Below are 57671 nucleotides of genomic sequence, written 5' to 3'. Positions count from 1 at the left end.
CAGGCCTGGTTATACTGCGTGACGGTATGGGTAAATTTTTCCGCGTCCAGCCCCAACTGGCAGGCCAGCTCAGCCAGCGTATTGGCCTGCGCGCCAGGAAAAACCGGCGGCATAAAGTGGCCGATGGCTTTACTGTCAATAATCGAATAGCCAATTTGTCCTGGCTGTTGAGCCACCAGCCGCCCCCAAATGGCGTAACGTTTCGGCCAGAAATCTTCGCCTTCATCATAAAAACGTTCGGCGTCGCGATTCACGACAATACCCAGCGATACGCAATCCACGCGAGTACAAATACCGCCGTCGTACAGCGGCGCCCTGGCATCAATCGCTACGCAGTGCGACTGGGACGGATCGCCAATGATATCCGCGCCGGCATCCATCATAAATTTGAGTAATACGCCCTGGTTAAAACGCGTGCCGCGAATCAGGAAATTATCCGCGGGCCATTCGCCGCGGGCGTTTTCTCCCCAGGCCTCCCGCAGCCATTCACGGTTTGATTCGAAACCGCCAGCCGCTAATACGCAGGCTTTGGCGGTAATACGTTCGCTACCCGCCAGCGCTGCCACGAATTCGCCGTCATGAAGTTCAAGTGCGTGAACCGGCGTGTTATAGCGAATCTGTACGCCCAACCGTTCGGCGCTACGGTAATAGGCATTGACAAGCGCTTTCCCGCCGCCCATAAAAAACGCATTGGTGCGCGCAACGTGGAGCGCCCCGGATAGCGGCGGTTGAAAGTTAACGCCATGTTTGCGCATCCAGTCGCGGCATTGCGAAGAGGTGCGAATGACCAGCCGCGCCAGCGCCTCGTTGGTGTTGCCGTCGGTGACTCGCCACAGATCCTGCCAGAATTCCTCTTCAGGATAGCTTTCTACCAGCACATCCTGCGGCGCATCATGCATACAGCGCAGGTTTCGTGTGTGCTGAGAATTTCCGCCGCGCCATTCCCGCGGGGCAGCCTCCAGCAGCAGAACCGATGCGCCCGCTTCCCGTGCGGTCAGGGCGGCGCATAATGCGGCATTGCCTCCGCCTATCACCAGTACATCAACCATCTTATACTCCCGTACCATTTAACTATTTGTTAAATTTGTAATTGAAATGTATACGGATAAATAAGCGGCGCGCTATCAGGTAGCGCTAAACAGGGGTTTAGTAAGCGTAAAGGGTTGCGCCTGGCCATTCGCCGGCGTCGACTAACTGACGCATAACTTTGGTAAGGACTACTCTGGCGGCAAGGCCGGCGGGCGTCAGTTCATCATCCGACAGGCTGACTAAAAAATTGGGGCGGCTGAGTACCGGATTATGGACGCCGATCACGCGTAGCGCGTCGTTATCCAGATGAGAAATTGCCGCGCCGGGCTGTAACGTGGCGCCAAGACCGTCGCGCACGGCGCGCATCAACAACGCCAGGCCGTCAATTTCCGCGACGATTTCAACGTTAAGCGCATGTTCCTGGCAGACAGCGTCCAGCCTGCCGCGCAGCCCGTGTCCCTGGCTTGGCATAATGAGCGGAATGCCTGTCAGTTGTTCAGGTGTGATCGGGTTATCAGGAAGCGCCGCCAGCAGGGCATGGGAGCCAATCAGAAAAAGCTGTTCTTCAAGGATCGGTCTGGCGCTCCAGCGCAGGATTTTATCTTTTTGAAAGACAACGGCTAAATCAATCTGGCGGGTATTGATCATTCTTTCCAGATTACCGGACAAGCTTTCCACCACATGCAGTCGGACATCGGCATAGTTTTCCTGCATGGCATGGATAAACGGTATACCCAGTATGGAGGCGGTACTGGGGGCCATTCCTACGCTCACATGACCGGAAAGGCGCGCTTCTCTGGCGGCGAGAATCGCATCGTCGGCATGACGCAGGGCGAGTTGCGCCTGTGAATAAAAGGCCAGCCCGGCGTTGGTTGGCGTTACGCCGCGCGAGGTGCGCTGCAGCAGACGGATGGCGAGCTCGTTTTCCAGACGGGACATCTGTTGACTTAATGCTGAAACGCCAATATCAAGATCCTGTGCGGCGCTGCCCATACTGCCGGTTTCAATAATACGCACGAAATAGCGTAACTGGCGAAGCTCCATTCCTGCTCTCCTGAGATGCGATAGCGTTTTTTACATTAAATCAACATCAAGCGGCAGGAAAGAGGAGGATATAAAAAAGCCAACCGGGCGGTTGGCTCTTCGAAAGATTTACACTTATTTAGTCGCGTCATCGTGCGCGTGCTCGTCTTCGCGGCAGTCGCCTTCAGCGCAGTGGCCGTAAAGATAGAGGCTGTGATTAGTTAAACGAATACCGTGTTTCGCCGCAATTTCACGCTGGCGCGCTTCAATAGAGTCATCACTAAATTCAATCACTTTTCCGCAGTCAAGGCAGATAAGATGGTCGTGATGATGCTGTTGCGTCAGTTCAAAAACGGATTTACCGCCTTCAAAATTATGGCGGGTCACGATACCGGCATCGTCAAACTGGTTCAGCACACGGTATACGGTTGCCAGACCGATTTCTTCACCCATGTCGATCAGGCGTTTGTATAAATCTTCCGCACTGACGTGATGGTTATCTGGTTCCTGAAGAACTTCCAGAATTTTTAAACGAGGAAGCGTTACTTTCAGGCCAGCCTTCTTTAATGCGGTATTGTTGTCAGTCATGCGGAATCTGTCCTGTTGCTAAACGATTCACTTCATTAGAGAAGTGACAGAAATTGCACTCAAGATAATGCGTATCATTATAGGACTGCCATGCCGAAATGAAAACCGCAAGTCTCTCGCAGATGTTAATAAAACTGTGGTTTTGCCTGCAAATTCTGGCGCCACCTGATTACACCCGGACATTGTACAGGGATGGGTGCGAAAGTTACAAATTTGTAGCAATTATTTTGATTGGTCTTGTCTATTGATGCGGCGCAGATATAACGCTGCGCCGCATAAGATTAGGCGTTGAGGATGTCGTCGAGGTGCAATTCAGCCGAAACTTGCTTAACCCATTTTTCAACACGCTCGGCGGTCAGTTCAGGCTGACGGTCTTCGTCAATCGCCAGACCGACAAAATGATCGTCGTCAGCCAGACCTTTAGAGGCTTCAAAATGATAGCCTGCAGTTGGCCAGTGACCCACAATCGTGGCGCCGCGCGGCTCAATAATGTCGCGAATCGTGCCCAGCGCATCACAGAAGTATTCCGCGTAGTCTTCCTGATCGCCACAGCCAAACAGCGCCACCAGCTTACCGTTAAAGTCAATCTCTTCGAGAGTCGGGAAGAAGTCATCCCAGTCACATTGCGCTTCGCCATAGTACCAGGTTGGGATGCCCAGCAGCAGAATGTCATACCCTTCCAGGTCTTCTTTACTGCTTTTTGCAATGTCATGCACATCGGCAACGTCTTTACCAAGCTGTTTTTGAATCATTTTTGCGATATTTTCGGTATTACCGGTGTCGCTGCCGAAAAAGATGCCAGTGATTGCCATGAGTAAAATAACCTCTTGAAACTTATTGAAATGGTGGTGGCGAATTGCCCACGGATAAGGGCAATCATAGCAGAACAGGCAGATATGCGGAAACAGCAATCACGCGGGACTGCACGCTCTGCTACACGAAATATGAAACAAAACTTATTTTCAGACTAAACCCTGGCCGCGCAGCGCCATAAGCTGCTTCATTAATATTTCTTCAATGAGCTCGCTGCGGCTAATGTTGCGCGCTTCGGCCAGCTCATTCAGCGCGTCAACCGCTTGTGCGTTGAGTTTTAATTCGACACGCTTGAGGCCACGAACTTTGTCGCGTTTTAACTGGTTGCGCTTGTTGATGCGTAACTGTTCATCGCGCGAAAGCGGATTCGTTTTAGGTCGTCCCGGGCGACGCTCGTGCGCGAACAGATCTAATGTCGTACGGTCCGTTTGTTCTTTGGCCATGATTTTGGTGACTTCGGGGGAAACAATCAGCCAGGCTTATGCCCGGATGGATAGCGCGCCATCATACATCAGCGAGGAAGCGACGCCAACGCCCGCGCGCGTAATCGCGCACAGGCGATGAGTTTTTAATCAGTTAGCGTTTATCGTGCAGATAACGGCGGATGGCGCGCAGAACCGCCTCTGGTTTTTCGGCATGTACCCAGTGGCCCGCGCCGGCGATCACATGCGCGCGCGCCAAAGGGAATTGCGCCAGCAGCGCGTCGCGGTACGCTTCGGTGACGTACGGCGAGTTACCGCCTGGAATAAACAGCGCCGGATGTTCCCAGGGCGGAATGGTTTCCCAGCCGACGATATGCGGATACTGCTCCCATAATACCGGAACATTAAAACGCCATTCGCCTTCAGCCCAGGATTTTAACAGAAACTGGATCACGCCTTCTTCGTTGAGGTGTTGGCGCATAATCCCTGCCGCCTGTTGGCGGGATGTCGCGTCGGATTCGCTGACGGCGTTAATGGCCGCGAAAATACGATCGTGGCGGCGAACGTGATAATCCACGGGGGCGATATCAATCGCGACCAGACGATCGATGCGATCGGGCGCCAGCGCCGTCAGCGCCATTACCGCTTTTCCGCCCATGGAATGACCAATAAACGTCGCTTTTTCAATCTGCTGCGCGTCAAGCGTATCCAGAAGATCCTGGGCCATTGCCGGATAATCCATGACCGGATCGCGCGGCGATAAACCATGATTGCGCATATCGACCTGAATAATGTCATGATCGGTCACCAGATCGCGCGCCAGTACGCCGAGGTTATCCAGGCTGCCAAACAGGCCATGAACGAGAACGATGGGGGAATTATTGTGCAGGTTTTGTGCAGATTGCGCTCGGATGTTTAATTTCATGGCAAAGTTCTTTTTTTCGCTCTGTCGGGTTAGGGTATTATGTTGACCATTCTGCCACTGGGCTGCAACCTCTAAGGTTTACTCCGAGTTTTTTTGTCAGCCGGGCTTAACGCTATCCGCTGTTGGGATTTGTTCCTATAATCCCAATGACTTGTATTCAGCAAAGACATCGCACTGGATTAAGATGAAAACGATTGAAGTTGATGATGAACTCTATAGCTATATTGCCAGCCACACCAAGCATATCGGCGAGAGCGCATCCGACATTTTACGGCGTATGTTGAAGTTTTCCGCCACGACACAGCCAACGGCTTCAGCGGTGAAGGGGACGCCCGCGGCGCAACCCGTTGCCGAAGCGAAACCGGTCAACCCGGTAAAAGACAAAGTTCGCGCGATGCGTGAGCTGTTGTTGTCTGACGAATATGCCGAGCAGAAAAAAGCGGTCAACCGCTTTATGCTGATTCTGACTACACTCTATTCACTGGATCACCACGCGTTTGCGGAGGCGACGGAGTCGTTGCATGGCCGCACGCGCGTCTATTTTGCGGCGGATGAACAAACGCTGCTGAAAAATGGGAATCAAACTAAACCTAAGCACGTTCCCGGCACGCCGTACTGGGTGATCACCAACACCAACACCGGCCGTAAATGCAGCATGATCGAACACATTATGCAGTCAATGCAATTCCCGGCGGAATTGATTGAAAAGGTTTGCGGAACAATTTAATCCTTGCATTAGAAGGACCAGGCAATGGCAATCCACAACCGCGCAGGACAACCCGCGCAACAGAGTGATTTGATTAACGTCGCCCAACTGACGGCGCAGTATTATGTACTGAAACCGGAGGCAGGGAATGCAGAACATGCCGTGAAATTTGGCACTTCCGGCCATCGCGGCAGCGCAGGTCGTCACAGTTTCAACGAACCGCATATTCTGGCGATCGCCCAGGCGATTGCTGAAGAGCGGGCGAAGAATGGCATTACCGGCCCTTGCTATGTGGGGAAAGACACCCATGCGCTCTCGGAGCCGGCCTTCATTTCCGTACTGGAAGTGCTGGCGGCAAACGGCGTAGACGTTATCGTGCAGGAAAATAATGGCTTCACGCCAACGCCTGCCGTGTCAAATGCTATCCTGGTCCATAACAAAAAAGGCGGCCCGCTGGCAGACGGTATTGTCATTACGCCGTCGCACAACCCGCCGGAAGATGGCGGTATTAAATATAATCCGCCCAATGGCGGCCCGGCGGATACCAACGTTACTAAAGTGGTAGAAGATCGCGCCAATGCGCTGCTGGCGGGCGGCTTGCAAGGCGTTAAGCGCATCTCTCTGGATGCGGCAATGACCTCGGGCCACGTTAAAGCGGTAGATCTGGTACAGCCATTTGTCGAAGGGCTGGCGGATATCGTTGATATGGCGGCGATTCAGAAAGCCGGTCTGACGCTGGGCGTTGATCCGCTGGGCGGCTCCGGTATTGAATACTGGAAACGTATCGCTGAGCATTACAAGCTTAACCTGACGTTAGTCAACGATCAGGTTGATCAAACCTTCCGCTTTATGCACCTTGATAAAGATGGCGCGATCCGTATGGATTGCTCCTCCGAATGCGCGATGGCGGGTTTGCTGGCGCTGCGTGACAAGTTTGACCTGGCCTTCGCCAACGACCCGGACTACGACCGTCATGGCATCGTGACGCCTGCAGGGCTGATGAACCCGAACCATTATCTGGCGGTCGCCATTAACTATCTGTTCCAGCATCGTCCGCTGTGGGGCAAAGACGTGGCTGTCGGTAAAACGCTGGTCTCTTCCGCGATGATTGACCGCGTGGTGAATGACTTGGGACGCAAGCTGGTGGAAGTGCCGGTAGGCTTCAAATGGTTTGTTGACGGTTTGTTCGACGGCAGCTTTGGTTTCGGCGGGGAAGAGAGCGCGGGCGCTTCGTTCCTGCGTTTCGACGGTACGCCGTGGTCTACCGATAAAGACGGGATCATCATGTGCCTGCTGGCGGCGGAAATCACCGCCGTTACCGGGAAAAAACCGCAAGAGCATTACAATGAACTGGCAGCGCGTTTTGGCGCGCCGAGCTATAACCGTCTGCAGGCGAGCGCGACCTCCGTGCAGAAAGCGGCATTGTCTAAACTGTCTCCGGAAATGGTCAGCGCCAGCACGCTGGCAGGCGACCCGATCACCGCGCGTCTTACCGCAGCGCCGGGTAATGGCGCATCGATTGGCGGCCTGAAGGTAATGACCGATAACGGCTGGTTCGCCGCGCGTCCATCCGGTACGGAAGACGCTTACAAGATCTATTGCGAAAGCTTCCTGGGGGAAGAACATCGCAAGCAGATTGAGAAAGAAGCCGTTGAAATCGTTAGCGAAGTATTGAAAAACGCCTGATGGGCGATATGGAAGAAAAAGGAGCCTTACGGCTCCTTTTTTGTATTAACGGCGCTGCGCTTATCAGGCCTGTAAATCGCCTCCAGGCCGGATAAGGCGCTTGTGATATCTGACTTATTCGCTCTGAGTCGCCAGATGTCGGCGGCAGGTGAGGGCGTCGCATTCGATACGCACCACGCAAACCGCTTTCATCATATCTTCCCGATAACTGAAGGTTTTTCCCGGATCGGTCTGGCGCATAATGACGTCCAGGCCGTGGCGCATCTCCTCGCGCGTTTGCAATATCGATGCCAGTCCGGTGGCGAAAACGCTGGTGTAGGCGTAGCTATAATCACAGGGGTCATCGGCACGTAGTAATGCATGGTCGCCGTCCATTTCAATGCATACTGCCGGGTTCTTACGTAACAGACGCATCTTTTTCCCGGTGCGTGCGCCGTGAAAATAAAATATCCAGCGTCCGTTCTGATACTCGTAGCCAAAATTTACGGGGACAACATACGGACAGAGATTGTCGTTAAACCCTATCCGACACACTTCGTGTTTACTGAGAATAGCCAGTATTTCTGCTATATCAGTGACTTCCCGTTCTGGATTACTCATTTCTATTATCTTATTCAAAGTGTGAAAATGCCCGGACTACCGTTACCGCAGCCCGGGCGCGCCATCAGCCGTGTTTATTTTTCAATTCAAAACGCGGTGAGACCAGGCCGTATAACGTCCAGCCGAGGAAGGTCACAATTGAGCCGTACAGCATGGCTTCTTCACCGGAGGAATAGAGCGCGTAGAAGCTATACATGGCACCAACGAAGGCCACGAAGTTAGCGACTTTCGCTTTTGATGACGGCACATTCGCCATTTTCTGAATGATAACCAACGCGGCCATCGACAGAATATACGGAATAATGTTCGTCACCACCGCCAGGTTAACCAGGACGTTAAACTGACTATTCAGCGACGGGCTAATGGTCATCAGCGACAGGCCAGTCTGAATAATCACAATAATCAGCATCCCCTGTACCGGCGCGTCGACTTTCGTTACACGAGAGAAGACTTTCGGGAAATAGCCTTCGTCAGCGGAGGATTTAAAGACCTGGGCGATAGTGAACTGCCAGCCCAGCAGCGAGCCGCAGCAGGACATTACCATCAGCGCCATGATCACTTTACCTACCGCAGGCGTGAACATCTGTGCAAACGCCAGACCAAACGGCGCCGTGGAGTTCGCCAGATCCATGTTCGGCACAATCCCGGCAATCACGTTAGTCGAAACGATATAGATGACCGCCGCGCCCAGCGTACCGCCCAGTACCGCGATGGGGACGTTCTTTTCCGGATTCTCGACCACGTCTGCGTTGGCGCAGGCGGATTCCAGTCCAAGAAATGCCCACAACGTCATGGCGATGGAAGAACCGACCGCGCTAAAGAACGGAACATGGTGCGGGTTCCATGACGCTACGTACATGCTGGGGCTAAACCAGAACCAGCCAATGATGCACAGGCCGACAACCGGAATGATGACGCCCCAAACGGTAACGCTACTGATCTGTCCGGTAATACGCGCGCCGCCAAAGTTTGCGATGGTACAAACCCACAATACGGCGATAGTCGCCAGACCGATCTGGAGCGGCGTCAGCGCGGCGCCGAACAGTTCGGTACCATAGCCGACAGCGGAGATGGCGATAGCCACGTTGGCGATCAGCAGCGAGACGCCGTAGGTATAGTTCGCCATAAAGTTGCCGGATTTACCGAAGGCATATTCGGCGTAACCGCCCATGCCGCCGGATTTACGGCTAAACATACCGCATTTCGCAAACGCCCAGGCCAGCGCCATCGAGCCGACGGCGGTGACCAGCCAGGAGATAATGGATATCGTGCCGACTTCAGACAGTTTGGTCGGTAGCATGATGATCCCGGAGCCCATCATGTTGACCATAGTCAGAATTGTGAGCTGCACGACACCCATTTTATTGGATTTAGGTTTACTCATAATTTTTCCTCCTTCAGCAGGGAGCGCTGCGCGTCACGAGGTTTAATGACGTAGCACCAGACCTGCTTACGGCCGTCGTGTTCTTCGATATAAACGCCCTGCAGTTCAGGCGCAAAGCCCGGCAGCAGGTTGATCCCTTCTTCCAGGGCGCTGAAGTAACGCAGGACAGAACCGCCCCAGATTTCACCCGGAACTACACACAGCACTCCCGGCGGGTAAGGCAGAGCGCCTTCAGCCGCGATACGACCTTCCGCTTCCGGCAGGCGAACCAGTTCGACCTCGCCGCGCAGATAGGCATAGTTGGCCTCTTGCGGGTTCATACTGACTTTCGGGAAATGCGATTTACGGAACATCTCTTTTTGCAGCTGTTTCACGTTGTGCCGCGCATAGAGATCGTGCATCTCCTGGCAAAGCTGACGCAGGGTATAGCCGGCATAACGCGCTTCATGCTGTTTGTAGATGGACGGTAATACTTCCGCTAACGGCGCATCAGCTTCCAGCAGTTTTTCGAAACGAGCCAGCAGAGCGACAAGCTGTTGTAACTTCGCCATGTCTTCTGCCGGCGTCAGCAGGAACAGAATGGAGTTGAGGTCGCATTTTTCCGGCACAACGCCGTTCTCGCGCAGGAAGTTGGCGAGGATCGTGGCAGGAACGCCAAAGTCTTCATATTCGCCGCTCGCTGCATTAATGCCCGGTGTGGTGAGCAGCAGTTTGCAAGGGTCGACAAAGTACTGATGTTCGGCATAGCCTTCAAACGCATGCCAGTGTTCTCCCGGAACGAAGTGGAAGAAGCGCAGATCGCTGGCGATCTCTGACGTCGGGTATGACTGCCACGGCTTACCATCAATCAGTTCCGGTACGAACGGACGGATGTGATGACAGTTTTCGAGGATCAATTTACGGGCATCGATGCCGTTAACCACGCAATCCATCCACATATTGCGACCGCTGACGCCTTCGTGCATTTTGGCGTTAACGTCCAGCGCGGCGAACAGCGGATAGAACGGGCTGGTGGAGGCATGCATCATAAAGGCGTTGTTCATGCGCTTATGCGGAACGTAGCGCGATTGCCCTTTGATATGGCTATCTTTTTTATGGATCTGCGAGGTCTGGGAGAAACCGGCTTGTTGTTTATGAACGGACTGCGTCACCAGAATACCCGGATCGTTTTCGTTCAGTTCCAGCAGCAGCGGCGAACAATCGGCCATCATCGGAATAAATTGTTCATAGCCGACCCAGGCGGAGTCAAACAGGATGTAGTCGCACAGATGACCAATTTTATCAACGACCTGACGGGCGTTATAAATGGTACCGTCGTAGGTGCCTAACTGGATGACGGCCAGACGGAATGGACGTGCTTCGCGGGCACGCTGCGGCGCGACTTCGCTAATCAGCTCGCGCAGGTAATCTTCTTCGAAGCATGAGCGTCGGATCCCGCCGATAAAACCATACGGGTTACGCGCGGTTTCCAGATAAACTGGCGTTGCGCCCGCCTGCAATAATGCGCCGTGGTGGTTAGATTTGTGGTTGTTACGGTCAAACAGTACCAGATCGCCCGGCGTTAACAGCGCGTTGAGTACGACTTTGTTAGAGGAGGAGGTCCCGTTCAGCACAAAGTAGGTCTTATCGGCGTTAAAGACTTTCGCCGCATGTTGCTGCGCAATGCAAGGCGCGCCTTCGTGAATCAGCAGATCGCCCATCGCCACGTCCGCGTTGCATAGGTCGGAGCGGAAGAGCGTTTCGCCAAAGTATTCCACGAACTGATTACCGGCAGGATGACGGCGGAAGAATTCGCCGCCCTGATGCCCCGGGCAGTCAAATGCGCTGTTGCCCTGGTTGACATAATCCACCAGCGCGCGGAAAAACGGCGGGCGTAACTGCGTTTCGTAGTGGCTTGCCGCGGTTTCCAACTGGCGACCATAGAAGGCAGTACGGGATTCATTATATTCGAATACACCAGAGATACGCGGCAAATACTCAGGCGGTACGCGCCCTTCGTCATGTGTCGCGACAAACACGGGAATACCGTAACCCGTTGCGTCGATTTCATCGAGTTTTCCGTGTTCAATGTCGTCGATGGATAACACGATGGCAGCCACGTCGATGAAACGACTCTCATCAACATTTACAATATTACGGTGTGTAGAAAAACAATCCGGGCAATGACGGCTAACGGCAATTTTTAATTCTGACATTTTTTCATCTCTTTATTTCAGGTAATAGCAGGCCCTCAATTTCTCGCATGAGAAACTGATTCTTCCGGAAAAAATCAAAGCTATCCCGCTGATAAAAAAATCAGTAAATTAGCTTTATTTTAGATGTAATAAATCCCAACCCGTCCGGTTGCAGGAAATTCAGGATTTAAGGAGTTGAGTACTACGATATACAGGCAGAAACCGTGATAACTAAAATTGCGCTGAGTCGGAATTTCTTCTGTCAAACCACATAGTTAGCTGGCTGCGCGTAAAGGAATTACCGTACTGTCGCTTTTAACAATTCGAGTTATTTAGGCAATAGACCTGAATGACATAAGGGTCGGAAAGACCTGTATGCTGAAGTACCCGTAGCAGAAAAACTACCGGGCATTAAAGAAATGAAAGTCGAAACTATTACGGCAGGCAAACATCATAATATGCGTTGTCCGCCTTATATGGGGCATAAAACGATTATTATTTTCCATTTTGAGATCCTTTCATTGATTTATTGAAAGCATGGATATTTTATCCAGGAAGCGCCAGCAATCTGTGAACCAGATCAACAAAAAACGATCATTTGAAAAATAATTAGTCGGCGATTATGCATATCGTGCTGTGAAATAACGGATTGTTTCTTAAATGTTAATTATATGTTTTTTATATCCTCTATAAAATATAATATCGCCGCGAAAATAATTATTCGCGACGCCGAAAATAAATGACATAAAAATTAGAAGTTATTTAAAAATAATGAATAGCTATTCACGGCATAAAGCGATAGCCAATTCCGGTTTCGGTAATAAAATGGCGTGGGCGGGTGGGATCTTGTTCCAGTTTCTGGCGTAAATGTCCCATATAGATGCGCAAATAGTGGCTATGCTCCACGGCGTTAGGGCCCCAGACTTGGTTTAATAACTGCCGTTGGGTTAATACCTTGCCGGCATTATTGAGTAATACCGCCAGCAGGCGGAACTCAATCGGCGTCAGATGGATTTCTTCGTCGCCACGGTGGATCAACCGTGCGGCGAGATCGACCGTCACGCCGGAAAAGCGGACGATCGGATCGGCGCAAGGGCTGGCGGCGTGCCGTCGCAGCGCGACACGCAAACGCGCCTGCAGCTCGCCAATGCCGAATGGCTTGCTCAGGTAATCATCAGCTCCGGCGTCAAGCGCGGCAATCTTATCGCTTTCTTCGCTGCGGGCGGGAAGGACAATCACCGGTATTGCGCTCCACTGACGCAGGTCGCGAATGAAATCGATTCCGTCGCCGTCCGGAAGGCCGAGATCGAGAATAATCAGATCGGGCTTTCGCGTGGCGGCTTCCAGTAAACCACGTTGTAATGTTTCAGCTTCATACACGCGCAGGCCGTCGCCTTCCAGCGCGGCGCGCAGAAAGCGGCGGATGGCCTGTTCATCTTCAACAATCAGAACGTTTGTCACATATCCTCATGAAAATCGTCAAGTTCAGGTGGTTTTCCTTGCGGCAGCGTCACACGGAAACAGGCGCCGCCCTGCGGTCGATTATAGGCGGTAAGCGTGCCGCCGTGTACCTCTACGATAGCATGGCAAATCGCCAGCCCCAGCCCCACGCCGGGGACGGCGGACTCTTTGTTGCCGCGGGCGAATTTATCGAAAATCTTCTGTTCTTGCCCCGCAGGAATACCCGGCCCGCTATCCCAGACATCCAGTTGTAAACGATCGTCCTTAACCGCAGCATCAATGCCGATACTGGCCTGCGGCCCGGCATACTTAACGGCGTTTTCCAGCAAGTTGATCAGGACACGCTCAAATAAAGGGCCATCGACATGGATAAGTGTTAACTGTTGCGGCAGCGACAATGTAATCGGATGCAATAAACCCGGCTCTAACATCTGTAACGCGCTACCGACGACCTCTCCCAGCGTCAGCCACTCTTTTTTAAGATTAAACCCGCCGGACTGAATACGCGCCATATCCAGCAAATTATTCACCAGCCGGGTGGTGTTGAGAATATGCTGGCGGATTTCACTGGCCTGACGCGCGTGGGGCGATCCTGCGCTGGCTAAATCCAGCGTCAAAATTTCCGCCTGGCCGAACAATACCGTCAGCGGCGTGCGTAAATCATGCGACAGCGCCGCCAGCAGAGCGTTGCGAATACTTTCTCGCTCGCTGGCGAGACGCGCCTGTTCTTCGCTGGCGGTCAGCGTCAGTCGTTCCAGCGCGTTGGCGACAAGCAGAGTGAATGTTTCCAGCAGGCGTTGCTGCTCCGGCACCATTAACTGACGCAAATTACCCGGTTCGACGATAGCCAGACCGTACGTTTTATCGGCGCTTTTCAGCGGCAGGATTTGATAAGGCACGCCAGGGAGGGTATCGGTGCCTGCGCCGGCAGGCTGGCCTTTATCAAAACTCCAGCGCGCAATTGCGTCGTCCCACGGCGTCATGCCTTGCTGGTGGGTGAGAGGCAGCAACTTACCGTTAGCATCAGGTAATAAAATTTGGCTGCGCGCCTGAAACGTCGAGGCGATAAACCGCTCGCTGGTCGCGGCGATATCATGTTCGCTACGCCCGACGGCCAGCGCTTTAGACATTTCATATAAATGGCGGGTACGCTGTTCCCGATAACGGGCGACGCGCGCCTGATAGCGCACCCCGGCAGTAAGATTGCCAATCACCAGACCAACCGTCAGCATCACGGCAAAGGTCAGCAAATACTGCACGTCCGAAACGGCGAGCGTACCGCGTGGCGCGATAAAAAAGAGATCGAAACTCGCCACGTTAATCACCGTCGCTACCACCGACGGCCAGCGTCCGTAAAGCAGCGCAATCACCACTACGCCCAGCAAATAGAGCATCACCAGATTGGCGGCGTCGAAGGTGACAAGCCACTGCATAGCGATAAGCGTGGTGATGGCGCAAAGCGCCACGGCGACCAGACAGCCCTGAATCTGCCCACGCCATTTCTCTTTAAAAGGACGGTTATCAGGCGTTTGCGCCAATGCGCGGGCTGGCGGCTCTTCCAGCGCGACGATCACCTGATCGAGATCCGGCGCGCGCCTGGCAAGACGGTCGGCGAAAGCGTCACGTCGCCACCAGCGTCGCGACGCCGGGCGGCCCATGACGATTTTCCCCAGATTATGCTCGCGGGCATAGCGCACGACCGCTTTCTCTTCGGCGGGATCGGACAGGGTGGCGGTTTCCGCGCCAAGCTCCTGCGCCAGGCGCAGCGCGCTTAAAATAGCCCGCCGTTGTTTTTCCGGTAAGCGGTGTAACGTTGGCGTTTCGACATAGACGGCGTGCCAGACGCTGCCGAGCCGGGAGGCCAGACGCGCCGCGGTACGCACCAGTTTTTCGCTGCCGGTGTTATGCCCGATACACAGTAAAATCGCATCGCGGGTGTGCCATACTTTTTCTTCGCCCGGATGCGCGCGCCAGGCGCGCATCTGATCGTCCACGCGATCGGCTGTCCGGCGTAGCGCCAGCTCGCGGAGGGCGATCAGATTGCCCTTGCGGAAAAAATGTTCAATAGCGCGTTCCGCCTGACCGGCGATATACACTTTACCTTCGTTGAGCCGTTGGCGCAGATCGTCGGGCGGCAGATCGACCAGTACGACTTCATCAGTGGCATCAAAAAAGGGATCGGGGACGGTTTCGCGCACCTGAATCCCCGTGACGCCGCTCACCACATCGTTCAGACTTTCCAGATGTTGTACGTTCACGGTGGTGAAAACGTCGATTCCCGCTTCCAGCAGCTCTTCAATATCCTGCCAGCGCTTAGGATGGCGTGAGCCAGGCGCGTTACTGTGCGCCAGCTCATCCATTAAAATCAGCGCCGGACGCCGGGCGAGGGCGGCATCCAGGTCAAATTCGCGAATTTGCCGCCCCCGGTGCGAGTGACGTTTTGGCGGCAGAATGGTCAGCCCGTCAAGTAGTGCGGCGGTCTCTTCACGGCCGTGCGTCTCTACCACGCCGATCACCACATCCAGCCCCTGCGCTCGCAGCCGCTGCGCTTGCGCCAGCATCGCCCAGGTTTTTCCGACGCCTGCGCAGGCGCCGAAGAAAATTTTCAACTTCCCCCGGTGGGGCGGGGGCGTTTGTTCCAACAAGCGATCCGGATCAGGACGCAAGGGTTCGTCGTTCATTTCGCTCTGTGTCCCTGTAGCGCATCCAGCGCCAGATTAAGCTCAACAATATTCACCACCGGTTGCCCAAGAAAGCGCGCCAGCGGCCTGTGCGTATATTCTGCAACCAGTTGCGCGACCTGTTCAACGGGAAGCTGGCGAGCCGCCGCCACGCGGGGGATTTGCCATGCCGCGGCGCCGGGCGTCAGATTATTATCCAGCCCGCTTGCCGACGCCGTCGTCAGCTCAACCGGAACCGCGGAACTCGCCTGGGGGTTAGCGGCGCGTAGCGCGGCGACGCGGGCCTGAATTTGCGCATCCAGTTCGGGATTGCTGGCGGCCAGGTTGCTTCCGCCCGACGCCAGTGGATTATAAGGCGTATCGGCGGTGGCGGAGGGCCGGCCATGAAAATAGCCCGCGGCGGTAAACGATTGTCCGATAAGCGCTGAGCCGCGTATCACATTGTCTTTATGAATCAGCGAGCCATTAGCCTGCCAGGGAAACCACCACTGCCCCAGCGCCGTGGTCAGAAGCGGATACACGCCGCCGGTCAATAACAGCAGAAATAACATTGTCGAAAAAGCAGGACGTAAACCGATCATCATACACCTCATGCCAGACCCAGCAGGGTCAGCAGCACATCAATCACTTTGATGCCAATAAACGGCACCACCAGACCACCCAGACCATAGATCCATAAATTACGGCGCAGCATGGCCGATGCGGAAAGCGGCTTATAACTCACGCCTTTTAATGCCAGCGGGATCAGAAAAATGATAATCAGGGCGTTAAAGATCACCGCGCTCAGAATGGCGGAGTTCGGCGAATGCAGCCCCATCACGTTGAGCGCGTTTAGCTGCGGATAGGTAGCGGCAAACGCGGCGGGAATAATGGCGAAATATTTCGCTACATCATTCGCGATACTGAAGGTGGTGAGCGAGCCGCGCGTCATCAGCATCTGCTTACCGATATGCACCACTTCAATCAACTTGGTCGGGTTAGAGTCCAGATCCACCATATTACCGGCTTCTTTCGCCGCCTGGGTGCCGGAGTTCATCGCCACCGCGACGTCAGCCTGCGCCAGCGCCGGGGCATCGTTAGTGCCGTCGCCGGTCATGGCGACCAGCCGTCCTTCCGCCTGATATTGACGGATCAGCGCCAGCTTGGCTTCCGGCGTGGCTTCGGCAAGAAAATCGTCCACACCGGCTTCGGCGGCAATCGCTGCCGCCGTCAGGCGGTTATCGCCAGTGATCATCACCGTTTTAATGCCCATCTTTCGTAGCTGGGCGAAACGTTCTTTAATGCCGCCTTTAACGATATCCTTGAGGGCGATAACACCCAGTACGCGCGCGCCTTCCACGACCACCAGCGGCGTCGCTCCCAGACGCGCCACGTTCTCGACGTTTTGCTCGACATCGGCGGGAAAATGGCCGCCATTGCTCTCGACATGACGCCGAATCGCGTCCACCGAGCCTTTACGGATCATCCGGTTATCGATATTAATCCCGCTCATGCGGCTTTGCGCGGTAAACGGAACAAAGGTGGCATGAAGCGACTGCATATCGCGTTCACGCAGGTTAAAGCGCTGTTTGGCGAGGATCACAATGCTGCGGCCTTCCGGCGTTTCGTCGGCCAGCGAAGCGAGCTGCGCGGCGTCAGCCAGCGCGCGTTCGTCCACCCCTCGGGCGGGAATAAAATCGGACGCCTGGCGGTTGCCGAGCGTGATAGTGCCGGTTTTATCCAGCAGTAACACATCGACATCGCCTGCGGCTTCTACGGCGCGGCCGCTGGTGGCGATGACGTTCGCGCCCAACATTCGGCTCATTCCGGCTACGCCAATGGCGGAGAGTAGCCCACCGATGGTGGTGGGGATCAGGCACACCAGCAACGCCACCAACACGGTGACGCTGACCGCGTTACCGCCCCAGGCGGAGAAGGGCCACAGGGTGGCGGTCGCCAGTAAAAAGACAATGGTCAGGGCGATGAGCAAAATCGTCAGGGCAATCTCGTTAGGCGTTTTCCGCCGCTGCGCGCCTTCCACCATCGCGATCATCCGGTCAAGAAAGGTTTCGCCAGGATTGACGCTACAGGCAATCACCAGCCAGTCGGAAAGAATTCGCGTGCCGCCGGTGACAGAGGCGAAATCGCCGCCGGACTCGCGGATCACGGGGGCGGATTCGCCGGTAATCGCACTTTCATCCACCGAGGCGCCGCCTTCGATGACCTCGCCATCGCAGGGAATAATATCGCCCGCTTTGACCAGGACAATGTCGCCTTTCCGCAGTTCAGCGGCGGGCACGTTATCGGCCTGCGCATCATGGCGCGGGGCGCGCAGCCGACGAGCGAACGCGGTCTTTTTCACCCCTTTCAGACTGTTTGCCTGGGCTTTGCTGCGGCCTTCCGCCAGCGCTTCGGCAAAATTGGCGAACAGTACAGTGAACCATAACCACAGGCTGATCACCCCTGTAAACAAGGCGCTTCCCGCTATTTGTCCTGTTACCATAGCGAGCGTTAACAGAGTGGTTAGCACGCTGCCGGCCCAGACCACAAACATCACCGGGTTACGCCACTGGGCGCGTGGGCTTAATTTTTTTACGGCATCCGTTAGCGCCTGTACGAGTAAAACAGGTTCAAACAGCGCCAGTTGCTTGCGACTCATATCAATGTACTCCACATCGCTCAAGGTAAAGAGAAATGTTCCGCTACCGGGCCAAGCGCCAGGGCAGGAATAAACGTCAGCGCGCCGACCAGCAGTACCGTGCCGATGAGCAGTCCAATAAATAGCGCGCCGTGGGTCGCCAGCGTTCCCTGACTGGCCGGCTGTACTTTTTTACTGACCAGCGATCCGGCGATGGCCATGACAGGAATAATCACGCCGAAACGGCCGACGAACATGCAGAACGCCAGCAAACAGTTCCAGAAAGGCGAGTTAGCGCTCAGACCTGCAAAGGCGCTACCGTTGTTGTTGGCGGCAGAGGAGACGGCATATAGCACTTCGCTAAAACCGTGCGGGCCAGGGTTCAGCATTGCGCTGCGTCCGGCATCCGTCATCATCGCCAGCGCCGAACCCAACAAGACCAACATCGGCGTGACCAGAATCGCCAGCGCGGTCATTTTCATTTCGCGCACGTCGATTTTTTTCCCCAGATATTCCGGCGTGCGACCGATCATCAGCCCCGCGATAAACACCGCCAGCAGGACAAACAGCAACATGCCATACAGGCCTGAACCGACGCCGCCAAAGACCACTTCGCCAATTTGCATCAGCCACATCGGCACCATACCGCCCAGAGCGGTAAACGAGTCGTGCATGGCATTTACCGCCCCGCAGGACGCCGCGGTCGTGACGACGGCAAACAGGCTGCTGGCCAGCACGCCAAAGCGTGTTTCTTTACCCTCCATGTTGACGCTACTGTCCGCGCCCGCCGCCAACAGATGTGGATTTCCCTGAACTTCCGCCCACATCACTACCGCTACGCAGACCACAAAAATGAATGACATTGCCCACAGTAGCGCGCGTCCCTGACGGCGATCGCCCGCCGCTTCGCCAAAGGCGAAACAGAGCGCGGCTGGAATCAAAAATATCGCCAGCATCTGCGCCAGATTAGTGAGCGCGGTGGGGTTTTCGAACGGATGCGAAGAGTTGGCGTTAAAGAAACCGCCGCCGTTGGTGCCAAGCATTTTGATCGCCTCCTGCGAAGCAACCGGCCCCATCGGCAAGAGTTGTTTAGCGCCTTCAAGGGTGGTGATGGGCTGATAAGCCGACAGGTTTTGCGGTACGCCTTGTTGGATAAAAAACAGCGCGATAATTAACGCGACAGGAAATAATATCCATAGCGTAATGCGTACCAGATCCTGCCAGGCATTACCCAGCGTGTGCACATTCTGGCGCGTAAAGGCGCGGATAAGCGCAAAAACCACCGCAATCCCGGTCGCCGCCGACAGGAAATTTTGCACCGTCAGCCCCGCCATCTGGCTAAAGTAGCTCAGCGTGCTTTCGCCGCTGTAGGCTTGCCAGTTGGTATTGGTGACAAAGCTGACGGCGGTATTCAGCGCCAGATCCCAGGACAGCCCCGGTAGCCGCTGCGGATTTAAGGGCAGCCACTCCTGCCAGAATAGCAGGCAAAACAGGATGCCCAGTCCCAGCAGATTGAGCGTCAGTAGCGCCAGTAAATACTGACGCCAGTTCATTTCGTGGTCGGTAATGCCAAGAGTCCGCCAGAGGATACGCTCAACGCCAGCCACGCCCGGCAACGGAACGGCGGCGATGAGCCTTGCCAGGCCCGAACCCAACGGTTTCGCCAGTACCAATAAAATCAGTAAAAAACTGGCGATCAGTAAAAATCCTTGCGCGGCCATCAGAACGCCTCCGCATTAATCAGGGCATAGACCAGATAACCTAAAAGTAAGAAAACCAGCACGATGCCGGTTATCACGCCTGCACTCACAGAGCACCTCCAGTGGCATTGTTTTACTCCTGAGAAAGGTAATTTTTTGGCTGCAAAGATTTCGCAAAAATTGGCGGGCGGAGTGTAAAAAAAGTATAAAAATGGCAAAGACCATTATTTAACCAATGATTAGTATTAATTTAACCTTTTTGTAACTAATTTACACTTTGAATGTAAATCTGCTGGAAAAGCGTGAAAATAAGTGGTCGGATGAGTAGTAAAATTACACCGAAAGCGGTACTATTTTAATCAGGTAACGAGGTTCAATTTTTCGGTGCTATTCACCGATTCAATCTATACCGGGGCGGATAGCGTCGGTATAAAGGGGGGAAACGTATGGAACACTATAAAGACTATCCGGCGCATGTCATTTTTGCCCGTCGTGCTTTCGCGGTGACCGCAGGCGTGCTGGCGTTGCCGGTGATGCTCTTCTGGAAAGACCGCGCGCGTTTTTATAGTTATCTGCACCGTGTCTGGTCGAAAACCAGTGATAAACCGGTATGGATGGCGCAGGCTGAAAAAGCCACCTGCGACTTTTATTAATCGCGACCAGCCTGAAAAACCGTCAGCCGCCACGCTGGCGGTTTTTTTATGCGCCAGGGTCTACACTGTTTAACGCTATTCGCCGTGACGTTTCATCTTTCAGGAGTTGTATGCCCACCCATTTAGTCTGGTTCAGGCGCGATCTGCGTTTACAGGATAACCTTGCGCTGGCCGCCGCCTGCCGCGATGCATCCGCGCGGGTGCTGGCGCTTTATATTTCCACCCCCGCCCAGTGGCAGGCCCATGATATGGCGCCGCGGCAGGCGGCATTCATCAGCGCGCAGCTCAATGCGCTACAGACGGCCCTTGCAGAGAAAGGGATTCCGCTGCTGTTTCATGAAGTGGCGGATTTTAACGCCAGTATTGAGACGGTTAAAAACGTTTGCCGGCAGCATGACGTCAGCCATCTGTTTTATAACTATCAGTATGAGTTTAACGAGCGTCAGCGTGATGCGGCGGTGGAAAAAACGCTGCCATCTGTCATCTGCGAAGGCTTTGACGATAGCGTGATTCTGGCGCCCGGCGCGGTGATGACCGGCAATCATGAAATGTATAAAGTTTTTACGCCGTTTAAAAACGCCTGGTTGAAACGGCTAAAAGAGGATATCCCGCCGTGCGTTCCGGCCCCGAAGATCCGGGTGAGCGGCGCGCTTTCTATACCCTTAACGCCAGTCTCGCTTAACTACCCGCAACAGGCGTTTGACGCCGCGCTTTTCCCGGTGGAAGAAAACGCGGTCATCGCGCAGCTACGTCATTTTTGCTCGCAGGGCGCAGACGAGTATGCGTCACGGCGCGATTTCCCTGCGGTTGACGGCACCAGTCGGCTTTCCGCCAGCCTGGCGACGGGTGGCCTGTCGCCGCGACAGTGCCTGCACCGATTACTGGCGGAGCAGCCGCAGGCGCTGGACGGCGGGCCGGGAAGCGTCTGGTTGAATGAGCTCATCTGGCGGGAGTTTTACCGTCATTTAATGACCTGGTATCCGGCATTATGCAAACACCAGCCGTTTATCCGCTGGACAAAACGCGTCGCGTGGCAGGAGAACCCGCACTATTTTCAGGCATGGCAGAAAGGCGAAACCGGTTATCCCATTGTCGATGCGGCGATGCGCCAGCTTAACGCGACGGGCTGGATGCATAACCGTTTACGCATGATTACCGCCAGCTTTCTGGTAAAAGATCTGCTAATTGACTGGTGGTTGGGGGAGCGCTATTTCATGTCGCAGCTTATTGACGGCGATCTTGCCGCCAATAATGGCGGCTGGCAGTGGGCCGCTTCAACCGGTACCGATGCCGCGCCTTATTTTCGTATTTTTAATCCCACGACTCAGGGAGAGAGGTTCGATCGCGACGGCGAATTTATCCGCCAGTGGCTACCGGCATTACGCGATATACCTGGAAAAGCGATTCACGAGCCGTGGCGGTGGGCGGAAAAAGCGGGAGTCGTACTTGATTATCCTCGGCCTATTGTGGAGCACAAACAGGCGAGAATCGCAACGCTTTCCGCCTATGAGGCGGCGAGAAAAGGGGCGTGATACAGGCCCGGTAGCGCAAACTACCGGGCCTTCTGCTATCAGGATTCGACGGCCAGCGCGCGGCTTTTGAATTTGAAGGACTGATACAGCCAAATCAGCAGGACAACCCCTACGCAGGCTAACGCGCCCCAAGTGATCTGTTCAAAAACATCCACATAGGCGTTTATGGCGTAATTAACCGCGCCGCTGGCGTCGAAGGCGCTTTGCGAGGTCTGGTCAGCGATGACGCCTGCCAGATAGTTAGCTATCGCGCCGGACAGCAGCATATAAATTCCGGTTAATACGCCGGTGACGCCGGGGATGTCAATGCGCGTAATTTGCGACATGGCGACCGGGTCGATAAACAGCTCGGCAAAGCCCATCACCGCCAGTCCCAGCACCATCAGCGGCATTGAGGAGTGTCCGTAAGCGGCGGACCAGCGTGCGCTCAGGGTCAGAATACAGAATCCGGCGCTCATCAGACCGAGACCCAGCGCGAATTTGCCCCAGATACGCACGGTGCGATTACCGCTTACGCTCTCTTTAACCAGCCAGGCCAGGACGACCCCACACAGCATCACGGCAAAGGCGTTCACCGACTGGAACATGGCGGTAGGAACGGAATAGCCCAGAATATCGCGGTTCACAAAGCGGTCGATATACAGGCTGATAGAACTGCCGCCCTGCTGGGCAAACGCCCAGAACAGCATACTGAACAGGGTCAGGGTGACAATCAGCCCCAGTTCTTTGCGTTGTTTTGTCGTTTGCGCCTGGCGATAAATTTTTGCCAGCACGACCAGGCCGATCGCGGTCGCCACGATTAAGGCATAGACAGACCATTCTTTCCAGAACAGAACGGTAATCAGCAACGGCGCCGCTACCAGCAGAATTAACAGCCAGCCCCAGTTCGGCAGCAGGTAGTTTCTGGCGCACAACACGGCTTTATTCACGCCGGTGGTGTGGGTGAAATGACGATTTCCACACAGGAAGATCACCAGCCCCGCCAGCATACCAATGGCGGCGAGCGCAAAGCCCATCGCCCAACTGTACTCCTCTTGCACATAGCCGCAGGCGATAGGCGCCACGATCGAACCAATATTGCCCGCTGCGTAAAGCAGCGAGAACCCGCCGTCGCGGCGCGGATCTTCCGGCTGGTACAGTTCGCCCAGCAGGCAGCTAATATTCGATTTAAACAGGCCGTAGCCGCAGACAATGATCGCCAGCGACAGATAAAGGAATGTCGGCGCGATCTCACTGGCGCCCAGCACTAAATGACCTATAGCCATTAAAAATGCGCCCAGCATGACTGCCATTCGGTTGCCAAGCACCTTATCCGCCAGATAGCCGCCGAGAATTGGCGTTACGTAGACCAGCGAACAATAAGCGCTGAATAACTCATAGGCGTGGTTATCGTCGTATTTTAGCTGATTGGTGAGATAAAGAATCAGTAGGGCGCGCATACCATAAAAGCTGAAGTACTCCCAAATTTGCAGGGCGACAACGTAGTAAATAGCGCGGGGTTGAGATGCTTGTTTATTCATCGTATTTCCGGGATAGAGACGCTGCGGCAAGAACGCGGCATTCTCAGATAATGCCTTTCTTTGTGGGCTTATTAAGCCTGCCGTATCGCCGTGTTTCCTTAAAGTTACCAACATGATACAGAACTGATTTTTTCTGTAATATGCGTTCTGATTGCATAAATATACATGAAACCGATCGTGTTTTGCTAAGTAATTTGCGCCAAACCCGGGGGTGATTGTTTCTTGATGTGTCAAACAAATGTTTATCGACGAACGGCTAACGGGAGGCTATGTTAACGGAGGCTGAACCCGTAACGGGAAAGTAGAACGTGGGTTAAAGGGAGCGATGATGAAAAACACCGAGCTGGAACAACTGATTAACGACAAGCTGAACAGTGCGGCAATAAGCGATTATGCGCCGAATGGTTTACAGGTCGAAGGAAAAGAGACGGTACAGAAAATCGTTACCGGCGTGACCGCAAGTCAGGCGCTGCTCGATGAGGCGGTGCGTTTGCAGGCCGATGCGGTCATTGTTCATCATGGTTACTTCTGGAAAGGCGAGTCTCCGGTTATTCGCGGCATGAAACGCCGTCGCTTAAAAACGTTACTGGCAAATGATATTAACCTTTACGGTTGGCATCTGCCGCTGGATGCGCACCCTGAGCTGGGCAACAATGCGCAGTTGGCGGCGCTATTGGGCATTACCGTGAAAGGAGAAATTGAGCCGCTGGTGCCGTGGGGAGAGCTCTCAATGCCGGTGCCGGGGCTGGAACTGGCCTCATGGATTGAAGCGCGTCTGGGGCGTAAACCGCTATGGTGCGGCGATACCGGGCCAGAGAATGTTCAGCGTGTCGCCTGGTGTACCGGCGGCGGGCAAAGTTTTATTGATAGCGCCGCCCGCTTCGGCGTGGATGCTTTTATTACCGGCGAGGTGTCTGAACAGACCATTCATTCCGCGCGCGAACAGGGGCTGCATTTTTATGCCGCCGGGCACCATGCCACTGAACGCGGCGGTATTCGCGCCCTGAGCGAATGGTTGAACGAAAACACGGCGTTGGATGTGACGTTTATTGATATCCCTAACCCGGCATAACTGAGAGGTAATAAAGTGCAGCGAGCGCGTTGTTATCTGTTAGGCGAAACGGCGGTCGTCCTGGAACTTGAACCGCCGATTACGCTGGCGAGCCAGAAACGCATCTGGCGTCTGACGCAGCGTCTGGTCGATATGCCGAACGTGGTGGAAGCCATTCCCGGGATGAACAATATCACCGTGATCTTGCGGGAACCGCAAACCCTGGCGCTGGATGCGATTGAGCGTCTGCAGCGCTGGTGGGAAGAGAGCGAGGCGCTGGAGCCGGACTCGCGTTCGGTTGAGATCCCGGTGATCTATGGCGGCGCAGGCGGGCCGGATCTGGCGGCGGTGGCACGACACAGCGGTTTGAGTGAAAAGCAGGTCGTGGAGCTACATGCCTCCGTTGAGTATGTCGTCTGGTTTTTAGGCTTTCAGCCTGGCTTTCCCTATCTTGGGAATTTACCAGAACCGCTCCATATGCCCAGACGCGCGGAGCCGCGCCTGCAGGTTCCGGCCGGTTCTGTCGGCATCGGCGGCGCGCAGACGGGTATTTATCCATTATCCACGCCGGGCGGCTGGCAGCTGATCGGCCTCACGCCGTTGAAGTTATTCGATCCGATGCGGGAGCCTCCGGTTCTGCTACGCCCTGGCGATAGCGTACGCTTTGTGCCGCAAAAGGAGGGAATATGCTGAATATTATTCGCGCGGGGATTTACACCTCCGTGCAGGATAGCGGGCGCCACGGCTTTCGTCAGTCGGGGCTGAGTCACTGCGGTGCGCTGGATAAACCCGCCTTTCAGACCGCTAATCTCCTGGTCGGGAACGATGCGAATGCCCCGGCGCTGGAAATCACTCTCGGTCAACTGGTTGTCGAATTTGAAAATGAGACCTGGTTCGCTCTTACCGGCGCAGGCTGCGAGGCGCAGTTGGATGATCAACCGGTCTGGACCGGCTGGCGATTGCCGGTAAAAGCGGGTCAGCGTCTTACGCTGCATCGACCGCTTCACGGGATGCGTAGCTATCTGGCGGTAGCGGGCAGTATTGCTGTGCCGGAGGTGATGGGATCGTGTAGTACCGATCTGAAGTCCGGTATCGGTGGGCTGGAAGGACGGCTGCTAAAAGATGGCGATCGGTTGGCGACGGGTAAACCATCGCGACAGTTTAGCGGGCCGCAGGGCGTGAAGCAGTTACTGTGGGGGAATCGCATCCGTGCGCTGCCGGGGCCGGAATACCGTGAATTCGATCGCGCCTCGCAAGAAGCGTTCTGGCGTTCGCCATGGCAGCTCAGTCCGCAAAGTAATCGCATGGGCTATCGTTTGCAGGGACAATCGTTAACGCGGACAACGGATCGCGAACTGCTGTCGCACGGTTTGCTGCCCGGTGTCGTACAGGTGCCTTACAACGGTCAACCTATTGTGCTAATGAATGATGCCCAGACAACTGGCGGCTATCCGCGCATTGCCTACATCATCGAGGCAGATATGTACCATCTGGCGCAGATCCCGCTAGGACAACCGATCCATTTTGTGCAATGTTCGCTGGAGGAGGCGCTCAACGCGCGCCGCGAGCGTCAGCGCTATCTGGAACAGCTTACCTGGCGACTTCAGCATGAACATTGATTTAAATGCGGATTTGGGCGAAGGTTGCGCCAGCGACAGCGAATTATTAACGCTGGTCTCCTCCGCCAATATCGCCAGTGGTTTTCACGCCGGTGATGCGCAAACCATGCTGACCTGCGTGCGCGAGGCGCTGAAAAACGGCGTGGCGATCGGCGCGCATCCCAGCTTTCCGGATCGGGATAATTTTGGGCGGACGGCGATGGTTTTGCCGCCGGAAACGGTATATGCCCAGACGCTGTACCAAATCGGCGCGCTGGGGGCGATTGTTCAGGCGCAAGGCGGCGTGATGCGCCATGTCAAACCGCACGGTATGCTCTATAACCAGGCGGCGAAAGATCCCCGTCTGGCACAGGCGATTGCGAAAGCGGTACACGACTATGATCCGTCACTGATACTGGTTGGACTGGCGGGAAGCGAGCTGATCCGGGCCGGTGAACGCTGTCGCCTGGTGACGCGGCAGGAGGTGTTTGCCGATCGCGGCTATCAGGCCGACGGTAGTCTGGTGCCGCGCATGCAACCTGGCGCTCTGATTCACGACGAAGAGCAGGCGCTGGCGCAAACGCTGGACATGGTGCAAGCCGGGAGAGTGAAAAGCGTTACTGGCGTGTGGACGACTGTCACGGCGCAAACGGTGTGCATTCATGGCGACGGCGAGTATGCGCTTGCATTCGCACGCAGGCTACGCGCCGCGTTCAATGCGCGTAATATACACGTTATTGCCTGAGGCCCGACGATTGAAGCTATTATATTACGGCTGCTAAAAATTATCGTGTTCTGTTCTCTTAATGTCAGGAAGAGGGATTTATTCAATACTATATAAATCCCCTTATAATATATTATTTTAAAAATAACCAAGTGATGCTGTAATAGCCAGTATGATGAGCTTATTGCTGTTAGCAGCAGAGTTTTTGAAAATCATTATGATATTGTTAGCTATCGCCATCTAATCAAACCTCCGGGGCGGGTAAACTACCTGACTCTTTATTACCCCTTTCTGATTGATTTACCTCACGATAGCCTCATTTTTAGCATTTATATTCCTCGTCATGACGACTTATCAGGAGATTGAAGCCAGATTGATTCGCTGTTTCACTATCACGTCATGGATAGCGTGCCAGATTGCCAGCTATATGGATTTTAAGCTGTTTACGCATAGCAACTTTTTTAGCGAAAATTAAACTCATCTGATCAGTGATTTTTTAGTATATTACTCATTTTGTTATGATGGATTTGTTTTGTGAAAAGAAAATATCTTACGCAAGAAGAGATTGAAAAACTGCTGTCAGCGACCGACAGAATGCCCTTCCCGGAAAGAAACCACTGCTTAATCCTGATGGCGTTTATTCACGGCTTCCGGGCCAGTGAGCTGCTGGGGCTGCGCTTGTCGGATATTGATCTTGCAGGAAGACAGCTTTATATCCGGCGCCTCAAAAATGGCTTTTCAACGTGTCACCCCCTCCTTCCCGATGAGTATAACGTACTGAAAAGCTGGCTCAGGGCCAGGAAGTATCTTGAGAAAGGGGCTGACGGAGACTGGCTGTTCCTGTCGTTGCGACGGCATCCGCTCAGCAGGCAACAATTTTTTTACATACTTCGTGAGGCAGGGCGGTTGGCCGAATTAACGATAGCGCCACATCCTCATATGCTGCGACATGCCTGCGGCTACGCCCTTGCTGATAAAGGGATTGATACACGACTCATACAGGACTATCTGGGGCACAGGAATATCCAGCACACCGTAAGATACACCGCAAGTAACGCCGGGCGTTTTCATGGAATATGGCGAAAAAAACGTCGAGTATAACCGTACGTTCTGATTCAAAAAGTTAAGTCCGCTTCGCGCTTTCATCATCCTCTCAGATTTACCCCTTCCACACAAGAGTCATACAATCGTAATCTATTGCTTATTAAGGAGTTATCCATATAACAATAAAAAAACTAAGGGAAAATTTACCTGGTCCAACCAGCACTATGCTGTATCCATTTTTGTCCTGCCTGCACAAAATGTTAATTTTAAGTGTTAAAAAAACGTATTAAATAATACTTAATGCTGATTAATTATCATATCAAAGAATTAAATCCTTTATTTTACCTTTTGAATCATATTGTTAAATCACAGATAAGTCTGTTCAGGGAAAGCTGATTTACATAATCAACATATAAATCAATATATTACTGTGTTTTCTATTTGTCATTTTGTACTCCGCACAGGGCAGAATTACCCTGCGGCAGGAGCATGTACTACCAGGGGGACTGACGGCCTGTGCAGCCGAAAAGCAGAACCGGACAGGGTGTCAGAGTGCTGTGTTTAGATAGAGCCAGACGTCATTTTTCATACAGACATGGAATGGCTCCCGGTCCACGAAAGGGTGCGGACATGTTGTTTCCACAACACGAAGCTGCCGTTGCTGGCGCAGTGCCGGGTCGGCAATGGCCAGAGGAGAACAATCTGATGACGCAAGAATATGCGGAAATATCCACCGGAAGGGGGGCACCAGTAAGTGCCGATACAGTATGGGGGCGAAAATATTTTTGCTCCTGCTGGCGGTCTCCACCGTCGCAGCGTTATTCAGCCTGTATCAGGTTCTGACGTACTGATATGCAGACGTTAACCAGAGTACTGCCGCCTCTCCGGCTGATTATGTTTTGTCAGTCAGGCGAAAATCCTGCGCAGTTTCCGGATACCGGCGGCCTTTGCGTGGAGGACTGCGTTCGTCTCAGGACACCAGAAGGGCTGCTGGATCGGTTGCGTCGGTGGCCCGGCGCGATGGTGATATCCGCCGGACGGCCATCAACCCAGCTTCTGCTGTGGCAACAGGTTTTTCAGCGTTATCCGCGGACAGTGGTTTTTTGCAGCAGTAACGCGTTTTTACCGGTTGACGTCAGCGTGGAAGGTTACTTCCGCCATCTGAGGCTGATTAAACGCGCCATGTCGGTAAGGGTTCTGGCCAGAATGGCTGAGCTTGCCATATGGTCATCACTACAGACATTGCCTTACGAGGAGGAGATGAAAAGCGCGTTGAGCGTGCCGGAGCTGGTGATGGAGATAAACAGCCGCACGCTGGTCAGGTTACTGTCAGAGCGTCTGCCAAAACAGGGACGGCGGGTGCTGGGATTACTGTTGTCAGGCTGTAGCCCGGAAATGACGGCCCGTATGCTGGGAACCGGCGTGAGGCAGGTCTGGCTCGCGGAGCAGACGCTGAAACAACGCTGGGATATCCCGACAGGAGTACCGCTATCTGATGCGGTAAGAATAAGGATACCGGACGTCGGCCCGGACATCAGTCAACAGAGTGGGTTGGTAAAAACTGGGGCCGGTAACGCACCGGATTTATGCTGACAGCATATTTACATCATGTCGCGCGGTATTCAGACCCATAATGTTGCGTTCTGAATGAGTTATCTTCACAAAATAAATATGGCAATCATCGTTGTCCGGAAATACCGCATAACGTGTGACATTAATGAATCTGTAATCAGTGCGAGGGTTTACGCGCTGTGGCGGTAGCGTGGAATTATCTGGATGCGTTGAGTAAATTTCACTTTACCCTTCTGATATAAATGAAAATGGTTCTGGATAAACTATCTAATATTATCTGTGTCTGCGAACAGAGTGACAAAAATAATGCAACGTAAAAAGATACTAATTGTAGGTGCGGGCCTTTCAGGCGCAGTAATAGCACGCCAGTTAGCCGAGCAGGGACATGTAGTCAATATTATTGATCAACGTTCGCATATCGGTGGTAACGCTTATGATGCCCGAGATGAGCACACGGGTATTATGGTGCACGTTTATGGTCCTCATATTTTTCATACTGATAATGAAACTGTATGGAATTATGTAAATAAATACGCTGAGATGATGCCTTATATCAATAAGGTTAAGGCCACAGTAAATGGTCAGGTATTTTCTCTACCTATCAATCTTCATACCATCAATCAATTTTTTGGTGTCGCCTGCTCACCTGATGACGCCAGGAAATTACTGCTTCAAAAATGTGATAGCACCATTCTGGAACCACAAAATTTTGAGCAACAGGCCTTGCGTTTCATTGGTAAAGAGTTATATGAAGCCTTTTTTAAAGGTTATACCATTAAACAATGGGGGCTTCATCCTTCCGCGTTACCCGCTTCTGTATTGAAACGTATCCCTGTTCGCTTTAATTATGATGATAACTATTTCAATCATAAGTTTCAGGGAATACCAAAATTTGGTTATACACAAATGGTCAAGTCCATTGTCGAACACGAAAATATCGCTGTTGAACTATGTCGCTCCTTCACTCAGGAAATGCGGACAGATTATGATCATGTTTTTTTCAGTGGCGCGCTGGATGCCTTTTACTCCTGTCAATATGGCCGACTGGAATATCGTACATTAGACTTTAAAAAAATAATTTGCCAGAGTGATTATCAAGGATGCGCAGTAATGAATTATTGTTCAATAGATACTCCTTATACTCGGATTACTGAGCACAAATATTTTTCTCCGTGGGAGAGACATGAAGCTTCAATATGTTATCAAGAATATAGTCGGGAATGTGAAGCTGGTGATATACCCTACTATCCTGTTCGCAGGGCAGATAAAATGGATTTACTGAATAAATATCTGTCGCGGGCTAAAAAAGAAAAAAATATTACTTTCATTGGTCGTCTTGGCACTTATCGTTATCTCGATATGGACATCACGATAGCTGAAGCATTACAGACGGCGGACGTATACTTAACGTCGCTATATGAACAAAAAGAAATGCCAGCTTTTACAGTTACCGTTTGATGAAGTGTACAGCGCTAATCGTAACTTTTAACCGTCTTGAGAAATTAAAAAAAGTGTGCGAGAGACTGTTAAGGCGGGTTTTTCCTCTATTGTTATCGTTAATAATGGCTCAAGCGACGGTACCAGGGAATGGCTTTCTTCATTAAGTGAACCTGGCATCACGATACTTAATCTTAAAGATAATCTTGGTGGTGCTGGCGGATTTAAAGTAGGTAGTCAATATATATGCTCATATAGTAATGCCGATTGGGTATTTTTCTATGATGATGATGCTTACCCGGAAATTAATATTTTAAAGCATTTCTCGTTATTAGATACCTCAAGATACCGTATATTTGCGTCGCGAGTTCAGGACACCTATGGACGGTCTTGTCGGATGAATTTGCCTTTCATCAGGGTTCCATCTACGGTGTTTGAGACTATTTATTATGTCATACGCCCAGAGAGGTTTTCTCCAGTAAGAACTCAGGTTACTGATGTTCAAACTGTGTCATTCGTTGGTATGATTATTGATCGAAAGGTATTGAATAACCATCTTAACGATATCCATGATGAACTTTTCCTTTATTATGATGATTTTTTCTTTGGTTATAAGCTAGTATTGTCCGGGCAGAAAATTCGTTACTCCCCAGAAATTAAATTTATTCATGATATCTCTATTCATGGAAGGTGTATCTGCCCCGAATGGAAAGTATATTATCTTTGTAGAAATTTGTTGCTGCTGAGAAAACTTTTACCCGTTCCCAGGATATTCAGTGTTCTTTCTATAGTATTACGCCTCTCTAAATATCTCGCCATATTACCATGGCAGCGTAAGAAATTTCGTTATCTATATTTTATCTGGCAGGGAATACTTCATGGACTTAAAGGTATTAGTGGGAAATATCATTAGCAGGACGAAGAGATGAAAAGGTTATGTTATTTTGTAAATTCAGACTGGTACTTTGATTTACATTGGACAGAACGTGCGATAGCGGCAAGGGATGCGGGTTATGAAATTCATATCATAAGTCATTTTATTGGTGAAGAGATTATAAAAAAATTCAAAACGCTTGGTTTTATTTGTCACAATGTGTCTCTTGTTGCTCAGTCATTTAATATGTTTGTTTTTTTTAGAGCATTCCTTAACGCTCGGAAAATTATTAAAGAGATTAATCCTGACTTATTGCATTGTATTACGCTCAAACCTTGCCTGATTGGTGGGGTTAGCGCCAGGAGAAGTAATAGTACAGTTGTTATCAGCTTTGTCGGACTTGGTCGAATCTTTTTATATAATACCGTGCCAATGAGAATATTGCGTGCGTTAACCGTTTTGGTTTACAAATATATTGCCGGTAATAAGCGTGGTGTTTTTATTTTTGAACATGATAAAGATCGACGAAAAATATCGCGTTTAGTAGGTATTGATTATCATAAAACTATCGTTATCGAAGGTGCTGGAATTAACCCGGATATTTATAAATTCTCTATAGAGAAAAAACATGAGATACCGATAGTCCTTTTTGCAAGCCGAATGTTATGGAGTAAAGGTCTTGGCGATCTCATTGAAGCAAAAAAGATCCTCAGACAAAAAAATATTCATTTTGTTTTAAATGTTGCAGGTATATTGGCCGAGGACGATAAAGATGCTATCCCTTTGGAGCTCATTCATCACTGGCATAATGAAGGACTAATTAACTGGCTGGGACGCTCTTCGAATGTATATGAGCTTATTCAGAAATCGAATATCGTTGCATTACCATCTATTTATCCGGAAGGAGTACCACGGCTTTTATTAGAGGCATCATCTGTAGGACGTGCATGTATTGCTTATGATACCGGCGGATGTGATAGCTTAATTATTCATAACTATAATGGGTTGATCGTGAAAAGTAATTCAGCTCAGGAGTTAGCGGTAGAATTAGAGTATTTGTTAAAAAATCCACAGATTCGCTTAGAGATGGGGGCGAATGGAAGAAAACGTGTAAAGGAATTGTTTTCCAGCATATTAGTCATTAATAAGACATTGCAAATTTATAAAGACACTATTGGTTGCTAACACCATAAAGTGCTTATGAAGTAGGTCAGTGTTTAGATAAATAGTATGTAAATATTATAGAAAATAAATAAGTTATATTTTCATATCGTTAAAGAATAAGTTCTTCAGGTAAAGGTGACACGGAAACAATGAATGATTTGAAAGAAGCTCTGGCCAGGCACCAACTTTGGATTTCGCTAGGTTGGAATGATGTCCTGGGACGATACCGGCGATCGGTGTTAGGGCCTTTTTGGATAACGATTTCGATGGGGGTCACCATATCAGCGATGGGACCTCTTTACGGTTCGCTGTTCAGTTCTGGTTCCGAAAATTTTATCATGCATCTTACTTTAGGTATGATCTTTTGGGTCTTTCTATCAGCAACTATTAATGAGTCATGCGGAATATTTAATGAGTCCGCATCAATTATTAAACAATCTGATCTTCCGCTATATTTATATATATTACGTGTTTTCTATCGGCAGTTTATGATTATGTTGCATAATTTTATCATTATACCTTTCGTGATTTTTTTTACCAATACATCGGTAAATCTTGATATTCTCCTTTTTATACCTGCAATTATAATAACATCCATCTCATTAATTTCTACAGGTATGATTCTCGCCATTTTTTGCACAAGATATCGTGATATGGGACCGGTTGTTCAAAGTGTAGTAACGTTGTGTTTTTTTATAACTCCCATCATCTGGACATCGGAACAATTACCAAAGGGAAGAAAGGAATTTGTTGATTATAATATTTTTTATTACTTTATGGAGATGCTCAGGAAACCACTAATGGGAACTGTACCAGATGTAACTATATGGTTTTATACAATAATAACCTCTATTATTATGTTGATGGTCTCAACCTTAGTGTTGACTAAATATCGCTCAAGAATCGTATACTGGTTATAATTAATGAAAATCTCTTGCAAAAACGTTGGCGTAATACTCCCTATATTTAACTCCAGCCACCGTTCATTTAAAAAAACTTTTTTACAGGCTGCTTCAGGTGGACGAATTGGCTCATCGAATACCGGGATTATTGAAGTAGAGGCATTAAAAAAAATTGATTTTACGCTTACCGAAGGTAACCGTCTTGCGCTTATTGGACACAATGGTTCGGGCAAAACCACTCTTCTGAGAGTACTTGCAGGGGCCTATAAACCAACTTCAGGGAAGTATGAATGTATCGGTCGAGTCACCAGCCTCATTGATCCCATGATGGGAATGGATGGTGAGCTTACAGGCCTGGAAAATATAAAACTGAGGGGTCTATTTCTCGGTCTGTCAAAAAATGAAATAAAAAATATTACAGAAGATGTCATCGAGTTCAGCGAGTTAGGTGATTTTATTAAAATCCCCGTTAGAACGTATTCTAGTGGTATGGTTCTGAGGCTTGGTTTTTCTATTTCTACTGCAATTAATCCTGAAATTTTACTGATGGATGAATGGATGAGCGTGGGTGATAGTGATTTTAAAAGAAAAGCAGAGATGAGATTAAATAGCTTTATCTCTAAAGCGGGCATTATGGTAATGGCCACTCACGATGATGAACTGGCTAAATCTGTATGTAATAAGTTCATCAGGCTTGAGCACGGTGAGATAGTTAGCAAAGGCGGATTTTAATATTCTTATTGCAGTATTTATATCACTACGCGGTGAGTAATTTACTATTTTATAATAGCGTTACCCCAGATAATATAAATTTATAGGTTCGTTATGTATTTTTTACTTCAAAAAGTAATTTTACCAAACATTGATCTATGCACGGAAGAGCAGCTTTATTTCAGAACTCAGGGCGGGAAGTATAACTATACCTCACGTAACTTATTTGTTCCGCGTCATAAGGTTGCATATTTTGATACTTTTTTTAATGCATTCTCAATTAAGAAATGGAAAAAATATACAACCTTAACATCACTTTTTTTGCGGGTTAATATAATTGGTCGCGGAACTATAACTGTAAGGCATAAAGAGAATGGTGTCATTAGAGTATTAAAGCAAATTGATTTTAAATCGTCATGTAATATTAGTGATGAGATTGAAATTGATATATCAAAAATAAATTTTGGATATATCTATGTGGAGTGGCAATCAGACGAAGACTCTGTTTTAAATGGATTTGAATTTCTGACTAAAGATCATGTTAGTAAATCATCTATGGCTTTAGTTATAACAACTTATAATAGAAAAGAAGCTGTTACTAAAACAATCAATAGAATTAATAAAACACTCTTAACCCAGAGCGAATTTAAAGATCGTTTTAAATTGATTGTCGTTAATAATGGCGAGGCGATTAATCACCAGTCAGGAAACGGCATTATGGTTATCAATAATGAAAACCTCGGTGGGTCAGGCGGGTTTATGAGAGGTTTGATAGAGGCAAGGAAAATCAACGATGTCAAACATGTCATATTTATGGATGACGACGGCTCATGTGAAATTGAATCGATTTGTCGAACTCATGCTTTTTTACTGATGGCTAAAGACAAAAATACAGTTGTTACTGGCTGTATGCTTTTTGAAGATAACCCGGCAATCATACATGAATCTGGTGCCATATGGCATAGAGATTTTTTACATTACCCGGATAAACATTATCTGGATGCTCGGGGAATAGATTCTTTAGATACTTTTGATAATGAAAGAAAAATAGGCTACGGTGGATGGTGGTTTTTTGCCTTTAATATTAACGCTATTGAATATTACTCATTTCCTTTCTTTGTTCGTGGTGATGACCTGCTATTTGGATATATGCATAAAAAACATAATATTGTCACACTTAATGGTGTAGCTTCGTGGCAAATGGATTTTGAAAGAAAAATATCGGTTCTAAATAGCTATTTGAACTTCAGGACTGTTGCTGTACCTGCATTAATTAGTAAAAGAAAGTTTGCTGCACTACTGTTAAGTGTTTTCTTTGTGCGGGAAGTCTTTCTTGCGAGTTTTTCATGCCGCTATGAACTTGCCAGAGCAATGATTATGTCATATAACGATTGTCTTTCTGGACGGGAGTTTTGGGAAGATAATGTAGATCTTCTGGAGATAAGAAAAAGAATTAATGCAATAACTCATAATGAAAAATTCAATGTAGAAGGTATTGATATTATTAATGGTTGTGTTGATTACCCATGTTCTGGTAAAGAAAAAGCCATCTACAAATTTTTTAGATGCATAACCCTTAATGGACACTTAATTCCAGCTTTCTTTTTAATTAAAAAACCAATCGTGGTTGATTATCGTCATTATCACCCTACTAAGTTTTCATTCCGGAGAATTACTATCTATCATTTAAATATAGAAAATGGCAAATTATTAAAACTTACCCACTCAAAAATGGAGTTTTTTAAAGTTATTATTAATGGTTTGTTTACGGCAGTCAAAAATTTTTATCGGTTTAAATCTGCAAAAAAAGAGATGAAAAATAGTTTGCCCTATCTTACCTCAAAGCTCTTTTGGTATAAAAAATTCAATAAAAAATCTGAAGATAAATATTAAACATGATGTAAGTGGTGTTGATGAGAATTATACCGATTTTTTAATTATATGACTATGATAATCTTAGGTATGGTTCTGTTGCTACACCTTATCTGGTGTCAGTCTAATAAAATATTATAATCCTTACCCAATGTCAGCATTCATTCATAGGGTGTTAATTTTTATATATACCGTAAAACGCGAAATCAGAATATGGAAAAGAGTCTTTTAGTTATTGTCCGACATAAACCTGGGCGTACTCGTCTATTAATTCGGGCCTTGCAATCCATTAATGACCAGACGTTCAAAAAAATAAATATCATCATTTTCTGCATGGAGGAAGAATTGAAATGTCACAATGTGGATGATTTTTATCTGAAAGAACTGTCAAATATATATAGTGTTATCTACGACGAAAACTGTATCTTTAATGCTATTAAGATGTCTGAATCTAATTATTTATGCTTTATGGATGATGACGATTCCTGGGCCCCTGAATATGTGTCAAGGCTACTCAGTGTTTTGGCGAATATACAGTCAACGTATTCATCTGTAAATGCAATAGCATGCCATACAAATAAAGTTGCTGAGATTGCGGAAAATAATAGAATAATTATAAATTCAACGCAACCATGGAACCACTATTTAAATGCTGGCCCTGTTAGTTTTGATGTTATTTATTACAGGAATTCTATTCCACTTTCCTCGTGTTTATTCGATAGAAATTCTGTTATCGATGTGATTGAAAGTCATAAATTATCCTCTCCTGCATTTTTCTGGCCTTTTTTTATTCATTACCTGGCAGAAAATGATGTTTGGATCTTACCTGAAGCACTGGCATTTTATCATTTCAGAGAAAATGATGACTTTGAATTTGGCAATTATACCGTAATTAACAATGAGTTATTTGATATAGAATGCAAAATTGCAGAAAATAAAATGATGAGAAGTATTGATGACTCATCATTGCTCAATGTGTTACTTTCAAATATTGCTAACAATAGTCTTTTTCATAAAATTTCTTATATTGAAAATAAGATTAAATAAAATATGGATATGAACTTTAAAAAATACAAGACCGTAAGCTTTGATATCTTTGATACATTGGTTAGCCGGAGGATTTACCGTCCCAGAGATTTGTTTTCATTAATGCAATCAACTTTAGCAACTGAGAAATTTTTTATATCAGCGTACGAGATTGGTATTATTGATAATTTCCCAGAGATAAGAGTTCAGGCGGAAGTAAGTGCCAGAGAGAATAGGGTCAGGCGTTTTGGCGGCGAGCCGGAAATACTCATATCTGAAATATACGATGAAATTTTAAAAAAGCATCCGCAGCTTTCACCAGCGACAGTAAAAAAGATAATCGATCTGGAAATACAAATGGAGAAGATTGTTTTATATAAAAATGCGCGTGGAAGCTGTTTGTTTGAAAAGGCTATTAGTGATGGTTGCAAAGTCATTTTAATTAGTGATATGTACCTTCCATCAGTAATATTAAAGGAGTTGTTAACATCATGTGGCTATGATATCAGTAACATTCCAGTTTATTCATCTGGCGAAGAGCGGTACTCTAAAAATAGTGGTAAATTATTTTCAATAGTCAAGAAAAATGAAAATGTAGATATTGCATCGTGGATGCATGTTGGCGACAATGTTCATGCTGATATTCTGAATGCTAAAAAACTCGGCATAAATACTCTCCATGCTGATTGGTCAGAGTATAATCATGGGATATCTAATCATTGGAAAGCTAAAGATATTATTGGTGAATCTATTTGTAAGACTTTATTACTTAAACAAGTTTCTGCTTTCCATCAAAATGATCCTTTAAACGAGATAGGATTTAAAGTATTTGGTCCGTTATTATTAGGTTATGTATCCTGGTTAGCGAATCAGTTAAAGATTCATAAAATTGATAAAGCGCTTTTTTTAGCACGCGATGCTCACTTAATCTATAAAATTTATAATGAATACTTTTCAGAAGAACATGTAAAATGTGAATATTTATATATATCCCGCGCATCAGCTTATATGGTGGGGATGACTGATTGGCCGATGCACAGGATTTGGCATCTTTTTGGTGGTAAGAATAAGAAAAGTATTAAAAAGATACTTGCTATCGCGGGGTTAGATGCGAGTGAGCATATTTCAGATATACATCATGTTGGTTTTCCTGACGAGGAGTATATTCCTGTTTCAGGAGAGGAACATAAGGTTCACTGGCTTATAAATAAATTATTTCCATATATTTTATTAAAAAATACTCAGCACAGGGAAGTTTACGCTGATTACTTTAAAACGGCCTGTGAAGGTTATAAAAATATAGCACTTATCGATGTAGGATGGATGGGTAATATTCAATCAGTATTTGCTCGTTCTTTAGGTGCGCAATGGGCAGAAAAACAAATACATGGGTTTTATCTGGCAACTTTTGCTGGCGCCAATGATAACCGATCTATTTATAATAAGATGTTTGGTTGGCTAACCAACTATGGCCATCCCAACGATAAGTGTGATCTTTTCTTATCAGGAGGGGTGGAAATAATGGAGTTCGCTATGGCTGACAATACTGGGTCAACAATTGGCTATAAAAAAACGGATAATGGAATAATTCCTGTACGTGAAGATAGCAGTGGTTCTGAAATTGAGTATTTAAAAAAAGCAGTAAGATTGCAATCAGGGATTATTTCTTTTTTTGAGTACGTCAAACCGCTCATACAAAAAGGAAATTATGCAGCACTTAGTGGGGTTGTATTGTCAGAACCTTTTTTTGAATTGATAGCCAGACCCTCAAGCGCTCAACTGGACGCCTTATCTTCCCTCACACATTCAGAGTCCGCGGGATCTAACGCAGAAAGAATCGTGCTAGCCAAGAAACTGCCTTTAAAGGATAAACTTTTTCCCGGAGAAAATTATATCAAAGAGTTGAATGCCAGTTATTGGAAAGAAGGCTTTAAAAGGATCAACAGAAAAAAATTTTGGGCAAAATATAACTAAGCGTCATTTAATTCCGGTAGGCAGACAATCATTATTGGGCGCTCGCCCGACAAGGGCTGAGTCGATTATGCCCTGGCGCGATCATGTTAACCCTGACGGGGAAGTGGTCTCGTGCTGCGATAATGTTATTATCACTGGATACCACCGCCTGTTTGTCCATCCGCTGTGGATGTTCATTATGGCGTTCGATGTGCATTCCAGATAGTCAGAGGCGGTGTAGTCCATTAATCAACTGTTAACAAAGGATATTATCATGCCTGAAGGCCCGGAAATTCGTCGTGCGGCGGATAATCTGGAGGCGGCAATCAAAGGCAAACCCTTAACCGATGTCTGGTTTGCCTTTGCACAGTTAAAACCGTATGAATCGCAGCTTACCGGTCAAATTATTACCCGGATAGAGACGCGGGGAAAAGCGTTATTGACCCACTTTTCAAATGGCCTGACGCTCTACAGCCACAACCAACTCTATGGCGTATGGCGGGTGATCGACACCGGTGAAATACCGCAGACCACGCGTATATTGCGCGTCAGGCTACAAACGGCGGATAAAACTATTCTGCTTTATAGCGCGTCTGATATTGAAATGCTGACAGCAGAGCAGCTCACGACGCACCCTTTTTTACAGCGAGTCGGTCCGGATGTGCTGGACGCGCGTCTCACTCCGGAAGAGGTTAAAGCTCGATTGCTGTCGCCGCGTTTTCGCAACCGACAATTTTCCGGGCTGTTGCTGGATCAGGCCTTTCTGGCGGGACTGGGGAATTATCTGCGCGTTGAAATCCTCTGGCAGGTAGGGTTAACCGGACAGCATAAAGCGAAAGATCTCAACGAGGCGCAACTGAATGCGCTTTCTCACGCGCTGTTGGATATTCCGCGCCTTTCCTACACGACTCGCGGTCAGGCGGATGAAAACAAACATCATGGCGCACTGTTTCGCTTTAAGGTTTTCCATCGTGACGGCGAAGCGTGCGAGCGGTGCGGCGGCATTATTGAAAAGACAACACTGTCCTCACGCCCGTTTTACTGGTGCCCGCATTGCCAGAAATAGCCGGAACCGCCATCGGCGAGCGGCTATTGCCTGATGGCACGACGCTTATCAGCCCTACAAAGGTTGTTTGGGCGCATAGGTTGAAATAAAACGGGCCACTGCTGGCCCAGTTAAAAGAATGCTGAACAGCCGTAGGGTTTGCATTGCCATGATGAGCGCCATATCGGCACTGCTTCCTGCCGCGATCGCGGCAACCGTATCCAGACCGCCGGGACTGGTGGCGAGATAAGCCGTCATAAAATCAATCTGCATGTAGTAAGCCATTCCCCACGCCATCGCGGCGCAAATCGCCATCAGCGCGAAAATTGACAATAAGATTTGCGGCAATGGCCGCATCGCCATAAAAAACACCTGTCTGTCAAAGCCCAGCCCGATACGCCAGCCTATCGCCATATACGCCACGGCCAGCAGCCATTCGGGTAATTCAATCTCAATGATGCCTTGCGAATGGAGAAGCGCGCCTGCCAACATGGGGAGCAGCATCGTGCCGGAAGGGATACGCATCAGGCGACCGGCAATGCCCGCCACGATCGCTAATAGCAGCGTCGTCAATAAATTACCGCTAAGCGGCGGAAACCATATCACCTGTTGGCTGACCGCTGCCGCGCTGTCGCCGAGTATCAGGCGTGTCACCAGCACCGCCGCGCCAGCCACAAACAGTACCCGCAGATACTGCATAAATGCCACCAGGCGGATATCCGCCCCGTAATCTTGCGCCATCGCTACCATTGCCGCCGCGCCGCCCGGCGATGACCCCCATGCGCCGGTGTTGCCGGGCAGCGAGCTGTAACGTACCAGCAGCCAGCCGACTACCGCGCTGGAAAGCAGCGTCACCAGCAACACTAAAAGCACGACCGGCCAGTAGAGGGCGAGGGTGATCAATATCGAACCGGTTAGATTTTGGGCGATCATACAGCCGAGAATCGCCTGCGCGGCGAGAAAAATACCGCGCGGAAGTTGTAGCGTGCTACCTCGCAAACTCAACACGATACCCGCAATCATTGGACCGAGCAGCATCGCCGCCGGAAGGTGCAGATAGAGAAAAATAAGGGAAATGAGCAGCGATAACAGGAACAACAAAAACCACTGCAGAATCGGCATTCCATGCTCCCTGAATGATATTTAGCGAAACCTTAATTAATCATAGAGAGTAACGGGGTAAGAATAAAATAATGAGGATAAGAAAAAAGGGAAAATGTACCGGATGGCGAGGGTTGCGTCGCCATCCGGTTGTCAATTAACGCTTCAGCGCCGATTTAAAGTCGCGTTTATCGTAGCCGGTATACAGTTGACGAGGACGGGCGATTTTCATGCCGTCAGTGTGCATTTCATTCCAGTGTGCAATCCAGCCAACGGTACGCGCTATGGCGAAGATCACGGTGAACATGGAGGACGGAATGCCCATCGCTTTCAGAATGATGCCGGAGTAGAAGTCTACGTTCGGGTACAGTTTCTTCTCGATGAAGTACGGGTCGTTCAGCGCAATGTGCTCAAGCTCCATCGCCACTTCCAGCAGATCGTCTTTGGTGCCCAGCTCTTTCAGCACTTCGTGGCAGGTTTCACGCATCACGGTGGCGCGCGGATCGTAGTTTTTGTAAACACGGTGACCGAAGCCCATCAGGCGGAAAGAATCATTCTTGTCTTTCGCACGACGAACAAATTCCGGAATGTGTTTAACAGAGCTGATTTCTTCCAGCATTTTCAGCGCGGCTTCGTTTGCGCCGCCGTGCGCGGGTCCCCACAGGGAGGCGATCCCGGCGGCAATGCAGGCGAACGGGTTGGCGCCGCTTGAACCTGCGGTACGTACCGTTGACGTAGAGGCGTTCTGCTCATGGTCAGCGTGCAGGATCAGAATACGATCCATCGCGCGCTCCAGTACCGGATTCACTTCATAGGTTTCACACGGCGTGGAGAACATCATGTTCAGGAAGTTACCGGCGTAGGAAAGGTCGTTGCGCGGATAAACAAACGGCTGACCGATTGAGTATTTGTAACACATCGCCGCCATGGTCGGCATTTTGGACAGCAGGCGGAACGCCGCGATTTCACGGTGGCGCGGATTGTTTACATCCAGCGAGTCGTGGTAGAACGCTGCCAGCGCGCCAGTGATCCCGCACATTACCGCCATCGGATGTGAGTCGCGACGGAAAGCATGGAACAGGCGAGTGATTTGCTCATGGATCATCGTATGGCGGGTGACTGTCGTTCTGAACTCGTCATACTCCTCCTGCGTCGGTTTTTCGCCGTACAGCAGGATGTAACAGACTTCCAGATAGTTGGAATCGGTAGCAAGCTGGTCAATCGGGAAACCGCGATGCAACAAAATGCCTTCGTCGCCGTCGATGAAGGTGATTTTAGATTCGCAGGATGCGGTAGAGGTGAAACCAGGGTCAAAAGTAAAAATTCCTTTTGAACCGAGACTACGAATATCAATAACATCTTGACCGAGTGTACCTTTTAGCACATCCAGTTCAATAGCAGTATCACCAGTAAGGGTGATTTTTGCCTTTGTATCAGCCATTTACGGTCTCCTTAGCGCCTTATTGCTTAAGACTGCCGGAACTCAGACTTGCCTTCTCCACGTCATCTTCCTTGTCGTTAGTGCAGGGAAGATTCTGTGTATGCATCAATCAACCGTTACCAGTTTGTTATTTGGCTCGCCGCTCTGTGAAAGAGGGGATGACCTGGGTACAGAGCAATGGGCGCTTGCAGGTAACGGCTTGATTAATTTCGAATTAGCAGCAAATCAGGAACGTAGCAATCCGAGTAATGTAACCTGTCTATCACTAATAACTGTCCTGAAAGAATGGGTCAATATCATTGTACTGTTGCATAACTTATTAACAGGTGAAAGAGTGACCCCATAACTTTTACGCATTATATGCTTTTTCTGGTGTCGTTTGTAACAATTTTGTTTAATGTTTGTCAAATCAGATGATTGAAAATTAAAAAAATGTTGTTATCGTGACCTGTGTCACTGTTCAGGATAAAACCCGACAAACTATATGTAGGTTAATTGTAATGATTTTGTGAACGTCCTATACTGCCGCCAGGTCTCCGGAATACCCTGCAATCCCGAGCCACCCAGCGTTGTAACGTGTCGTTTTAGCTACTGGAAGCAGTGTTTTACATGACGCGCAGTTATAGAAAGGACGCTGTCTGACCCGCACGCAGACCGGAGGAAGGAAATCCCGTCGTCTTTCTGGCTACAGGTAGATTCACCTCTGTAACCGAAGTCTTAAGGGAATAATAAGAACAGCATGTGGGCGTTATTCATGATAAGAAATGTGAAAAAACAAAGACCTGTCAATCTGGATCTACAAACGATTCGGTTCCCCATCACAGCGATAGCGTCCATTCTCCATCGCGTATCCGGTGTGATTACTTTCATCGCCGTCGGCATACTACTGTGGCTACTGGGCACCAGCCTCTCTTCTCCGGAAGGATTCCAGCAGGCCGCCGATATCATGGACGGCTTCATCGTTAAATTTATCATGTGGGGCATCCTTACCGCGCTGGCGTATCACGTCATCGTGGGAATTCGTCACATGTTAATGGATTTTGGCTATCTGGAAGAAACATTCGAAGCGGGTCAACGCTCTGCCAAAATCTCTTTTGTTATCACTGTCGTGCTTTCACTTCTCGCAGGAGTCCTCGTATGGTAAGCAACGCCTCCGCATTAGGACGCAATGGCGTACATGACTTCATCCTGGTCCGTGCTACCGCTATCGTTCTGACGTTATACATCATCTACATGGTGGGTTTTTTCGCCACGAGCGGCGAGCTGACCTTTGAAGCCTGGACCGGTTTCTTCTCATCGGCCTTCACCAAAGTCTTCACCCTGCTGGCGCTTTTTTCCATCTTGATTCATGCCTGGATCGGCATGTGGCAGGTGTTAACCGACTACGTTAAACCACTGGCAGTGCGTCTGATACTGCAACTCGTTATTGTTGTTGCGCTGGTGGTTTACGTCATCTATGGATTTGTTGTGGTGTGGGGTGTGTAATGAAACTGCCAGTCAGAGAATTTGATGCTGTTGTGATTGGTGCCGGTGGCGCAGGTATGCGCGCGGCGCTGCAAATTTCCCAGAGCGGCCAAACCTGTGCGCTGCTCTCGAAAGTCTTCCCGACCCGTTCCCATACCGTTTCCGCGCAGGGCGGTATCACCGTGGCGCTCGGCAATACCCATGAAGATAACTGGGAATGGCACATGTACGACACCGTTAAGGGGTCGGACTACATTGGTGACCAGGATGCCATCGAATATATGTGTAAGACCGGACCGGAAGCGATTCTGGAACTGGAGCACATGGGGCTACCGTTCTCCCGTCTTGATGATGGACGTATCTATCAGCGCCCGTTCGGCGGGCAGTCGAAAAACTTTGGCGGCGAGCAGGCGGCACGTACCGCGGCGGCGGCTGACCGTACCGGTCACGCCTTGCTGCACACGCTGTATCAACAGAATTTGAAAAACCACACCACGATTTTCTCCGAATGGTATGCGCTGGATCTGGTGAAAAACCAGGATGGCGCGGTGGTGGGGTGTACCGCACTGTGCATCGAAACCGGTGAAGTGGTGTACTTCAAAGCCCGCGCAACGGTGCTGGCGACTGGCGGCGCAGGCCGTATCTACCAGTCCACCACCAACGCTCATATCAATACCGGTGACGGTGTCGGTATGGCGCTGCGTGCCGGTGTCCCGGTGCAGGACATGGAAATGTGGCAGTTCCACCCGACCGGCATCGCCGGGGCGGGCGTGCTGGTGACAGAAGGCTGCCGCGGCGAAGGCGGTTACCTGCTGAACAAACACGGCGAGCGCTTTATGGAGCGTTATGCGCCGAACGCCAAAGACCTGGCGGGTCGTGACGTGGTGGCGCGTTCCATCATGATCGAAATCCGTGAAGGCCGCGGCTGCGACGGCCCGTGGGGGCCGCACGCTAAACTGAAACTGGATCACCTGGGTAAAGAGGTGCTGGAATCTCGCCTGCCGGGTATCCTGGAGCTGTCCCGCACTTTCGCCCACGTTGACCCGGTGAAAGAGCCGATTCCGGTTATCCCGACCTGCCATTACATGATGGGCGGTATTCCGACTAAAGTGACCGGTCAGGCGCTGACCGTGAACGAGCAGGGCGAAGACGTGGTCATTCCGGGGCTGTTTGCGGTAGGCGAAATCGCCTGTGTATCGGTTCACGGCGCCAACCGTCTGGGCGGTAACTCACTGCTGGATCTGGTGGTCTTTGGCCGCGCGGCGGGGCTGCATTTACAGGAATCCATCGCCGAGCAGGGCGTGCTGCGCGACGCCAGCGAGTCTGACGTTGAAGGTTCTCTGGAGCGCCTGAATCGCTGGAACAATAACCGCAATGGCGAAGATCCGGTGGCTATCCGCAAAGCGTTGCAGGAGTGTATGCAGCATAACTTCTCCGTATTCCGTGAAGGCGACGCGATGGCGAAAGGGCTTGAGCAGTTGAAAGTGATCCGCGAGCGTCTGAAAAACGCCCGTCTGGATGACACGTCCAGCGAGTTTAATACCCAGCGTGTTGAGTGTCTGGAGCTGGATAACCTGATGGAAACCGCTTACGCCACTGCCGTATCAGCCAACTTCCGGACGGAAAGCCGCGGCGCGCATAGCCGCTTCGATTTCCCGGAGCGTGATGATGCCAACTGGTTGTGTCATACCCTGTATCAGCCGCAAACGGAATCCATGACGCGCCGAAGCGTCAATATGGAACCGAAACTGCGTCCGGCGTTCCCGCCGAAGATTCGTACTTATTAATTGCGGAGACAGGATGATGAAACTCGAATTTTCGATTTATCGTTATAACCCGGATGTCGATAACGCTCCGCGTATGCAGGATTACACCCTGGAAGGCGAAGAAGGGCGCGACATGATGCTGCTGGATGCGTTAATCCAGCTTAAAGAAAAAGATCCCAGCCTTTCTTTCCGCCGTTCCTGCCGCGAAGGTGTGTGTGGTTCTGATGGTTTGAATATGAACGGTAAGAATGGTCTGGCCTGTATTACCCCTATTTCGGCGCTGAACCAGCCGGGTAAAAAGATTGTGATTCGCCCGCTGCCCGGTTTGCCGGTGATCCGCGATTTGGTGGTAGACATGGGGCAATTCTACGCACAATATGAGAAGATTAAGCCTTACTTATTGAATAATGGGCAAAATCCACCGGCTCGTGAGCATCTGCAGATGCCGGAGCAGCGTGAAAAACTCGATGGGCTGTATGAATGTATTCTTTGCGCCTGTTGCTCAACATCCTGCCCGTCATTCTGGTGGAACCCGGATAAGTTTATCGGTCCGGCGGGTCTGCTCGCGGCGTATCGATTCCTGATCGATAGTCGTGATACCGAGACCGATAGTCGTCTGGAAGGGATGAGCGATGCATTCAGCGTATTCCGCTGTCACAGCATTATGAACTGCGTCAGTGTATGTCCTAAGGGACTGAACCCGACGCGCGCTATCGGCCATATTAAGTCGATGCTGTTGCAGCGTAGCGCATAAGTAGTTGTAGTGGTTGCCGGATGGCGACGTACCGTCTTATCCGGCCTACGGGTTACGTATTCTGTAGGCCTGATAAGCCAGGCGCCATCAGGCAATAGAAGTGCAGGAAACCTCTAAAAACTGCCATATGATTAGTAATAATCGAGATGTTCAGAGCGAGACAAGGCGCGGTCTGAACGAATCTTCGGGAGCATAGTTAACTATGTGACCGGAGTGAGCGAAGGCCGCAACGCAGTCGTAGCCTGAACAGCGAAGATTATTAGACAGTTTTTAAAGGTTCCTTAGCGGACGCAGATGACACGACAGTCCGCAACAAGTGAACCCCGGCACGCATACAGCGTATGCGTGGTTAGTATCCACGGCGAAATACTCGTCATAGTTCACGTTGCATGTGCGTTGGCTGCACTTGCTCACCCCGGTCACTTACTGGATGTAAGCTCCCTGGGATTCGCAAGCTTGCCGCCTTCCTGAAACGTGACCTATTTAGAGTATTAAATAAGCAGAAAAGATGCTTAAGGGATCACGATGCAGAACAGCGCTTTGAAAGCCTGGTTGGACTCTTCTTACCTCTCTGGTTCGAATCAGAGCTGGATAGAACAGCTCTATGAAGACTTCTTAACCGATCCTGACTCGGTAGACGCTAACTGGCGTTTGACGTTCCAGCAGTTACCTGGTACCGGAGTCAAACCGGATCAACTCCATTCAAAAACACGTGAATATTTCCGGCGGCAGGCGTTGGCTGGCTCACGTCACTCTTCTACGATTTCCGACCCTGACACCAATGTGAAGCAGGTTAAAGTCCTGCAGCTTATCAACGCTTATCGTTTCCGTGGCCATCAGCATGCAAACCTCGATCCGCTGGGTCTTTGGAAACAAGAACGCGTGGCGGATCTGGATCCTTCTTTCCATGATTTGACCGAGGCCGATTTCCAGGAAACCTTCAATGTCGGCTCCTTTGCCAGCGGCAAAGAGACGATGAAGCTGGGCGAGCTGCTCGACGCGCTCAAACAGACCTACTGCGGCCCGATTGGCGCTGAGTATATGCACATCACCAGCACCGAAGAGAAACGCTGGATCCAACAGCGCATCGAATCCGGTCGTGCGGCCTTTAGCGCTGACGAGAAAAAACGCTTCCTGAACGAACTGACCGCCGCTGAAGGGCTGGAACGTTATCTGGGCGCCAAATTCCCGGGTGCGAAACGTTTCTCGCTCGAGGGGGGAGATGCGCTGATACCCATGCTGAAAGAGATGGTTCGCCATGCGGGTAACAGCGGCACTCGCGAAGTGGTGCTGGGGATGGCGCACCGCGGTCGCCTGAACGTGCTGATCAACGTACTGGGTAAAAAACCGCAGGATCTGTTCGACGAATTTGCCGGTAAGCATAAAGAACATCTGGGTACCGGCGACGTGAAGTATCACATGGGCTTCTCGTCAGATATCGAAACCGAAGGCGGTCTGGTTCACCTGGCGCTGGCGTTTAACCCATCGCATCTGGAAATTGTGAGCCCGGTGGTGATGGGCTCCGTGCGCGCCCGTCTGGACAGACTGGACGAACCGAGCAGCAACAAAGTGTTGCCGATCACTATTCACGGCGACGCCGCGGTGACCGGCCAGGGCGTGGTTCAGGAAACCCTGAACATGTCGAAAGCGCGCGGTTACGAAGTGGGCGGTACGGTACGTATCGTTATCAACAACCAGGTGGGCTTCACCACCTCTAACCCACTGGATGCGCGTTCAACGCCTTACTGCACCGATATCGGTAAAATGGTCCAGGCGCCGATTTTCCACGTCAATGCGGACGATCCGGAAGCCGTCGCTTTTGTGACCCGTCTGGCGCTGGACTTCCGTAATACCTTTAAACGCGATGTCTTTATCGATCTGGTGTGCTACCGCCGTCACGGCCACAACGAAGCCGACGAGCCAAGCGCAACCCAGCCGCTGATGTACCAGAAAATCAAAAAGCATCCGACGCCGCGTAAAATCTACGCCGACAAACTGGAAGCTGATAAGGTCGCAACGCTGGAAGATGCCACCGAAATGGTCAACCTCTATCGCGATGCGCTGGATGCAGGCGAATGCGTGGTGAAAGAGTGGCGTCCGATGAATATGCACTCGTTCACCTGGTCGCCGTATCTAAACCACGAATGGGATGAAGCATACCCGAACAAGGTAGAAATGAAGCGTCTGCAGGAGCTGGCAAAACGTATCAGCACCGTGCCGGAAGCCATTGAAATGCAGTCTCGCGTGGCGAAAATTTATGGCGACCGTCAGGCAATGGCGGCAGGCGAGAAATTGTTTGACTGGGGCGGCGCGGAAAATCTGGCTTACGCCACGCTGGTCGATGAAGGCATTCCGGTGCGCCTGTCCGGGGAAGACTCCGGTCGCGGCACCTTCTTCCATCGTCATGCGGTGATCCACAACCAGACGAACGGCTCAACGTATACGCCGCTGCAGCATATTCACAGCGGTCAGGGACAGTTTAAAGTCTGGGACTCCGTGCTGTCTGAAGAAGCGGTACTGGCTTTTGAATACGGTTATGCCACGGCGGAACCACGTACCCTGACTATCTGGGAAGCGCAGTTTGGCGATTTTGCCAACGGCGCGCAGGTGGTGATTGACCAGTTCATCTCCTCCGGCGAGCAGAAATGGGGCCGGATGTGCGGTCTGGTGATGCTGTTGCCGCATGGCTATGAAGGGCAGGGCCCGGAGCACTCTTCCGCGCGTCTGGAACGTTATCTGCAACTTTGCGCCGAGCAGAATATGCAGGTTTGCGTGCCGTCCACCCCGGCGCAGGCCTACCATATGCTGCGCCGTCAGGCGCTGCGCGGGATGCGTCGTCCGCTGGTGGTGATGTCGCCGAAATCGCTGCTGCGTCACCCGCTGGCGGTTTCCACGCTTGATGAACTGGCGAACGGTTCCTTCCAGCCGGCCATTGGCGAAATTGACGAGCTGGACCCTAAAGCCGTAAAACGCGTGGTAATGTGTTCTGGTAAGGTTTATTACGACCTGCTGGAACAACGGCGTAAAAACTCACAGAAAGATGTCGCTATCGTGCGCATCGAACAGCTCTATCCGTTCCCGCATAAAGCGGTGCAGGAAGCGCTGCAACCACACGCTCACGTCCATGATTTTGTCTGGTGCCAGGAAGAGCCGCTCAACCAGGGCGCATGGTACTGCAGTCAGCATCATTTCCGTGAAGTGATTCCGTTTGGGGCCGCTCTGCGTTACGCAGGTCGCCCGGCCTCCGCCTCTCCGGCGGTAGGGTATATGTCCGTTCACCAGAAACAGCAACAAGATCTGGTTAATGACGCGCTGAACGTCGATTAAATAAAGGATAAATAATGAGTAGCGTAGATATTCTTGTTCCCGACCTGCCTGAGTCCGTAGCGGACGCGACCGTCGCCACCTGGCATAAAAAACCGGGTGATGCGGTTGTTCGTGACGAAGTGCTGGTAGAAATCGAAACTGACAAAGTGGTACTGGAAGTACCGGCATCAGCGGACGGCATTCTGGATGCGGTTCTGGAAGAGGAGGGGACGACTGTCACCTCTCGCCAGATCCTGGGTCGCCTGCGTGAAGGCAACAGCGCGGGTAAAGAGACCAGCGCCAAATCTGAAGAGAAAGCGTCTACGCCGGCACAGCGCCAGCAGGCGTCGCTGGAAGAACAAAACAACGATGCGCTCAGCCCGGCGATCCGTCGCCTGCTGGCTGAACACAATCTGGAAGCCAGCGCCATTAAAGGCACTGGTGTGGGTGGGCGTCTGACCCGTGAAGATGTGGAAAAACATCTGGCGAAAGGCGAGTCTAAAGCACCCGCTGTTGAACCTGCAGCACAACCCGCTCTGGGCGCGCGCGGCGAAAAACGCGTGCCAATGACCCGCCTGCGTAAGCGCGTGGCCGAGCGTCTGCTGGAAGCGAAAAATTCCACCGCCATGCTGACGACCTTCAATGAAGTCAACATGAAGCCGATTATGGATTTGCGTAAGCAGTATGGCGAAGTGTTTGAAAAACGTCATGGTATCCGCCTGGGCTTTATGTCCTTCTACGTGAAAGCGGTAGTAGAAGCGCTGAAGCGTTATCCGGAAGTGAACGCCTCTATCGACGGCGATGACGTGGTGTACCACAACTACTTTGATGTGAGCATGGCGGTGTCTACGCCGCGCGGCCTGGTCACGCCGGTCCTGCGTGACGTGGATACGCTGGGCATGGCTGACATTGAGAAAAAAATTAAAGAACTGGCTGTCAAAGGCCGCGACGGCAAGCTGACCGTAGAAGACCTGACCGGCGGTAACTTTACCATTACCAACGGCGGCGTATTCGGTTCGCTGATGTCTACCCCGATCATCAACCCGCCGCAGAGCGCGATTCTGGGAATGCATGCTATTAAAGACAGGCCGATGGCGGTGGATGGCAAGGTGGAAATCCTGCCGATGATGTACCTGGCGCTCTCTTACGATCATCGCCTGATCGATGGTCGCGAATCCGTGGGCTTCCTGGTCACCATCAAAGAGTTGCTGGAAGATCCGACCCGTCTGCTGTTGGACGTGTAGTCAGCAAGAGCATCACCTGCTACCTGTAGGCCGGATAAGGCGTTCACGCCGCCATCCGGCGATGGTGTAATGCCTGATGGCGCGCAGCTTTCAGGCCTACAGGTCTAAAGATAACGATTACCTGAAGGATGGACAGAACACATGAACTTACATGAATATCAGGCAAAACAACTTTTTGCCCGCTATGGCTTACCGGCGCCGGTGGGTTATGCCTGTACTACTCCGCGTGAAGCCGAAGAAGCCGCGTCTAAAATCGGTGCCGGCCCGTGGGTAGTGAAATGTCAGGTTCACGCTGGCGGCCGCGGCAAAGCGGGCGGTGTGAAGGTAGTAAAAAGCAAAGAAGAGATTCGCGCCTTTGCGGAAAACTGGCTGGGCAAACGTCTGGTGACCTATCAAACAGACGCTAATGGCCAACCGGTAAACCAGATTCTGGTTGAAGCGGCGACCGACATCGGCAAAGAACTGTACCTCGGCGCGGTGGTTGACCGTAGTTCTCGTCGCGTGGTCTTTATGGCGTCTACCGAAGGCGGCGTGGAGATCGAAAAAGTCGCGGAGGAAACCCCGCATCTGATCCATAAAGTCGCGCTCGATCCGCTGACCGGCCCGATGCCGTATCAGGGACGGGAGCTAGCGTTCAAATTGGGTCTGGAAGGTAAACTGGTGCAGCAGTTCACCAAAATCTTTATGGGCCTGGCAACCATTTTCCTTGAGCGCGACCTGGCGCTAATCGAAATTAATCCGCTGGTGATTACTAAGCAGGGCGATCTGATTTGCCTCGACGGCAAGCTGGGCGCTGACGGCAACGCGCTGTTCCGCCAGCCGGATTTGCGTGAAATGCGTGACCAGTCTCAGGAAGACCCGCGTGAAGCGCAGGCGGCGCAGTGGGAGCTGAACTACGTCGCGCTGGACGGCAACATCGGTTGCATGGTGAACGGCGCGGGCCTGGCGATGGGCACCATGGACATCGTTAAGCTGCATGGCGGCGAACCGGCTAACTTCCTTGACGTGGGCGGCGGCGCAACCAAAGAGCGCGTCACCGAAGCGTTTAAAATTATCCTCTCGGATGACAACGTGAAAGCGGTTCTGGTTAACATCTTCGGCGGTATCGTCCGTTGTGACCTGATTGCCGACGGTATCATCGGCGCGGTGGAAGAAGTGGGCGTGAACGTTCCGGTGGTGGTGCGTCTGGAAGGCAACAACGCCGAACTCGGCGCGAAGAAACTGGCTGACAGTGGCCTGAATATTATTGCAGCGAAAAGTCTGACGGATGCAGCTCAGCAGGTTGTTGCCGCAGTGGAGGGGAAATAATGTCCGTTTTAATTAATAAAGATACCAGGGTTATCTGCCAGGGCTTCACCGGTAGCCAGGGGACTTTCCACTCCGAACAGGCGATTGCTTACGGTACGCAGATGGTCGGCGGCGTAACGCCGGGCAAAGGCGGCACCACGCATCTGGGTCTGCCGGTGTTCAACACCGTGCGCGAAGCGGTAGAAGCCACCGGTGCGACCGCATCCGTTATCTACGTCCCGGCGCCGTTCTGCAAAGACTCCATTCTGGAAGCGATCGACGCAGGCATCAAACTGATTATCACCATCACCGAAGGTATTCCGACGCTGGATATGCTGACTGTGAAAGTGAAGCTGGACGAAGCAGGCGTACGCATGATCGGCCCGAACTGCCCAGGTGTGATTACCCCGGGCGAATGCAAAATCGGCATCATGCCGGGTCACATTCATAAGCCGGGTAAAGTGGGTATCGTTTCCCGTTCCGGTACGCTGACCTATGAAGCGGTTAAGCAGACCACCGACTACGGTTTCGGTCAGTCCACCTGCGTGGGTATCGGCGGCGACCCGATTCCGGGCTCTAACTTCATCGACATCCTGAAACTGTTCCAGGAAGATCCGCAGACTGAAGCGATCGTGATGATCGGTGAGATCGGCGGTAGCGCGGAAGAAGAAGCGGCGGCTTACATTAAAGACCACGTGACCAAGCCGGTTGTTGGCTATATCGCGGGTGTTACCGCGCCGAAAGGCAAACGTATGGGCCACGCTGGCGCCATCATTGCCGGTGGTGAAGGCACTGCGGATGAAAAATTCGCCGCGCTGGAAGCCGCGGGCGTGAAAACCGTTCGCAGCCTGGCCGATATCGGCGAAGCGCTGAAAGCAATTATAAAATAAAACTCTCTGTTCCTGCGGGAACAGATAAATGTCCGTTTTCGACATGGTTGGCCACCTTTACGGTGGCCTTTTTTATGGCTTTATTGTTTGTGGCAAAGTACGGGTGAAGCATCCGGGATATAAAATTATTGGCTTTGTAAATATTGAACTATAGGAAAATGATGCCTCATTAAAAAACATGGTGGAGTCTGAAAATAATTGATAATAACCGTCTGGTAGCGGCAGTAAATTTACTCAGTTTGCTGGTTAACACTTTTGCAGCAAATACAGATGCTGTCTTAGTGAAAGACCTGCCGACCTCATTGGAGACGGATTATGCGCTTTCCGCCATGAAAAAAACGCATTGCAGCATTACACTATGTTGACGCTAACCTCTATAGTAAATTGACGCTTGACTCTGTGGCCGCGCATGTTTGCCTGAGCGCGAACTACACGTCTCCTCAGATGTATCGCGCTTACACAGACTGCTTGTTTAATGGCAGAATAAAACAGCTATTTTAATCATAAGAGTACCGGCATTATTTTCCTGAAGTATTAAAGATATCGTTTAATAAATTATATGAACTTTTGCTGGTTAAAAGAGGTTAACTTTAAAAATTATTAAGAACTTATTGACACTATGCGTTCGTGATTAATCATGTTTAAAGGGTATTTATGGCTGCGAATAAACAGAATTATCACTATGAGTGACGTAGAAATTAAGGGTTAAGCTGTGAAGGTGATAACAGAATCTTCGCTATAATAATTATGGAGAGGTAAATACGGTGTTGTTGAAATAAAGAAAAAGTAGCGAATAAAATGTTTGTTTGATCCTGGCTATCTGGAAAGCTTATTAGCGATAATTAAGACGATAACCCGGCAAGATGATCCTGGCCATTAGTCGTCGGGAAAGGGAAGTTCGGGCAGGGTAATCCCGGTGGGATGATGGCGCGTGTGCAATGAGATAGTTTCTTTGCGGTGTTAATTATAAGTAAAATAAAAATAGACTAAATGTATAAAATAATAAGTATTGATAACCTGCAGAAAAAATCTGTGAGCTATTTAGCAATAATTGAACATCAATGTGGAATGTTTTTTACGGGATGCGGGGCAGTAAAAAACGCACAAAATGTTTAGCCTTACCGAATAAGCCTCTTTTTGCAGAGGGTTGGAAATTACTCTTTGTAAAAACAAAAAGTTAACAAAAAATTCACCATGCATTCAATGAATAAACATTATTAACATTAACTTCAAAAATTGATTTTAATCAATATTTAAATGTTGGAAAAGAGCATCAAAACTGGTTAAATTGTCCGTGATCAAATTCCCTGAAAAGCGATAGATTAGCCATAAATTGATCGCTGTCGAAAAAAGCAAATCTGACCCACTAAAAACCTGTTTATTGTAAGGGTTTTACGGCGTAATATATTTGCGGGATCAATTTGGGTTTTTTATTAACATGTTTGTAACCTTTCATCATTACTGTTTCCTTCCCGAGGGGATAGTACGATGAGAGGCCGCAAATAAATTTGTATTGGGGCATGCGTGTGACCCTTTCTAACGGGGTTCACTCTCGGAGTCTTCATGCGATGAGCAAGGAGTCATGATGTTAGATATAGTCGAACTGTCGCGCTTACAGTTTGCCTTGACCGCGATGTACCACTTCCTGTTTGTGCCGCTAACGCTCGGTATGGCGTTCCTGCTGGCCATTATGGAAACGGTATACGTCCTTTCCGGCAAACAGATTTATAAAGATATGACCAAGTTCTGGGGCAAGTTGTTTGGTATCAACTTTGCTCTGGGTGTAGCTACCGGTTTGACCATGGAGTTCCAGTTCGGGACAAACTGGTCGTACTACTCCCACTATGTTGGGGACATCTTCGGTGCGCCGCTGGCCATCGAAGGTTTGATGGCCTTCTTCCTCGAATCCACCTTTGTAGGTCTGTTCTTCTTCGGCTGGGATCGTCTGAGTAAAGTTCAGCATATGTGCGTCACCTGGCTGGTGGCTCTGGGGTCCAACCTCTCCGCGTTGTGGATTCTGGTAGCGAACGGCTGGATGCAAAACCCAATCGCTGCGGATTTCAATTTCGAAACCATGCGTATGGAAATGGTGAGCTTCTCTGAACTGGTGCTGAACCCGGTAGCACAGGTGAAATTTGTTCACACTGTGGCGTCCGGCTATGTCACCGGCGCGATGTTCATCCTCGGTATCAGCGCTTACTACATGCTGAAAGGTCGTGACTTCGCCTTTGCTAAACGCTCCTTTGCTATTGCCGCCAGCTTCGGTATGGCTGCCGTACTGTCCGTTATCGTACTCGGTGACGAATCCGGTTACGAAATGGGCGACGTGCAGAAAACCAAGCTCGCTGCGATTGAAGCTGAATGGGAAACGCAACCTGCTCCGGCCTCCTTTACCCTGTTCGGCATTCCTGACCAGGACAAACAGGAAAACCATCTGGCGATTCAGATCCCTTATGCGCTCGGCATTATCGCTACGCGTTCCGTGGACACGCCGGTTATTGGCCTGAAAGATCTCATGGTTCAGCATGAAGAGCGTATCCGTAACGGGATGAAAGCTTATGAGCTGCTGGAGCAGCTGCGCGCCGGTTCTACCGACCAGGCCGTTCGCGACCAGTTTAACAGCATGAAGAAAGATCTCGGTTACGGCCTGCTGCTGAAACGCTATACGCCTAATGTGACTGACGCGACCGAAGCGCAGATCCAGCAAGCGACGAAAGATTCTATTCCTCGCGTTGCGCCGCTGTACTTCGCTTTCCGTATCATGGTGGCGTGCGGCTTCCTGCTGCTGGCGATTATCGCACTTTCCTTCTGGAGCGTGATTCGTAACCGCATCGGTGAGAAAAAATGGCTGTTGCGTGCGGCGCTGTACGGTATTCCACTGCCGTGGATTGCGGTTGAAGCAGGTTGGTTCGTCGCCGAGTATGGTCGTCAGCCGTGGGCGATCGGCGAAGTGTTGCCGACAGCCGTGGCGAACTCATCGCTGACCGTGGGCGATCTGCTGTTCTCCATGTTTCTGATTTGCGGCCTGTATACCCTGTTCTTGGTGGCAGAATTGTTCCTGATGTTCAAATTTGCACGCCTTGGCCCAAGCAGCCTGAAAACCGGTCGCTATCACTTTGAGCAGTCCACCGTGACTTCTCAGCCGGCACGCTAAGACAGGAGTCGTCAAATGATCGATTATGAAGTACTACGTTTTATCTGGTGGCTGCTGGTTGGCATTTTGCTAATTGGTTTCGCTGTCACCGATGGGTTCGACATGGGGGTGGGGATGCTCACCCGTTTCCTCGGTCGTAACGACACCGAACGTCGAATTATGATTAACTCTATCGCCCCGCACTGGGACGGTAACCAGGTGTGGTTGATCACCGCGGGCGGCGCGTTGTTTGCTGCCTGGCCGATGGTTTACGCCGCGGCGTTCTCCGGTTTCTATGTGGCGATGATCCTGGTGCTGGCGTCTTTGTTCTTCCGTCCGGTCGGTTTTGATTACCGTTCCAAGATTGAAGACCCGCGCTGGCGCAACATGTGGGACTGGGGCGTGTTCATCGGTAGCTTTGTGCCGCCGCTGGTGATTGGCGTGGCCTTTGGCAACCTGTTGCAGGGCGTACCGTTCCATGTAGATGAGTATCTGCGTCTGTACTACACCGGTAACTTCTTCCAGTTGCTGAACCCGTTTGGTCTGCTGGCGGGTATCGTAAGCGTAGGGATGATCATCACGCAGGGGGCGACTTACCTGCAAATGCGCACCGTTGGCGAACTGCACCTGCGCGCGCGCGCCACCTCGCAGATTGCGGCGCTGGTGACATTAGTGTGCTTTGCGCTGGCGGGCGTTTGGGTAATGTATGGTATTGATGGTTATGTCGTTACATCCGCGATTGACCATCATGCCGCCTCTAACCCGCTGACTAAAGAAGTAGCGCGTGAAGCTGGCGCC

Annotated in this window: 50 protein-coding genes and 3 pseudogenes (2 of these 53 only partly in view); 33 read left to right on the top strand and 20 right to left on the bottom strand. The window is 50.5% G+C overall.

The genetic code is table 11. The features are described from left to right. The 7 genes and pseudogenes from tcuA to ybfF form a co-directional block, all read right to left on the bottom strand. A protein-coding gene (tcuA, locus tag J4685_RS10430) for an FAD-dependent tricarballylate dehydrogenase TcuA (RefSeq protein WP_000228703.1) crosses the window boundary here: on the bottom strand, positions 1–1049 show its 5' portion. Its footprint begins 355 nt before the window's first position; the window shows 1049 of its 1404 coding nt (coding positions 1–1049); its start codon is at positions 1047–1049; its stop codon lies beyond the left edge, outside the window. Between the two features lie 97 nt (positions 1050–1146). Further along, a complete protein-coding gene (tcuR, locus tag J4685_RS10425) occupies positions 1147–2073 on the bottom strand; it encodes a tricarballylate utilization LysR family transcriptional regulator TcuR (RefSeq protein ID WP_000423376.1) in 927 nt (308 codons plus the stop codon). A gap of 114 nt (positions 2074–2187) precedes the next feature. Beyond that, positions 2188–2640, bottom strand: coding sequence for a ferric iron uptake transcriptional regulator (gene fur, locus J4685_RS10420; RefSeq protein WP_000131699.1), 453 nt, complete (start codon positions 2638–2640; stop codon positions 2188–2190). Continuing rightward, positions 2633–2718: pseudogene (locus tag J4685_RS10415) on the bottom strand (ryhB-regulated fur leader peptide). The gene fur and the pseudogene J4685_RS10415 overlap by 8 nt, the downstream one beginning before the upstream one ends. A 203-nt stretch (positions 2719–2921) precedes the next feature. Beyond that, positions 2922–3452: a flavodoxin FldA gene (fldA, locus tag J4685_RS10410; RefSeq protein ID WP_001018621.1), complete on the bottom strand. Its 531-nt coding sequence runs from the start codon at positions 3450–3452 to the stop codon at positions 2922–2924. 150 nt (positions 3453–3602) lie between these two features. After that, positions 3603–3896 carry a LexA regulated protein gene (gene ybfE, locus J4685_RS10405; protein WP_001040939.1) on the bottom strand — a complete coding sequence of 98 codons (294 nt, stop codon included), beginning with the start codon at positions 3894–3896 and terminating at the stop codon, positions 3603–3605. Positions 3897–4029: 133 nt separating this feature from the next. Further along, a complete protein-coding gene (gene ybfF, locus J4685_RS10400) occupies positions 4030–4800 on the bottom strand; it encodes an esterase (protein ID WP_000773245.1) in 771 nt (256 codons plus the stop codon). A 184-nt stretch (positions 4801–4984) separates the two neighbouring features. Here ybfF and seqA point away from each other — a divergent pair, with 184 nt between their 5' ends. After that, a complete protein-coding gene (gene seqA, locus J4685_RS10395) occupies positions 4985–5527 on the top strand; it encodes a replication initiation negative regulator SeqA (RefSeq protein WP_000848395.1) in 543 nt (180 codons plus the stop codon). Between the two features lie 24 nt (positions 5528–5551). Then, entirely contained in the window at positions 5552–7192 is a 1641-nt protein-coding gene (gene pgm, locus J4685_RS10390; RefSeq protein ID WP_000974390.1) for a phosphoglucomutase (alpha-D-glucose-1,6-bisphosphate-dependent), read from the top strand. Between the two features lie 114 nt (positions 7193–7306). Here pgm and J4685_RS10385 read toward each other — a convergent pair whose 3' ends face one another. The 10 genes from J4685_RS10385 to kdpF form a co-directional block, all read right to left on the bottom strand. Next, a complete protein-coding gene (locus J4685_RS10385; protein ID WP_000070053.1) occupies positions 7307–7792 on the bottom strand; it encodes a pyridoxamine 5'-phosphate oxidase family protein in 486 nt (161 codons plus the stop codon). A 64-nt stretch (positions 7793–7856) separates the two neighbouring features. Then, complete coding sequence (gene potE, locus J4685_RS10380; protein ID WP_000042658.1) at positions 7857–9176, bottom strand: putrescine-ornithine antiporter; 1320 nt, start codon at positions 9174–9176, stop codon at positions 7857–7859. Then, positions 9173–11371, bottom strand: coding sequence for an ornithine decarboxylase SpeF (gene speF, locus J4685_RS10375; protein ID WP_001292406.1), 2199 nt, complete (start codon positions 11369–11371; stop codon positions 9173–9175). The genes potE and speF overlap by 4 nt, the downstream gene beginning before the upstream one ends. 380 nt (positions 11372–11751) lie before the next feature. Then, the gene (gene speFL, locus J4685_RS10370) at positions 11752–11856 is read right to left on the bottom strand and encodes a leader peptide SpeFL (RefSeq protein ID WP_113771962.1); all 105 of its coding nucleotides are present in this window, start codon (positions 11854–11856) and stop codon (positions 11752–11754) included. A gap of 277 nt (positions 11857–12133) precedes the next feature. After that, positions 12134–12811 carry a two-component system response regulator KdpE gene (gene kdpE / locus J4685_RS10365; protein WP_000186047.1) on the bottom strand — a complete coding sequence of 226 codons (678 nt, stop codon included), beginning with the start codon at positions 12809–12811 and terminating at the stop codon, positions 12134–12136. Then, entirely contained in the window at positions 12808–15492 is a 2685-nt protein-coding gene (kdpD, locus tag J4685_RS10360; protein WP_000997474.1) for a two-component system sensor histidine kinase KdpD, read from the bottom strand. The genes kdpE and kdpD overlap by 4 nt, the downstream gene beginning before the upstream one ends. After that, complete coding sequence (kdpC, locus tag J4685_RS10355; protein WP_001539480.1) at positions 15489–16073, bottom strand: potassium-transporting ATPase subunit KdpC; 585 nt, start codon at positions 16071–16073, stop codon at positions 15489–15491. The genes kdpD and kdpC overlap by 4 nt, the downstream gene beginning before the upstream one ends. 8 nt (positions 16074–16081) lie before the next feature. Further along, positions 16082–18130: a potassium-transporting ATPase subunit KdpB gene (gene kdpB, locus J4685_RS10350; protein ID WP_000088032.1), complete on the bottom strand. Its 2049-nt coding sequence runs from the start codon at positions 18128–18130 to the stop codon at positions 16082–16084. 20 nt (positions 18131–18150) lie between these two features. Continuing rightward, on the bottom strand, positions 18151–19830 hold the full coding sequence (kdpA, locus tag J4685_RS10345; RefSeq protein ID WP_000730078.1) for a potassium-transporting ATPase subunit KdpA: 1680 nt from the start codon (positions 19828–19830) through the stop codon (positions 18151–18153). Continuing rightward, complete coding sequence (gene kdpF / locus J4685_RS10340) at positions 19830–19919, bottom strand: K(+)-transporting ATPase subunit F (protein WP_001670793.1); 90 nt, start codon at positions 19917–19919, stop codon at positions 19830–19832. The genes kdpA and kdpF overlap by 1 nt, the downstream gene beginning before the upstream one ends. A 336-nt stretch (positions 19920–20255) precedes the next feature. Here kdpF and J4685_RS10335 point away from each other — a divergent pair, with 336 nt between their 5' ends. Further along, the gene (locus J4685_RS10335; RefSeq protein WP_000401435.1) at positions 20256–20462 is read left to right on the top strand and encodes a YbfA family protein; all 207 of its coding nucleotides are present in this window, start codon (positions 20256–20258) and stop codon (positions 20460–20462) included. Between the two features lie 110 nt (positions 20463–20572). Then, positions 20573–21994 carry a deoxyribodipyrimidine photo-lyase gene (phrB, locus tag J4685_RS10330; protein WP_001142015.1) on the top strand — a complete coding sequence of 474 codons (1422 nt, stop codon included), beginning with the start codon at positions 20573–20575 and terminating at the stop codon, positions 21992–21994. Positions 21995–22032: 38 nt separating this feature from the next. Here the strand turns inward: phrB and J4685_RS10325 are convergent, their stop codons facing one another. Beyond that, on the bottom strand, positions 22033–23514 hold the full coding sequence (locus J4685_RS10325; RefSeq protein WP_001041128.1) for an MFS transporter: 1482 nt from the start codon (positions 23512–23514) through the stop codon (positions 22033–22035). Between the two features lie 328 nt (positions 23515–23842). Here J4685_RS10325 and ybgI point away from each other — a divergent pair, with 328 nt between their 5' ends. From ybgI to nei, 18 genes and pseudogenes are all read left to right on the top strand, one after another. Next, positions 23843–24586 (top strand): radiation resistance protein YbgI, encoded by a 744-nt coding sequence (ybgI, locus tag J4685_RS10320; RefSeq protein ID WP_000798844.1) that lies wholly within the window; start codon positions 23843–23845, stop codon positions 24584–24586. Between the two features lie 15 nt (positions 24587–24601). Next, complete coding sequence (gene pxpB / locus J4685_RS10315; RefSeq protein ID WP_001188371.1) at positions 24602–25258, top strand: 5-oxoprolinase subunit PxpB; 657 nt, start codon at positions 24602–24604, stop codon at positions 25256–25258. Then, entirely contained in the window at positions 25252–26184 is a 933-nt protein-coding gene (gene pxpC / locus J4685_RS10310) for a 5-oxoprolinase subunit PxpC (protein WP_000932051.1), read from the top strand. Before pxpB ends, pxpC begins: the two co-directional genes overlap by 7 nt. After that, positions 26174–26908, top strand: a complete 735-nt coding sequence (gene pxpA, locus J4685_RS10305) for a 5-oxoprolinase subunit PxpA (RefSeq protein WP_001017915.1) — start codon at positions 26174–26176, stop codon at positions 26906–26908. Before pxpC ends, pxpA begins: the two co-directional genes overlap by 11 nt. Positions 26909–27230: 322 nt before the next feature. Beyond that, positions 27231–27362 carry a hypothetical protein gene (locus tag J4685_RS10300; protein ID WP_001521652.1) on the top strand — a complete coding sequence of 44 codons (132 nt, stop codon included), beginning with the start codon at positions 27231–27233 and terminating at the stop codon, positions 27360–27362. Positions 27363–27421: 59 nt separating this feature from the next. Then, entirely contained in the window at positions 27422–27988 is a 567-nt protein-coding gene (locus J4685_RS10295) for a tyrosine-type DNA invertase (RefSeq protein ID WP_000824702.1), read from the top strand. A gap of 459 nt (positions 27989–28447) precedes the next feature. Next, positions 28448–28782, top strand: a pseudogene (locus J4685_RS22545) (hypothetical protein). A 1-nt stretch (position 28783) separates the two neighbouring features. Further along, positions 28784–29524 carry a hypothetical protein gene (locus J4685_RS10290; RefSeq protein WP_001194234.1) on the top strand — a complete coding sequence of 247 codons (741 nt, stop codon included), beginning with the start codon at positions 28784–28786 and terminating at the stop codon, positions 29522–29524. A 285-nt stretch (positions 29525–29809) separates the two neighbouring features. Beyond that, entirely contained in the window at positions 29810–30961 is a 1152-nt protein-coding gene (glf, locus tag J4685_RS10285) for a UDP-galactopyranose mutase (protein ID WP_001669310.1), read from the top strand. Continuing rightward, positions 30958–31853 (top strand): annotated as a pseudogene (locus J4685_RS10280) (glycosyltransferase). Before glf ends, J4685_RS10280 begins: the two are co-directional and overlap by 4 nt. Positions 31854–31865: 12 nt before the next feature. Then, entirely contained in the window at positions 31866–32999 is a 1134-nt protein-coding gene (locus tag J4685_RS10275; RefSeq protein WP_000824906.1) for a glycosyltransferase family 4 protein, read from the top strand. 128 nt (positions 33000–33127) lie between these two features. Next, positions 33128–33898 carry an ABC transporter permease gene (locus J4685_RS10270; protein ID WP_000998825.1) on the top strand — a complete coding sequence of 257 codons (771 nt, stop codon included), beginning with the start codon at positions 33128–33130 and terminating at the stop codon, positions 33896–33898. Positions 33899–33901: 3 nt separating this feature from the next. Beyond that, entirely contained in the window at positions 33902–34612 is a 711-nt protein-coding gene (locus J4685_RS10265; protein ID WP_000702849.1) for an ABC transporter ATP-binding protein, read from the top strand. Between the two features lie 93 nt (positions 34613–34705). After that, on the top strand, positions 34706–36484 hold the full coding sequence (locus J4685_RS10260) for a glycosyltransferase (protein WP_000273732.1): 1779 nt from the start codon (positions 34706–34708) through the stop codon (positions 36482–36484). A gap of 192 nt (positions 36485–36676) precedes the next feature. Continuing rightward, complete coding sequence (locus J4685_RS10255) at positions 36677–37510, top strand: glycosyltransferase family A protein (protein WP_000415731.1); 834 nt, start codon at positions 36677–36679, stop codon at positions 37508–37510. 57 nt (positions 37511–37567) lie between these two features. After that, positions 37568–39463 (top strand): HAD family hydrolase, encoded by a 1896-nt coding sequence (locus J4685_RS10250; protein WP_077905024.1) that lies wholly within the window; start codon positions 37568–37570, stop codon positions 39461–39463. 67 nt (positions 39464–39530) lie between these two features. After that, positions 39531–39668 carry a hypothetical protein gene (locus tag J4685_RS10245; RefSeq protein ID WP_001145917.1) on the top strand — a complete coding sequence of 46 codons (138 nt, stop codon included), beginning with the start codon at positions 39531–39533 and terminating at the stop codon, positions 39666–39668. A gap of 48 nt (positions 39669–39716) precedes the next feature. Beyond that, positions 39717–40508: an endonuclease VIII gene (nei, locus tag J4685_RS10240; RefSeq protein ID WP_001113959.1), complete on the top strand. Its 792-nt coding sequence runs from the start codon at positions 39717–39719 to the stop codon at positions 40506–40508. Positions 40509–40562: 54 nt separating this feature from the next. On the opposite strand, the gene J4685_RS10235 is transcribed toward nei, so the two are convergent. Together J4685_RS10235 and J4685_RS10230 are read right to left on the bottom strand one after the other, a co-directional pair. Next, positions 40563–41609 carry an AbrB family transcriptional regulator gene (locus J4685_RS10235; RefSeq protein WP_001122046.1) on the bottom strand — a complete coding sequence of 349 codons (1047 nt, stop codon included), beginning with the start codon at positions 41607–41609 and terminating at the stop codon, positions 40563–40565. 136 nt (positions 41610–41745) lie between these two features. Continuing rightward, complete coding sequence (locus J4685_RS10230) at positions 41746–43029, bottom strand: citrate synthase (protein ID WP_000785807.1); 1284 nt, start codon at positions 43027–43029, stop codon at positions 41746–41748. 100 nt (positions 43030–43129) lie between these two features. Between J4685_RS10230 and J4685_RS10225 the strand changes: the two genes are divergently transcribed. The 11 genes from J4685_RS10225 to cydB form a co-directional block, all read left to right on the top strand. Further along, a complete protein-coding gene (locus tag J4685_RS10225) occupies positions 43130–43375 on the top strand; it encodes a hypothetical protein (protein WP_001539488.1) in 246 nt (81 codons plus the stop codon). A gap of 393 nt (positions 43376–43768) precedes the next feature. Then, positions 43769–44173, top strand: coding sequence for a succinate dehydrogenase cytochrome b556 subunit (gene sdhC / locus J4685_RS10220; RefSeq protein WP_000263340.1), 405 nt, complete (start codon positions 43769–43771; stop codon positions 44171–44173). Then, the gene (gene sdhD, locus J4685_RS10215; RefSeq protein WP_000254356.1) at positions 44167–44514 is read left to right on the top strand and encodes a succinate dehydrogenase membrane anchor subunit; all 348 of its coding nucleotides are present in this window, start codon (positions 44167–44169) and stop codon (positions 44512–44514) included. Before sdhC ends, sdhD begins: the two co-directional genes overlap by 7 nt. Beyond that, positions 44514–46280, top strand: coding sequence for a succinate dehydrogenase flavoprotein subunit (gene sdhA / locus J4685_RS10210; RefSeq protein ID WP_000775561.1), 1767 nt, complete (start codon positions 44514–44516; stop codon positions 46278–46280). The genes sdhD and sdhA overlap by 1 nt, the downstream gene beginning before the upstream one ends. 16 nt (positions 46281–46296) lie before the next feature. After that, positions 46297–47013, top strand: coding sequence for a succinate dehydrogenase iron-sulfur subunit SdhB (gene sdhB, locus J4685_RS10205; protein ID WP_001727709.1), 717 nt, complete (start codon positions 46297–46299; stop codon positions 47011–47013). A 525-nt stretch (positions 47014–47538) separates the two neighbouring features. Beyond that, the gene (gene sucA / locus J4685_RS10200) at positions 47539–50340 is read left to right on the top strand and encodes a 2-oxoglutarate dehydrogenase E1 component (protein WP_001181495.1); all 2802 of its coding nucleotides are present in this window, start codon (positions 47539–47541) and stop codon (positions 50338–50340) included. A gap of 14 nt (positions 50341–50354) precedes the next feature. Then, positions 50355–51563 carry a 2-oxoglutarate dehydrogenase complex dihydrolipoyllysine-residue succinyltransferase gene (gene odhB / locus J4685_RS10195; protein WP_000099858.1) on the top strand — a complete coding sequence of 403 codons (1209 nt, stop codon included), beginning with the start codon at positions 50355–50357 and terminating at the stop codon, positions 51561–51563. 141 nt (positions 51564–51704) lie between these two features. Beyond that, a complete protein-coding gene (gene sucC, locus J4685_RS10190; protein ID WP_001048590.1) occupies positions 51705–52871 on the top strand; it encodes an ADP-forming succinate--CoA ligase subunit beta in 1167 nt (388 codons plus the stop codon). Beyond that, entirely contained in the window at positions 52871–53740 is an 870-nt protein-coding gene (gene sucD / locus J4685_RS10185) for a succinate--CoA ligase subunit alpha (RefSeq protein WP_000114640.1), read from the top strand. The genes sucC and sucD overlap by 1 nt, the downstream gene beginning before the upstream one ends. Before the next feature lie 1585 nt (positions 53741–55325). Continuing rightward, a complete protein-coding gene (cydA, locus tag J4685_RS10180) occupies positions 55326–56894 on the top strand; it encodes a cytochrome ubiquinol oxidase subunit I (RefSeq protein ID WP_000884369.1) in 1569 nt (522 codons plus the stop codon). A gap of 15 nt (positions 56895–56909) precedes the next feature. Further along, positions 56910–57671: the 5' portion of a cytochrome d ubiquinol oxidase subunit II gene (cydB, locus tag J4685_RS10175; RefSeq protein ID WP_000568258.1), read on the top strand. It continues 378 nt past the right edge of the window; the window shows 762 of its 1140 coding nt (coding positions 1–762); it begins with the start codon at positions 56910–56912; the stop codon falls past the right edge of the window.

This window comes from Salmonella sp. 32100201201700099SM, assembly GCF_017572645.1.
Taxonomy (GTDB): Bacteria; Pseudomonadota; Gammaproteobacteria; order Enterobacterales; family Enterobacteriaceae; genus Salmonella; species Salmonella enterica.
Note: the sequence above shows the minus strand (reverse complement) of the source record. Positions and strands in the feature narration are given on the sequence as shown.

Excerpts from the sequence above, each read along its gene's own strand:
- tcuR (WP_000423376.1), bottom strand. The coding sequence starts at position 2,073 with ATGGAGCTTCGCCAGTTACGCTATTTCGTGCGTATTATTGAAACCGGC.
- fur (WP_000131699.1), bottom strand. The coding sequence starts at position 2,640 with ATGACTGACAACAATACCGCATTAAAGAAGGCTGGCCTGAAAGTAACG.
- fldA (WP_001018621.1), bottom strand. The coding sequence starts at position 3,452 with ATGGCAATCACTGGCATCTTTTTCGGCAGCGACACCGGTAATACCGAA.
- ybfE (WP_001040939.1), bottom strand. The coding sequence starts at position 3,896 with ATGGCCAAAGAACAAACGGACCGTACGACATTAGATCTGTTCGCGCAC.
- ybfF (WP_000773245.1), bottom strand. The coding sequence starts at position 4,800 with ATGAAATTAAACATCCGAGCGCAATCTGCACAAAACCTGCACAATAAT.
- seqA (WP_000848395.1), top strand. The coding sequence starts at position 4,985 with ATGAAAACGATTGAAGTTGATGATGAACTCTATAGCTATATTGCCAGC.
- pgm (WP_000974390.1), top strand. The coding sequence starts at position 5,552 with ATGGCAATCCACAACCGCGCAGGACAACCCGCGCAACAGAGTGATTTG.
- J4685_RS10385 (WP_000070053.1), bottom strand. The coding sequence starts at position 7,792 with ATGAGTAATCCAGAACGGGAAGTCACTGATATAGCAGAAATACTGGCT.
- potE (WP_000042658.1), bottom strand. The coding sequence starts at position 9,176 with ATGAGTAAACCTAAATCCAATAAAATGGGTGTCGTGCAGCTCACAATT.
- speF (WP_001292406.1), bottom strand. The coding sequence starts at position 11,371 with ATGTCAGAATTAAAAATTGCCGTTAGCCGTCATTGCCCGGATTGTTTT.
- speFL (WP_113771962.1), bottom strand. The coding sequence starts at position 11,856 with ATGGAAAATAATAATCGTTTTATGCCCCATATAAGGCGGACAACGCAT.
- kdpD (WP_000997474.1), bottom strand. The coding sequence starts at position 15,492 with ATGAACGACGAACCCTTGCGTCCTGATCCGGATCGCTTGTTGGAACAA.
- kdpC (WP_001539480.1), bottom strand. The coding sequence starts at position 16,073 with ATGATCGGTTTACGTCCTGCTTTTTCGACAATGTTATTTCTGCTGTTA.
- kdpB (WP_000088032.1), bottom strand. The coding sequence starts at position 18,130 with ATGAGTCGCAAGCAACTGGCGCTGTTTGAACCTGTTTTACTCGTACAG.
- kdpA (WP_000730078.1), bottom strand. The coding sequence starts at position 19,830 with ATGGCCGCGCAAGGATTTTTACTGATCGCCAGTTTTTTACTGATTTTA.
- J4685_RS10335 (WP_000401435.1), top strand. The coding sequence starts at position 20,256 with ATGGAACACTATAAAGACTATCCGGCGCATGTCATTTTTGCCCGTCGT.
- phrB (WP_001142015.1), top strand. The coding sequence starts at position 20,573 with ATGCCCACCCATTTAGTCTGGTTCAGGCGCGATCTGCGTTTACAGGAT.
- J4685_RS10325 (WP_001041128.1), bottom strand. The coding sequence starts at position 23,514 with ATGAATAAACAAGCATCTCAACCCCGCGCTATTTACTACGTTGTCGCC.
- ybgI (WP_000798844.1), top strand. The coding sequence starts at position 23,843 with ATGAAAAACACCGAGCTGGAACAACTGATTAACGACAAGCTGAACAGT.
- pxpC (WP_000932051.1), top strand. The coding sequence starts at position 25,252 with ATGCTGAATATTATTCGCGCGGGGATTTACACCTCCGTGCAGGATAGC.
- pxpA (WP_001017915.1), top strand. The coding sequence starts at position 26,174 with ATGAACATTGATTTAAATGCGGATTTGGGCGAAGGTTGCGCCAGCGAC.
- J4685_RS10300 (WP_001521652.1), top strand. The coding sequence starts at position 27,231 with ATGACGACTTATCAGGAGATTGAAGCCAGATTGATTCGCTGTTTCACT.
- J4685_RS10290 (WP_001194234.1), top strand. The coding sequence starts at position 28,784 with ATGCAGACGTTAACCAGAGTACTGCCGCCTCTCCGGCTGATTATGTTT.
- glf (WP_001669310.1), top strand. The coding sequence starts at position 29,810 with ATGCAACGTAAAAAGATACTAATTGTAGGTGCGGGCCTTTCAGGCGCA.
- J4685_RS10275 (WP_000824906.1), top strand. The coding sequence starts at position 31,866 with ATGAAAAGGTTATGTTATTTTGTAAATTCAGACTGGTACTTTGATTTA.
- J4685_RS10270 (WP_000998825.1), top strand. The coding sequence starts at position 33,128 with ATGAATGATTTGAAAGAAGCTCTGGCCAGGCACCAACTTTGGATTTCG.
- J4685_RS10265 (WP_000702849.1), top strand. The coding sequence starts at position 33,902 with ATGAAAATCTCTTGCAAAAACGTTGGCGTAATACTCCCTATATTTAAC.
- J4685_RS10260 (WP_000273732.1), top strand. The coding sequence starts at position 34,706 with ATGTATTTTTTACTTCAAAAAGTAATTTTACCAAACATTGATCTATGC.
- J4685_RS10255 (WP_000415731.1), top strand. The coding sequence starts at position 36,677 with ATGGAAAAGAGTCTTTTAGTTATTGTCCGACATAAACCTGGGCGTACT.
- J4685_RS10245 (WP_001145917.1), top strand. The coding sequence starts at position 39,531 with ATGCCCTGGCGCGATCATGTTAACCCTGACGGGGAAGTGGTCTCGTGC.
- nei (WP_001113959.1), top strand. The coding sequence starts at position 39,717 with ATGCCTGAAGGCCCGGAAATTCGTCGTGCGGCGGATAATCTGGAGGCG.
- J4685_RS10235 (WP_001122046.1), bottom strand. The coding sequence starts at position 41,609 with ATGCCGATTCTGCAGTGGTTTTTGTTGTTCCTGTTATCGCTGCTCATT.
- J4685_RS10230 (WP_000785807.1), bottom strand. The coding sequence starts at position 43,029 with ATGGCTGATACAAAGGCAAAAATCACCCTTACTGGTGATACTGCTATT.
- J4685_RS10225 (WP_001539488.1), top strand. The coding sequence starts at position 43,130 with ATGCATCAATCAACCGTTACCAGTTTGTTATTTGGCTCGCCGCTCTGT.
- sdhC (WP_000263340.1), top strand. The coding sequence starts at position 43,769 with ATGTGGGCGTTATTCATGATAAGAAATGTGAAAAAACAAAGACCTGTC.
- sdhD (WP_000254356.1), top strand. The coding sequence starts at position 44,167 with ATGGTAAGCAACGCCTCCGCATTAGGACGCAATGGCGTACATGACTTC.
- sdhA (WP_000775561.1), top strand. The coding sequence starts at position 44,514 with ATGAAACTGCCAGTCAGAGAATTTGATGCTGTTGTGATTGGTGCCGGT.
- sdhB (WP_001727709.1), top strand. The coding sequence starts at position 46,297 with ATGAAACTCGAATTTTCGATTTATCGTTATAACCCGGATGTCGATAAC.
- sucA (WP_001181495.1), top strand. The coding sequence starts at position 47,539 with ATGCAGAACAGCGCTTTGAAAGCCTGGTTGGACTCTTCTTACCTCTCT.
- odhB (WP_000099858.1), top strand. The coding sequence starts at position 50,355 with ATGAGTAGCGTAGATATTCTTGTTCCCGACCTGCCTGAGTCCGTAGCG.
- sucC (WP_001048590.1), top strand. The coding sequence starts at position 51,705 with ATGAACTTACATGAATATCAGGCAAAACAACTTTTTGCCCGCTATGGC.
- sucD (WP_000114640.1), top strand. The coding sequence starts at position 52,871 with ATGTCCGTTTTAATTAATAAAGATACCAGGGTTATCTGCCAGGGCTTC.
- cydA (WP_000884369.1), top strand. The coding sequence starts at position 55,326 with ATGTTAGATATAGTCGAACTGTCGCGCTTACAGTTTGCCTTGACCGCG.